The sequence below is a fragment of the Streptomyces sp. GESEQ-4 genome (assembly GCF_017948455.1).
GTDB lineage: Bacteria > Actinomycetota > Actinomycetes > Streptomycetales > Streptomycetaceae > Streptomyces.
In genome coordinates this window covers 169,058-226,728 of the sequence record NZ_JAFFSU010000009.1, presented here as the reverse complement: position 1 = coordinate 226,728, position 57,671 = coordinate 169,058, and the positions used below count along the sequence as shown (strand labels likewise).

The following is a 57,671-nucleotide window of genomic DNA, read 5'->3' as shown; positions in this document are numbered from 1 at the left end:
AGGGCGTCGGCATTGCGGGCGAGGTGGGCGAGGACATGGCCACGGGTCCAGCCGGGGAGCCGTGACGGCTCGGTCACCGCCGCGTCGTCCAGCTTCACGGCTGCGCTGAGCAGCCGCTCCGTCGCGTCACGTACAGACGCCAGGTCACGAGCGTGATCAATCATGGTGCTGACCCTAGCCCCGCCACACCTTTGGGTGAAGGTGGTGAACGTGTGCCGTAAATCGAAAGCCCGTGCTATATCGTCGGGGGCGGCGTCGGGCATGCTGGATGGCCCGGGATTGTTATGCCTTCGAGAATCCGACCCGGCGTTGTCAGTGGCTCCCCCTAGTCTGAGAAAGCACGGGGGCCTCGCCCCTGTCACTTCTCTCAAGAAAGGTGCGGACCGGCGTGGCCGACCGTCTCATCGTCCGTGGCGCGCGCGAGCACAATCTCAAGAATGTCTCGCTCGACCTGCCGCGCGACTCGCTCATCGTCTTCACGGGCCTGTCGGGGTCGGGCAAGTCCTCGCTGGCCTTCGACACCATTTTCGCGGAGGGCCAGCGGCGGTATGTGGAGTCGCTGTCCTCGTACGCCCGCCAGTTCCTCGGGCAGATGGACAAGCCGGACGTCGACTTCATCGAGGGCCTGTCCCCGGCCGTCTCGATCGACCAGAAGTCGACCTCGCGCAACCCGCGCTCCACGGTCGGCACCATCACCGAGGTCTACGACTATCTGCGCCTGCTTTTCGCCCGCATCGGCAAGCCGCACTGCCCCGAGTGCGGCCGCCCGATCACGCGGCAGTCGCCGCAGGCCATCGTCGACAAGGTCCTGGAGCTGCCGGAGGGGAGCCGCTTCCAGGTGCTGTCGCCGCTGGTGCGCGAGCGCAAGGGCGAGTTCGTCGACCTCTTCGCCGATCTCCAGACCAAGGGCTACTCCCGCGCGCGGGTGGACGGCGAGACCGTCCAGCTCTCCAACCCGCCCACGCTGAAGAAGCAGGAGAAGCACACCATCGAGGTGGTCGTCGACCGCCTCACGGTGAAGGACTCCGCCAAGCGCCGTCTCACCGACTCCGTCGAGACCGCGCTCGGCCTCTCCGGCGGCATGGTCGTGCTCGACTTCGTCGACCTCCCCGAGGGCGACCCCGAGCGCGAGCGCATGTACTCGGAGCACCTGTACTGCGCGTACGACGACCTGTCCTTCGAGGAGCTGGAGCCCCGCTCCTTCTCCTTCAACTCGCCCTTCGGCGCTTGCCCCGAGTGCACCGGCATCGGCACGCGCATGGAGGTCGACCCCGAACTGATCGTCCCGGACGAGGACAAGTCCCTCGACGAGGGCGCCATCCACCCCTGGTCGCACGGCCACACCAAGGACTACTTCGGCCGCCTGATCGGCGCCCTCGCGGATGCGTTGGGATTCCGGACGGACATCCCCTTCGCGGGGCTCCCGCAGCGCGCCAGGAAGGCACTGCTGTACGGCCACAAAACGCAGATCGAGGTCCGGTACCGGAACCGGTACGGCCGCGAGCGCGTGTACACGACGCCCTTCGAAGGCGCGGTCCCCTTCGTCAAGCGCCGACACGGCGAGGCCGAGAGCGACGCCAGCCGTGAGCGCTTCGAGGGCTATATGCGCGAGGTGCCCTGCCCCACCTGTGAGGGCACGCGCCTGAAACCGATCGTTCTCGCGGTCACGATCATGGAGAAGTCGATCGCGGAGGTCTCCGCGATGTCCATCAGTGACTGCGCCGACTTCCTGGGCGAGCTGAAGCTCAGCGCCCGCGACAAGAAGATCGCCGAGCGCGTGCTGAAGGAGGTCAACGAGCGGCTGCGGTTCCTGGTCGACGTCGGCCTGGACTACCTCTCGCTCAACCGCGCGGCCGGCACGCTCTCCGGCGGCGAGGCCCAGCGCATCCGCCTGGCCACCCAGATCGGCTCCGGTCTCGTCGGCGTGCTGTACGTCCTCGACGAGCCGTCCATCGGCCTGCACCAGCGCGACAACCACCGGCTCATCGAGACCCTCGTCCGGCTGCGCGACATGGGCAACACGCTCATCGTCGTGGAGCACGACGAGGACACCATCAAGGTCGCCGACTGGATCGTCGACATCGGTCCCGGCGCCGGTGAGCACGGTGGCAAGGTCGTGCACAGCGGTTCCCTGAAGGAGCTGCTCGACAACTCCGAGTCGCAGACCGGGCAGTACCTGTCCGGCAAGAAGTCCATCCCGCTGCCCGACATCCGGCGTCCGCACGACCCGACGCGCCGGCTCACGGTGCACGGCGCCCGTGAGAACAACCTGCAGGACATCGACGTCTCGTTCCCCCTCGGCGTGTTCACCGCCGTCACGGGCGTGTCCGGCTCCGGCAAGTCGACGCTGGTCAACGACATCCTGTACACGCACCTGGCCCGCGAGCTCAACGGCGCCCGCAGCGTTCCCGGGCGGCACACGCGCGTGGACGGTGACGACCTCGTCGACAAGGTCGTCCACGTCGACCAGTCGCCCATCGGCCGCACCCCGCGGTCGAACCCGGCGACGTACACAGGCGTCTTCGACCACGTCCGCAAGCTGTTCGCCGAGACGACCGAGGCGAAGGTCCGCGGCTACATGCCCGGCCGCTTCTCGTTCAACGTCAAGGGCGGTCGCTGCGAGAACTGCGCGGGCGACGGCACGATCAAGATCGAGATGAACTTCCTCCCGGACGTGTACGTCCCGTGCGAGGTCTGCCACGGCGCCCGCTACAACCGGGAGACCCTGGAGGTCCACTACAAGGGCAAGTCCATCGCCGAGGTCCTGAACATGCCGATCGAGGAGGCCCTGCACTTCTTCGAGGCCGTCCCCGCGATCGCCCGCCACCTCAGGACGCTGCACGACGTCGGTCTCGGGTACGTCCGTCTCGGCCAGTCCGCGACCACCCTGTCCGGCGGTGAGGCCCAGCGCGTGAAGCTCGCCAGCGAGCTCCAGAAGCGTTCCACCGGACGCACGGTCTACGTCCTGGACGAGCCGACGACGGGCCTGCACTTCGAGGACATCAGCAAGCTGCTGACCGTGTTGGGCGGCTTGGTCGACAAGGGCAACACCGTCATCGTCATCGAGCACAACCTCGACGTGATCAAGACGGCCGACTGGGTCGTCGACATGGGCCCCGAGGGCGGCGCCGGCGGCGGTCTCGTCGTCGCCGAGGGCACGCCCGAGGAGGTCGCCGGAGTTCCCACCAGCCACACCGGCAAGTTCCTGCAGGAGATCCTCGGCGCCGACCGCATCAGCGACGCGGCCGACGTCACGGCTCCCCGCAGAGCGGGGGCCCAGAAGACGGTCGCGGCCAAGTCGACCGCCAAGAAGACGGCCACGGTCAGGACCGCCAACAACACGGCCACCAAGAAGGCGGCTGGCGCAACCAAGAAGGCCGCGGCCGCGAAGGAGACGACTCGGGCCCGCAAGGCCTGACCGGACTCACCGGTGCCGCCCGGCTCCCCGCCGGGCGGCACCGCACCGGAAGCGCGCTACAGATCACCCAGCTCAGAGGCGTACGGCGGTTCCGCCCCCGCCCGCGAGCAGGTGATCGCCGCCGCGCGCGCCGCGAACCGCAGCAGTCGGCTCCAGCCCTCGGCGCCCAGCTTCGTGAGCGCGTCCGGAGACAGGGCGTCCCACGCGGACAGGCCGTGCAACAGGGCCGCGTTCACGGTGTCGCCGGCGCCGATCGTGTCGACGACGTCGACCACCTCGCCGGGCACGGAGTGCACCGCGCCGTCCCGGGTGAAGGCGGTCAGCCCGTCGCCGCCCTGCGTGATCACAACCGCTGAGGGCCCCGCGGCCAGCCACTCGAGCGGGGTGCCGCCCAGCCACAAGGCGTCCTCCTCGGAGAGCTTGAGCAGCGACACCGAAGGCAGCCAGCTCTTGAAGCGGGCGCGATAGGCGTCCGCATCGGGGATCAGTCCGGCGCGGATGTTCGGGTCGAGCGCGGTGAAGACGCCCTGCGCGGACGCGGTGCGCATCAGCTCCTCGTACGCGGTCGCGCCCGGCTCCAGGACGAGCGAGCAGGTGCCGAAGGACACCGCGCGGGCCGACTCGGGGAGCCGGTCGGGCACGGCGAAGAGGCGGTCGGCGGTGCCCTCGACGTAGAAGGAGTAGGCGGCCGAGCCGTTCACGTCGATGGTGGCGACCGCGAGGGTGGTCGGTTCGGCGCCGCGCTGCACGGCCGACACGTCCACGCCCGCCTGCCGCAACCCGTCGAGCAGCGCCTCGCCGAAGGCGTCGTACGACGTCCGGGAGCAGAAGGCGGTGGGGGAGCCGAGGCGGCCGAGGGCGACCGCCGTGTTGTAGGGCCCGCCGCCGAGCGCCGGCTTCAGGCCGGCCAGGGCGCCCCGGCCCTGCGGTACCAGATCGATCAGGGCCTCACCGGCGACGACGATCACGAGACGGTTCCTTTCTCGGGCGTGCGGGGCCGGCCGGGCTGCTCGGCGCAGCCGCACGAGGTGCGATGGACGAAGGTGCTGTCGAGCCGTACGGTCCGGGCGGGCCGGTCCGGCGAGGCGAGGCGGTCCAGCAGCACCCGGACCGCCTGGGCGCCGATCTCCCTGCTGGGCTGTGCGATCGCGGTGAGCCGGGGCGAGAACAGATCCGCCCAGGCGAAGTCGTCGAAGCAGCACAGCGCGATGTCGTCGGGCACGGACCGGCCGTGGGCGCGCAGCGCGCGCAGGGCGCCGAGCGTAATCGTGTTGTTGGCGGTGACCAGCGCGCTGGGCGGTGCGCCGAGGGACAGCAGGGCAGCGGTGGCCCGCTCGGCGCCCGCCGACTCGGAGTCGCCGTGCACGACGAGGCGTTCGTCGTACGGGAGCCCGGCGGCGGCGAGGCCGTGCCGGTAGCCGGTGATCCGCTCGGCGGTGGTGCTGAGCCCGGGCAGGCCCGCGACCAGGCCGATACGCCGGTGGCCCAGCTCGGCGAGATGGCTGACCAACCGCGTCGTCGGTGCCGCACTCTCGGCGCAGACCTGGTCGAAGCGCGACGCCCCGTCCGCGTCGACCACCCGGTCGAGGAGCACGGTGGGTACGGCGTGCCGGTCGAGGTACGCGAGGAGTTCCTGCGGGTCCGCGGAAGGGGCGACGATCATGCCGTCCACGCGCCGCTCGTGCAGGAGCTGGACGACCTTGCGCTCGTGCCCGGGATCGTCGTGCGGATCGGCGATGAGCAGGCTGTAGCCGTGTTCCAGGGCGCTGGCCTCGACACCCTGGAGGATCTCCGTGAAGTACGGGTTGCTGATCGCCGACACCGCGAGCCCGATCGAGCGGGTGCGGGACGTGACCAGCGAGCGGGCGAGGGTGTTCGGCGTGTAGCCGAGCTCCTCCATGGCGTCCAGGACCGCCTGACGGGTGTGGGGCAGCACCGGCCGGGTGTCGTTCAGTACGTGCGAGACGGTCGCCACGGACACGCCGGCGCTCCGTGCGACATCGGCCATGGTCGGCACGTCCCGTTCCCCTTCCCGGGCCGGCGCGGGCCCTCCGACCGGGAAGGTATCCCATCCGACGGGGGACGTAAACGCTTGCGCAAACGTTTACGAGCAACCGAACAACAGCCCACCCCGACCGAATCCCGCCCCCGGCACAGCCCGCCCCCAGCACACCCGCCCCGAGCGCGGCCCGCCTTCAGCGCCACCCGCCCTCAACCCGCCCCCTCACTCCCAGTCCCACCCGATCCCCACCATCCCCGTCCGCACCCGCGGCTCGACGATGTGCACCGAGTGGTGCCGTCCGCTGAGCGCCAGCTCCTGGCGCCCGCTGCGGGGTGCGGCCGGCGAGTGCTGATGGAACCGGTGGCAGCGCACCGGCAGGGCGTGTTCGTCGAACCGCACCTGAAGGGCGTACTGACCGCCCGCCGGCCCGGACCCGCGGACGTACTCGCGGGAGACACCGGCAGTGCCGTCCTCGACGCCGTACCGGAAGAGGAAGGTGTCGCCGGCCCGCAGCCGGGTGTCGAAGAGCAGCTCGGCCACCAGCACACCCGTGGCGTGATCCCAACAGACGCGCCCCGTACGGCAGTTCTCCAGAGCGTGCACGGTCATGCGCTCCGGAGCGCACCCTTCGTCGCCGTGGTGGACGGCGAAGAAGCGGTCGACACCGTCCCGGTGGGCGCGCACGATGTGGTGCGACTCGCGGCCCTGCAGTTCGCGGTGCGTCCCGATCCGTATCCGCTCGTGGTGTCCGAGGGCATGCAGCCCGCACTCGGCCCGCGCATCGAGGTCGGCCAGCAGCCGCTCCAGGACGCCCGAGGCCTCGACGAACGACCGGTAGGAGCGGCCGGCGGGCCGCTGCCCGGCGGAGGAGGGTTCGTCGGTGTCGGCGAGCAGCCGGATCAGGGACTCCTCCGGCAGCCCGAGGATCTCCTCCAGCGCCCGCACGGCCCGCAGCGACTCGGGGCGCTGCGGGCGCCGTGCCCCCTGCTGCCAGTAACTCAGGCTCGTCACACCGACCTTGACGCCGTAGCGGGACAGATGGTGCTGCACGCGCTGCAGCGGCAGTCCACGGGCGGCGATCGCGGCGCGCAGCGCGACGTGGAACGGGCCGCCTCGCAGGGCCGTGTCCAGTTCGGCGGCGACGTCCGCGGCTTGGGTGGCGTGCGGCATGCAGGGGCCCTTCTGTCGAATGTTCAACGGCTGGTCAGACCGTTCGCGCAGGCTGTCAGGGGGCCACCCCCATCGGCGCCGGGGAAGTCTTCACATCCGTACGCCTGCGTTCTCGGCCCCGAGTTCCCCCGCATTGAAGCGTGTTGACCAGGTCCCGACAACACCTCATGCGGAACGGACGGTGCGGTCCCGGCCGTGTCGCCGTCCGCGACGTCAAGTCGGCGCGCCGGAGTCGTCGTTGCCGAGAACCTCCTGGATCGCGCGGGCGGACAGCGCGGACTTGTGCAGGAACCCGCGCGCGGGGCTGGCCGCGATGAGCTCCTGGAAGTCCTCCCGGAAGTGGGTCGACACCAGGATCACCGCGGGTACCTCGCCGGTCAGCAGCCGGGCCACGTCGAAGCCGTTCTCGCCGTCGAGGTCGAGATCGACCAGCGCGACGTCCGGTGCCGCCTGCTGGGCCAGCGCGAGCGCCTCAGCGCCCGTCGTGGCGAGACCGACGACCCGTACACCACCCCGCTCCAGCAAGGCCCGTGCGGCCTCCAGGAACCGGGCGCTGTCATCGACGAGGAGACAGCGCAAGGTCATGGGCACAGATTGCCAACCAAGGGGCGGCTGCGCCTTCCTGCTAGCCGGAAAGTGCTGAAGTCCTGTGCCGGAAGAGCCGGTTCGGACTCACCCAGCGCAGTCGCCCGCCGACCGGCGGTAGCATGACGGCACCCTGGGGAGGCCCGTGTCGCCCGGTGAGGGGGTGCGTCATGAACGCCACGAAGGTGTCGCACGAAAGCACGGGCACGCGCGCGTGGCCCCGCGTCCGCTGGGTTCGGGGCGTCCTGGTCCCGGGGACGTTGTGTGCCGCTCTCCTGCTGGCCTCCTGCGACAGCGGAGGTGGCGGCTCGTCGGATGACGGGCGCTCGGCGCGTAAAGACACCACCTGTGACGGAAAGATCGACGGGACCGTGCACCTCAGGGTGTGGTTCCATGCCGGGCCGAGCGGTGAGCTCAGCACGCTGAAGGCGCAGGTCCGCGAGTTCAACAAGGCGCAGCGGCAGGTGCGGGTCGAGCTGGTCGCGCTGCCCGAGAACCGCCCGTACACCGACCTGGTGCTGTCCGCCGCGGCCAGCGGCGACCTGCCCGACCTGCTCGATTTCGACGGGCCGAACCTGTACAGCTACGCCTGGTCGGGCAAGCTCAAGCCGATCGACTCCTGTGTCCCCGACGGCGTCCGCGACGATCTGCTGCCCTCGATCCGCCGACAGGGCGGCTACGCGGGCCGGTTGTGGGGCGTCGGCACCTTCGACTCGGGCCTCGGGCTGTGCGTGCGTACGTCGGCGCTCAAGGAAGCCGGGGTACGCATCCCCGCCGGCCCCGACGACGCCTGGACGGCCACCGAACTCACCGGCATCCTCCGCGAACTCCGCGAGCAGGGCTACAAGGCCCCGCTCGACCTCCGGCTCGTCGACGCGTCACCGGGCGAGGAGTGGAACACGTACGGTTTCGCGCCCGCCGTGTGGTCGGCGGGCGGCGACCTCATCGACCCCCGGAGCGGAGGCACGGCCGACGGCCATGTGAACGGGCCGGAGTCGGTCAAGGCGCTGACCACGATGCGGAGCTGGGTCGAGGAAGGTCTCGTCGATCTGGTCGAGGACGACCGTGCGTTCGTGACGGGCCGCAGCGCGATCAGCTGGTGCGGGCACTGGGTGTACGGGGAGTTCGACAAGGCGTTTCCCGGTGACGTCGCGATCGTTCCGCTGCCCGACTTCGGCTCGGGCACCGTCACCGGCATGGGCTCCTGGCAGTGGGGCATCCCGGCGGACGCCACCGACGGTGACGCGGCCTGGCGGTTCCTCTCGTATCTGCTCGAGCCCGCGCAGGTGCACCGGATGACCGTGGCCAATGGGGCGATCCCGGCCACGAAGAGCGCCCTGAAGCTCTCCACGAAGTACGCCCCCGGCGGCGCCGAGCGCCTGTTCCTCGAGCAGTTGCGGGGCGGATTCGCCCGCCCCAGGCCACAGACCCCCGCCTATCCGGTGATCACCGACGCCTTCTCCCGGGCCTTCGCGAAGATCATGCTCGATGGGGCTCCCGTCCAGTCCACCCTGGACGCGGCGGCCGAGCGGATCGACGAGGACCTGGCCGCTCACGACGGGTATCCGACGAACGGGCCGTAGACGGGCCCGTGCCGCCTGCAGGCGCACCCGTGGACGGCCGCCGGCCCGAGCGGCATGCTGTTGGCCCTGCGCACGCAAGGAGGGCCGGAGACGCCCGCGGACTCTGCGCAAGCCGGGCCACCGAACCATTCGTTCCCCCCACGGAGTTCGCGGGGATACGCCCCCTGGAATCCGCCCCTGGAACCTGAGAGCCGGTCATGCTCCGCCCCCGACCACTCACCGCGCCCCGCATCCCCTTCCTCGCCCGTCTCCGCATCGGCCGGAAGCTGATGCTCCTCGTGCTGCTGCCGGTGACGACCATGCTGGTCTTCACCCTGGTCGGCGGCGTGAGCCAGTGGCGGGAGGCACGGGCCCTCGAGGAGTTCAGCGCCGCGACCCGGGTGTCGTTCGCGACCACGGCGCTCACCGATGCGGTCGCCCGGGAGCGCATCGCGGCCGTCCAGGCCCGGCTGCGCCCCGGCTCGACCACCCTGCGGGAACGGTCCGCCACCCAGCAGACCACCGAGACCGTCCTCCACAACGCCCTCGACGACAGCCGCTCCTGGACCGGCCAACCCGACGTCCCCGGCCGGCTCGACGCCGCCGACCGCAAGCTGCACGCCCTGCGCATCCAGATCCGGACCGGCTCCCTCACCGCCCCGCAGCTCGCCGGCCAGTACGACACGATCGAGGACGACCTGCTCAGCACGGTCGCCACCCTCGAATCCGGCCGCCCCACCCGGGAGTCGGGCCGCGCCGCCGACGCCCACCTCGCGCTCCTGGACGCCATCGAGGCCGCCGAACGCGAACGCGTCGAACTCGCCGTCCTCTTCCACGCCCCGCCCGCCCGAGCAGCCGCGACGAACCGCTGGCCGGCCCTGGAGCGGTCCCGCCTGGACGCCTTCCGGCAGACCGCCTCCGCCGCCCTCCAGAGCGAGCTCTACGCCACGCTCCTGCGGAACCCGGGCCTGGTCGTGCGCAAGACCCGGGACACACTGGCAGATCCGGACAGCAGACGGAACTGGCCGTCGTACGACCGCTGGATGACCGCCTCGACGGCCCGGATCGACGCCCTGCGCGGCATCCAGGGACGGGCGGCGGCCGAGCTGGGGCGCACCGCCGCCGCCGACCTCGACGCCGCCCAGCGGCGCGAGATACGCGACCTTGTCGTCTCCATCGGCGTCCTCGCCTCCGTCACCGCCCTCGCGCTGGCTCTGCGGCGCTCGATCACCCGGCCGCTGAGCGAGGTCTCCGCGGGCGCCAGGGCGCTGGCGGAGGGCGATCTGTCGTACGACATCCGGTACGCCGGCCGGGACGAACTCGGCGACGTCGCCGACACGTTCCGCGAGCTGCGGGTGACGACCGAACGGCTCGCCGCCGAGATCCACGCCATGAACGAGGCGATCGACGACAACCGGCTCTGGCACCGGGCGGACGTCGGCGCGTTCCAGGGGACCTGGGCGCGGCTGCTGGGCGGCATGAACGGCACCATGGCGTCCTTCGCCGCGGCCCACGGACGGCGCCGACTGGCGGAGCGGGAGCTGGCGAGCATCTTCCACCTCTCGCTCGACCTGCTGTGCATCGCCGGGCTCGACGGCGTCTTCAAGCGCGTCAATCCCGCCTTCGAGCGGACCCTCGGCCACACCACCGATGCGCTCGTCGGCACGCTCTTGCTGGAGTTGGTGCACCCGGACGACCGGGCACGCACGCGTGCCGCCCTCGAACGGCTCGCCGGCGGTGCGGAGCTGGCCGAGTTCGAGAACCGCCTGCTGCGGGCCGACGGCACCGAACGCTGGCTCCAGTGGAGCGCGCGCCCGGTCACCGACGAGGGCCTCATCTACGCCGCCGCCCGCGACGTCACCGAGAGCCGCCGCACGGCCCGTGAGCAGGCGGCGCTGCGCCGGGTCGCCACCCTCGTGGCCCGCGGTGTGCCACCGCAGGAGGTGTTCTCCGAAGTCGCCGACCAGGTCGGCACGGTCCTGGGCAGCGGCTCCGTCGCCGTCCTGCGGTACGCCGCCGACGGCACCGCCACCGTCCTCGGCACCGCCCGCGGTCCCGCGGCCGAGGGCGAGGCGGTCGCGGCCGAGGTGGCGGCGACGCGGCGCCCCGCGCGCGTGGGATGTGCCGTCGGTGCGCCGATCGTCGTCGACGGCCGTCTGTGGGGTGCCGTCGTCGCGGCCGCCGCCGGGCCGGAACCACTGCCCCCAGGCACCGAGTCGAGGCTCGCCGACTTCACGGAACTCGCCGCCACCGCCCTCGCCAACGCCGACAGCCGGGCCCAGCTCACGGCGTCACGCGCGCGCGTGGTGGCCGCCGGGGACGCCTCCCGGCGCCGTATCGAACGCGATCTGCACGACGGGGTCCAGCAGCGCTTGGTCTCGCTCCAACTGGACCTGAGGACGGCCCAGTCGATGCTGGAGGAGCAGCCCGACGCCCTGCCCGACCAGCTCGACCACATCGCCAAGGGGCTCGACGACGCCTTCGCGGACCTGCTCCAGGTCGCCCGCGGCATCCACCCGGCGATCCTCTCCAAGGGCGGCCTCGGTCCCGCCCTGCGCGCCCTGGCCCGGCGCTCCTCGGTCCCCGTCGAGCTGGACCTCCGTCTGCCGCCGGAGCGGCTCGACGAGCAGACGGAGGTCGCCGTCTACTACGTCACCTCCGAATGCCTCACCAACGCCGCCAAGTACGCGCGCGCGAGCGTCGTACAAGTGACGGCGCGAACCTACGACGACGCCCTGGAGGTGACGATCGCCGACGACGGGACGGGCGGCGCCGAGCCCGCACGGGGTTCCGGCCTGATCGGCCTCATCGACCGTGTCGAGGCGATCGGCGGCAGGCTGACCGTCAGCAGTCCGCCGGACCAGGGCACGACCCTGACCGTACGGTTGCCGCTGACCAGGGCGGTGACGGATACGTGACCGCCCGGAACGTACACGAGGGGAGTCGTCCGGGACGGGGGGACCCAGGACTCTGTGACGTGCGCATACGCTCCGGGCGGCCTCTTCGGACGGAGGGCCTGCCGTCCGGCTCTAGAGGCGGTCGGTACCGCCGTTCCCGGCGAGCCGCAGACGCTTGGCTCGCACGATGTCGGGATCCCTGGGGTCCAGGGGCCGCGCGTACAGGTCGTCCGCGTCGCGGCGGGCCCGGGCCGGCCGCCGTGCTCTCTCGATCCGCGTCCGCCGCATCCGCCGCGCCCTTCGCCGTGACCGGCGGCCTCCTGCGGAGGCTGCCGGTCCGTTTGCAACCGCTGCCTAGAGCATGGCCCGCCGATGTCCCCATGTCGTCACGGCCACCCCCCAATCCCGCTTCCGGCTAGCCGTAACCCAGGCGGTCGGGCAGGCTGTTGGGGCGCAGTACACCGGTCGGGCAAGGGGAGCCGGGACCATGGACGCATCGCAGCAGCTCGCGCGGGGACGGGTCGTACTCGCCGACGACGACGTTCTGCTGCGCGAGGGCCTCGCCAGCCTCTGCGAGCGCGTCGGATACGACGTGGTGGGCCAGGCGGGTGACGCGGAACGGCTGCTGGAACTGGTCGCCGAGCTAAGACCCGACCTCGCGATCGTCGACATAAGAATGCCGCCGGACCACTCCACCGAGGGCCTGAAGGCGGCCCGCACCATCCGCGAGCGCCACCCCGGCACCGGCATCCTCGTCCTGTCCGCGTACGTCGAGGTCGAGGACGCCCTGGAGCTGCTGGCGAGCGGTCGGCAGGTCGGTTATCTCCTCAAGAGCCGGGTCACGGTGGTCGACGAGTTCATCGAGGCCTTGGAACGGATCCACCGGGGCGGCTCGGTCGTCGACCCGTCGCTGGTGCACGAACTGTTCGCCGCCCAGCGCCGCGACGACCCGCTCTCCCAGCTCAGCGCCCGTGAGCGCGAGGTGCTCGCCCTCATGGCCGAGGGCCGCTCCAACGCGGGCATCGGCCGCCGCCTGTGGGTCACCGAGGGCACCGTCGAGAAGCATGTGCGCAGCATCCTGGGCAAGCTGAACCTCCAGGAGGACACCGACGCCCACCGCCGTGTCCTCGCGGTCCTGACCTTTCTCGAGACCCGATAGGCGTTGTCCACAGGCTCGTCGCTCTGTCACCCCTCGCCAGTAGGGTGTGAACCATGGCCGACCCCTCCAGCTACCGCCCCAAGCCGGGACAGATCCCCGACTCGCCCGGGGTGTACAGGTTCCGCGACGAGCACCGCCGGGTGATCTACGTCGGAAAGGCGAAGAGCCTGCGCCAGCGCCTGGCGAACTACTTCCAGGACCTGGCGGGCCTGCACCCGCGCACTCGCACCATGGTCACCACGGCCGCGTCCGTGGAGTGGACCGTGGTGTCCACGGAGGTCGAGGCCCTGCAGCTGGAGTACTCCTGGATCAAGGAGTACGACCCCCGGTTCAACGTCAAGTACCGCGACGACAAGAGCTACCCGTACCTCGCGGTGACGATGAACGAGGAGTTCCCGCGCGTGCAGGTGATGCGCGGCCACAAGAAGAAGGGCGTGCGCTACTTCGGGCCGTACGGGCACGCGTGGGCGATCCGCGACACCGTCGACCTCCTGCTGCGCGTCTTTCCCGTGCGCACCTGCTCGGCCGGCGTCTTCAAGAACGCCGCCCGCACCGGCCGCCCCTGCCTGCTCGGCTACATCGGCAAGTGCTCCGCGCCCTGCGTCGGCCGGGTCTCCGCCGAGGAGCACCGCGAACTCGCCGAGGAGTTCAGCGACTTCATGGCCGGCCGCACGGGCACGTATCTGCGCCGCCTGGAGAAGCAGATGACGGCGGCTGCCGAGGAGATGGAGTACGAGCGGGCGGCCCGCCTGCGCGACGACATCGAGGCCCTGAAGAAGGCCATGGAGAAGAGCGCGGTCGTGCTCGCCGACGCGACCGACGCCGACCTCATCGCGGTCGCCGAGGACGAGCTGGAAGCGGCCGTGCAGATCTTCCACGTCCGCGGCGGACGCGTGCGCGGCCAGCGTGGCTGGGTGACCGACAAGGTCGAGGAGATCACCACCGGCGCCCTGGTGGAACACGCCCTCCAGCAGCTCTACGGGGAGGAGACTGGAGACGCGGTCCCCAAGGAGGTCCTCGTCCCGGCGCTGCCCGACCCGGTCGAACCCGTCCAGCAGTGGCTCACCGACCGCCGCGGCTCGATCGTCTCCCTGCGCATCCCGCAGCGCGGCGACAAGAAGGCCCTCATGGAGACGGTGCAGCGCAACGCCCAGCAGGCCCTCGTCCTGCACAAGACCAAGCGCGCCTCCGACCTGACCACGCGCTCGCGCGCCCTGGAGGAGATCGCCGAGGCCCTCGATCTGGACAGCGCCCCCCTGCGCATCGAGTGCTACGACATCTCGCACCTCCAGGGCGATGACGTCGTGGCCTCCATGGTCGTGTTCGAGGACGGCCTGCAGCGCAAGAGCGAGTACCGGCGCTTCCAGATCAAGGGCTTCGAGGGCCAGGACGACGTCCGCTCCATGCACGAGGTGATCAATCGCCGCTTCAGGCGGTACCTCGCCGAGAAGGAGAAGACGGGGGAGTGGAGCGAGGAGGACGGTCTCGTCGAGGAGAACGGACGGCCCAAGCGCTTCGCCTACCCGCCGCAGCTCGTCGTCGTCGACGGTGGCCGGCCGCAGGTCGCTGCCGCCCAGCGGGCCCTGGAGGAGCTGGGCATTGACGACATCGCCGTATGCGGGCTGGCCAAGCGCCTGGAGGAGGTCTGGGTACCGGACGAGGACGACCCCGTCGTGCTGCCCCGCACCAGCGAGGGCCTCTACCTGCTCCAGCGGGTTCGCGACGAGGCCCACCGCTTTGCGATCACCTATCAGCGCGCCAAGCGTGCCAAGCGCTTCCGGTCGAGCCCTCTGGACGATGTGCCGGGACTCGGCGAGACCCGCAAGCAGGCACTGATCAAACACTTCGGGTCCGTGAAAAAGTTGCGATCCGCGACAATTGACCAGATCTGTGAGGTTCCGGGCATAGGTCGTAAGACGGCCGAGACCATTGCCGTGGCCTTCGCTCAGGCGGCCCCGGCGGCACCCGCCGTGAACACGGCGACCGGAGAGATCATGGACGACATGGAAGACGGGGCGCCCGAGACGACGGCGGGCACCCCGGGGGAGCCCGTGTCCGCGGGCACCCCGGACGAGCGACGGGGGATGGAGAGATGAGCGAGCAGGACAAGCAACCCACAGGCCAGGAAGACCAGAGCGACGGAGAACAGGTGACTACGGGCAGCGACACCGCCGGGGCCCCCGAGCCGGCCATCCCCGAGCTGGTGATCATCTCCGGCATGTCCGGGGCCGGCCGCTCGACAGCAGCCAAGTGTCTGGAAGACCTCGGCTGGTTCGTCGTCGACAACCTCCCACCCGCGCTGATCCCCACCATGGTGGAGCTCGGCGCCCGCTCCCAGGGCAACGTCGCCCGGATCGCGGTCGTCGTCGACGTCCGCGGCCGGCGCTTCTTCGACAACCTCCGCGAGTCCCTCGCCGACCTCGCGGCCAAGCACGTCACACGCCGGATCGTCTTCCTGGAGTCCTCCGACGACGCCCTGGTCCGCCGCTTCGAGTCGGTGCGCCGCCCGCACCCCCTCCAGGGCGACGGCCGCATCGTCGACGGCATCGCCGCCGAGCGTGAGCTGCTGCGCGAGCTGCGCGGCGACGCCGACCTGGTGATCGACACCTCCAGCCTCAACGTGCACGAGCTGCGCGCCAAGATGGACGCGCAGTTCGCCGGCGACGAGGAGCCCGAGCTGCGGGCCACCGTCATGTCCTTCGGCTTCAAGTACGGCCTCCCCGTCGACGCCGACCTGGTCGCGGACATGCGCTTCCTGCCCAACCCGCACTGGGTCCCGGAGCTGCGCCCGTACACCGGCACCCACGAGGAGGTCGCCGCGTACGTCTTCAACCAGCCCGGCGCCAAGGAGTTCCTCGACAGGTACGCCGAACTGCTGCGGCTGATCGCCGCCGGGTACCGCCGTGAGGGCAAGCGCTATGTGACCATCGCCATCGGCTGCACCGGCGGCAAGCACCGCTCGGTCGCCATGTCGGAGAAGCTCGCCGCGCGTCTCGCGGCCGAGGGTGTGGAGACGGTGGTCGTGCACCGGGACATGGGACGGGAATGACAGGACGTACACCGCGGCTGAGCAGGCTGCGCCGGGCCGTGCCCGAGGCCCGGGCCGGCCGGCCCGCCGAGGCCCGCGGCGGCCGTGCGCGCCGCCGCGGCACACAGCCCAAGGTCGTCGCCCTCGGCGGCGGCATGGGCCTGTCCGCCTCGCTCGCCGCACTGCGCCGGATCACCGGCGACCTCACCGCCGTCGTCACGGTGGCCGACGACGGCGGTTCCAGCGGGCGCCTGCGCGATGAGCTGGGCGTGCTGCCACCCGGCGACCTGCGCAAGGCGCTGGCCGCGCTCTGCGGCGACGACGACTGGGGCCAGACCTGGTCCCGCGTCATCCAGTACCGCTTCCAGTCCCAGGGCGACCTGCACGACCACGCGGTCGGCAATCTACTGATCGTCGCCCTGTGGGAGCAGCTCGGCGACCACGTCCAGGCCCTCGACCTGGTCGGCAAGCTGCTGGGCGCGCACGGCCGCGTGCTGCCCATGTCCGCCGTTCCGCTGGAGCTCCAGGCCCTGGTCAAGGGCCACGACCCGGACCGGCCCGAGGACGTCGACACCGTCCGCGGCCAGGCCACTGTCGCGCTCACCCCCGGCGAGGTGCAGTCCGTGCACCTCGTACCGCACGACCCGCCCGCCGTCCCCGAGGCCGTCGAGGCGGTCCTCGACGCGGACTGGGTGGTGCTCGGCCCCGGCTCCTGGTTCTCCTCGGTCATCCCGCATCTGCTCGTGCCCGAGCTGCTGGACGCCCTCACGCAGACGAAGGCACGCCGGGTACTCTCCCTGAACCTCGCGCCGCAGCCCGGAGAAACCGAGGGCTTCTCCCCGCAGCGTCATTTGGAGGTTTTGGGACGACACGCCCCTAAACTCGCCCTGGACGTGGTGCTGGCCGACGAGGCCGCCGTGCCCGACCGCGCTGTACTCACCGAGGCCGCCAAGCGGCTCGGTGCGGCGGTCGAGCTGGCGCCGGTGGCCCGGAGGGACGGCAGCCCCAGGCATGACCCGGAGCTGCTGGCCGCCGCGTACGACCGTATTTTTCGGATGCATGGAAGGATCGGCCCATGGCGATGACGGCAGCGGTGAAGGATGAGATCTCCCGGCTCCCCGTCACCCGGACCTGCTGCAGGAAGGCGGAGGTCTCCGCCGTTCTGCGGTTCGCCGGCGGCCTCCATCTGGTGAGCGGGCGCATCGTGATCGAGGCGGAGCTGGACACCGCGATGGCGGCCCGCCGGCTCAAGCGGGACATCCTGGAGATCTTCGGCCACAGCTCCGAGCTGATCGTGATGGCACCCGGCGGGCTGCGCCGCGGTTCGCGCTACGTCGTGCGGGTCGTCGCCGGCGGTGACCAGCTGGCCCGGCAGACCGGCCTGGTCGACGGCCGTGGCCGCCCGATCCGCGGCCTGCCCCCGCAGGTGGTCTCGGGGGCCACCTGCGATGCCGAAGCGGCCTGGCGCGGCGCCTTCCTGGCCCATGGCTCGCTGACCGAGCCCGGCCGCTCGTCCTCCCTGGAGGTGACCTGCCCGGGTCCCGAGGCCGCGCTCGCCCTCGTCGGCGCCGCCCGCCGGCTGTCGATCGCCGCCAAGGCCCGTGAGGTACGCGGCGTCGATCGGGTCGTCGTCCGTGACGGAGACGCCATCGGCGCCCTGCTGACCCGGCTCGGCGCCCATGAGTCGGTGCTGGCCTGGGAGGAGCGCCGGATGCGCCGCGAGGTCCGGGCCACGGCCAACCGGCTTGCCAACTTCGACGACGCCAACCTGCGCCGCTCCGCGCGCGCGGCCGTAGCCGCGGGCGCCCGCGTCCAGCGCGCCCTGGAGATCCTCGCCGACGACGTGCCCGAGCATCTCGCGGCGGCGGGCCGGTTGCGCATGGAGCACAAGCAGGCATCCCTCGAGGAGCTCGGCGCGCTCGCCGACCCCCCGCTGACCAAGGACGCCGTGGCGGGCCGTATCCGCCGACTGCTCGCGATGGCCGACAAGCGGGCCCAGGACCTCGGCATCCCGGGCACGGAGTCCAGCCTCACGGAGGAGATGGCCGACGCCGGCTGACCCGAACACGCATGCAACACGCTGGTGCCGACGCCCAACTGGGCGTCGGCACCAGCGTGTTGCACGGCGTTGAGGCACCCTTGACTCGATCATGAACTGTCATGAGCCTGGCATCTGTTCGCTGCTGTGGCGAGCTTTGCTAGGGGGGTTCATGAGACATAGAGCGAGAACGATCCTCGCTGTCGGCACACTCCTGATCGGTGGAGCGAGCATCGCACCCATTGCCCAGGCGCAGAGCGGTGGTTCGTCCTCGGGAGGGGACGAGGTCAAGGTCTTCCGCGCCGACGTCACCCAGAAGCAGGTACCCCTGCTGCTGGCCACCGGACAGGACGGCCACGAACTCGGCGAGCAGGTGCCCGACAAGGGCACGGCCACCGTCGAGGTCTATCTCACCGACCAACAGGCCGACAAGCTCGAGAAACAGGGCGTCGACCTCACCGAGCACACGCTCTCCGGCAAGGCCGAGGCCCGCGTCGAGGCCGCGGCCGAGGGCGTGTTCCGGCCGTACAGCTCGGACGGCGGACTGCGGCAGGAGATCCTCGCCACCGCACGGGCCAACCCGGGCCTGACCAAGGTCGTCTCCATCGGCAAGACCATCAACGGCCAGGACATCCTGGCGCTGAAGCTCACCAAGAACGCCAAGAAGACGAAGGACGGAGCCAAGCCCTCCGTCCTCTATCTCTCCAACCAGCACGCGCGCGAGTGGATCACGCCGGAGATGACCCGGCGGCTGATGCACCACTACGTGGACAACTACGCCACCGACAAGCGCATCAAGAAGATCGTCGACTCGACCGAACTGTGGTTCGTCCTCTCCGCCAACCCGGACGGCTACGACCACACCTTCGAGAACTCCGACAACCGCCTGTGGCGCAAGAACCTGCGGGACGTCAACGGCGACGGTGTCATCAGCACCGGCGACGGCGTCGACCTCAACCGCAACTTCGCCTACAAGTGGGGCTACGACGACGAGGGTTCGTCCCCCAACCCCACCAGCCAGACCTACCGCGGCGCCGCCCCGAACTCCGAGCCCGAGACCCGGGCCCTGGACGCCTTCGAGCGGCGCATCGGATTCGAGTACGGCATCAACTACCACTCCGCCGCCGAACTCCTCCTCTACGGAGTCGGCTGGCAGGTCGCCACACCCACCCCGGACGACGTGGTGTACGAGGCCCTCGCCGGCACGCCGGAGAACTCCGCGATCCCCGGCTACCACCCGCAGGTCTCCTCGGAGCTGTACACCACCAACGGTGAGGCCGACGGCCACGCGGCGAACGTCAACGGCATGGCGATGTTCACCCCCGAGATGTCGACCTGCGAAACCGCCTCCAGCGTCGACCCCGACGACCAGTGGAACCCGGACGACTGCCAGTCGATCTTCACCTTCCCGGACGACGAGACCCTGATCCAGCAGGAGTTCGCCAAGAACATCCCGTTCGCGCTCTCCGTCGCCGAGTCCGCCGCCCACCCGGACCAGCCGTCCTCCTCGGTCGGCCTGAAGGCCGCCGACTTCACCCCGGCCCCCTTCACGACGTCGTACTCCCGCGGCGCCGACCAGGAAGTCTCCGTCGTCGCACGGAAGTCGGTGCGCGACAAGGAGCTCAAGTACCGCGTCAACGGCGGCCGTACCCGGGACAGCGCTCTGCGGCCCTGGAAGGGCGGAGAGACCTACGGCGGTGAGGACAACATCCACTTCGACGAGTACCGGGCCAAGGTCCGCGACGGCGAGCCCGGCGACAAGGTCGAGGTCTGGTTCACCGGCAGGACCAGGAGTGGAAAGCCGGTCGCCGGCAAGCACTTCACCTACAAGATCGCCGAACGGCCCAGGGCCGACACGCTCGTTGTCGCCGAAGAGGGCGCGGCGGCCACGCAGGCCAAGACCTATGTCGACGCGCTGAAGGCCAATGGCCGCAGGGCCGTCGTCTGGGACGTCACCCAGGGCGCGCCCGACGCGCTCGGCGTGCTCAGCCACTTCGACACGGTCGTCCACTACACGGGCGCCGGCGTCCCCGGCAACGCCACCCAGCTCCAACTGCGTGCCTTCCTCAACGAGGGCGGCAAGCTGATCGAGGCGGGCGAGCAGGCCGGCGGCTCCGTCGACCTCGGCGGCGGCACCCTGTCGAACGACTTCAGCCAGTACTACCTGGGCGCCTACACCCGTACGTCCCTGCCGGACGCCACGTCCTTCCAGGGCTCCGGCCCGCTCCTCGGCGCCACCACACCGCTGGGCGGCGCCCCCGGCAACCCGCTGAACGCGGCCGGGTCGTACAGCGTCACCTCCGACACGCTGCCCGTGGACACCCACCCGCAGTTCGAGAGCGCGGGAGCGGGTGCCTACCCCGGCACCGTCAATCCGTACGGCCCGTACGAAGGCGCCTCCATGGCCGCCGTCACGCACAGCGACTACGCCTGGAACCGCCTCACCCGCACCATCGACCTCACCGCGGTGAGTGCGTCCGAAAAGCCAACTCTGCGGACCAGGCTGCTCTGGGACACGGAGAAGAGTTACGACCACGCCCTCCTGGAGGCGCGCACGGCCGGTGCCGACGACTGGACCACGCTCCCGGAGGCAGGCGGCGCGACCAGCACGGCGGTGCCCGCCGAGTGCGACGCCGGGTACTTCATCCAGGCACATCCCGCCCTCAAGCGGTATCTGACGCTCGCCTCAGGGGCCTGCACGCCCACCGGCACGTCCGGTTCCTGGAACAGCTTCACCGGGTCGTCCTCCGGCTGGCAGGAGGTCTCCTTCGACCTCTCCGCGTATGCCGGGAAGAAGGTCGAGGTCTCCCTCGGCTACGTCAGCGACCCCGGCACCGGTGGGCGCGGCGTCCTCGCCGACAACGCGTCCGTCGTGATCGGCGGCAACGCGGCGGAGACCGAGGGCTTCGAGACGTCGCTGGGTGCCTGGAGCACGCCCGGCCCGCCCGCGGGCAGCCCCGCGGTGGTCAAGGACTGGGGGCGCGCGGGCGAGCTGTTCAAGACGTACGGCGCCGTCACCACGGACGACACCGTGCTGCTGGGCTTCGGTCTGGAGCATGTCACCGCGCCCATCGGCCGTACGACCCTGATCGGCAAGGCGCTGGAGGCGCTCGAAGGGTGAACCGGCCGGTCAACGGTGACCGACTCGCCGTAGCGAAATCGAGTGATCCGTGAGTGATCACGGCTCTCGGCCAGGGCGGTCCGTACCCCTACTGGCGGGTACGGACCGCCCTGCCGTGTATGGGACATCTCGATGTCACCACCGAGGCCACAGGGAGGTAGGGTCGTAGGCGGTCGGGGACATCCCATACAGCTCGCCGGTCTCGAAACCGGCGTACCAACGAGGAGATCGGTTCGTGACGATCCGCGTAGGCATCAACGGCTTTGGCCGCATCGGTCGTAACTACTTCCGCGCGCTGCTGGAGCAGGGTGCAGACATCGAGATCGTGGCTGTCAACGACCTGGGTGACACCGCGACCACCGCTCACCTGCTGAAGTACGACACGATTCTGGGGCGCCTCAAGCAGGAGGTCACCCACACCGCCGACACGATCACCGTCGACGGCCACACGATCAAGGTGCTCTCCGAGCGCAACCCCGCCGACATCCCGTGGGGCGAGCTGGGCGTCGACATCGTCATCGAGTCGACCGGCATCTTCACCAAGAAGGACGACGCCGCGAAGCACATCGCGGGCGGTGCGAAGAAAGTCCTGATCTCGGCTCCGGCCAAGGACGAGGACATCACCGTCGTGATGGGCGTCAACCAGGACGAGTACGACCCGGCGAACCACCACGTCATCTCCAACGCCTCCTGCACCACCAACTGTGTGGCGCCGATGGCCAAGGTCCTCGACGAGAACTTCGGCATCGTCAAGGGTCTGATGACGACGGTGCACGCGTACACGAACGACCAGCGCATCCTGGACTTCCCGCACAAGGACCTGCGCCGCGCCCGGGCCGCCGCGGAGAACATCATCCCGACGACCACCGGTGCCGCCAAGGCCACCGCCCTGGTCCTGCCGCAGCTGAAGGGCAAGCTGGACGGCATCGCGATGCGTGTCCCGGTCCCGACCGGCTCGGCCACCGACCTCGTCGTGGAGCTGTCCCGCGAGGTCACCAAGGACGAGGTCAACGCCGCCTTCAAGAAGGCCTCCGAGGGCGAGCTGCAGGGCTACCTGACCTACACCGAGGACGAGATCGTCTCCTCGGACATCGTCAGCGACCCGTCGTCCTGCACCTTCGACTCCTCCCTGACCATGGTCCAGGAAGGCACGTCGGTGAAGATCCTCGGCTGGTACGACAACGAGTGGGGCTACTCCAACCGCCTCGTCGACCTCACGGTCTTCGTCGGCAACCAGCTCTGATCCACCGATCAGGCACCACGATGTGAACGCAGGGCTCGGGCAGCGCAGGGACGCGCCGTCCGAGCCCTGACTCACGTACAGATCAGCACTCTTGGACCACCAGCCCTCCCAGGAGCCCTCTTCATGAAGACGATCGACGAACTCCTCGCCGAAGGCGTGGCCGGCCGGCGGGTCTTCGTCCGCGCCGACCTGAACGTCCCGCTCGACAGCGGCACCATCACCGACGACGGCCGCATCCGCGCCGTGCTGCCCACCGTGAAGGCCCTCGCGGACGCGGGCGCCAAGGTCGTCGTCGCCTCGCACCTGGGCCGCCCCAAGGGCGCCCCGGACCCCGCCTTCTCCCTCGCCACCGCCGCCTCTCGCCTGGGTGAACTCCTGGGCCGGGGCGTGGCGTTCGCGACCGACACGGTCGGCGAATCCGCCAAGTCCGTGGTCGCGGGCCTCCACGACGGCGACGTCGCCGTCATCGAGAACCTGCGCTTCAACGCCGGCGAGACCGCCAAGGACGACGCCGAGCGCGGCGAGTTCGCCGACCGGCTGGCCGCCCTCGCGGACGTCTACGTCGGCGACGGCTTCGGCGCGGTCCACCGCAAGCACGCCTCCGTGTACGACCTCCCGGCCCGCCTGCCGCACTACGCCGGCTACCTCATCGCCACCGAGGTAGGTGTCCTGAAGAAGCTCACCGAGGACGTCCAGCGGCCCTACGTCGTCGCGCTGGGCGGTGCCAAGGTCTCCGACAAGCTCGCCGTCATCGACCAGCTGCTCGCCAAGGCCGACCGGCTGCTCATCGGCGGCGGCATGGCGTACACCTTCCTCAAGGCCAAGGGCTACGAGGTCGGCGTCTCCCTCCTCCAGGAGGACCAGATCCCGGCCGTCAAGGAGTACATCGAGCGTGCGGAGAAGAGCGGCGTCGAGCTGGTACTCCCCGTCGACGTGCTGACCGCCGCGGAGTTCCCGGACCTGAAGACCAAGGCGCCCGCGAACCCCACCACCGTCGCCGCGGACGCCATGCCCGCCGACCAGATGGGCCTGGACATCGGTCCGGAGTCCGGCAACCTGTACGCCTCGAAGCTCGCCGACGCCGCCACCGTCTTCTGGAACGGCCCCATGGGCGTCTTCGAGCACCCCGACTACGCCGAGGGCACCAAGTCGGTCGCCCAGGCACTCGTCGAGTCCAAGGGCTTCACCGTGGTCGGCGGCGGCGACTCCGCCGCCGCCGTCCGCATCCTGGGCTTCGACGAGACCGCATTCGGCCACATCTCGACCGGCGGCGGCGCCTCCCTCGAATACCTCGAGGGCAAGACGCTCCCCGGCCTCGCCGCACTGGAGGACTGACCCCGTATGACCACTCGTACGCCGATCATGGCGGGCAACTGGAAGATGAACCTCAACCACCTCGAAGCCATCGCGCACGTCCAGAAACTCGCCTTCGCCCTGGCCGACAAGGACTACGAGGCCGTCGAGGTCGCCGTCCTGCCGCCCTTCACCGACCTGCGCTCCGTGCAGACCCTGGTCGACGGCGACAAGCTCAAGATCAGGTACGGCGCCCAGGACATCTCGGCGCACGACTCCGGTGCCTACACCGGCGAGATCTCCGGCCCGATGCTGGCCAAGCTGAAGTGCACGTACGTGGCGATCGGCCACAGCGAGCGCCGGCAGTACCACGCCGAGACCGACGAGCTCGTGAACGCCAAGGTCAAGGCCGCCTACAAGCACGGCCTGACGCCGATCCTGTGCGTCGGCGAGGAGCTGGAGGTGCGCGAGGCGGGCAACCACGTCACGCACACGCTCGCCCAGGTCGAGGGCGGCCTCAAGGACCTCTCCGCCGAGCAGGCCGAGTCCGTCGTCATCGCCTACGAGCCCGTCTGGGCCATCGGCACCGGCAAGGTCTGCGGCGCCGAGGACGCCCAGGAAGTCTGCGCCGCCATCCGCGGCAAGCTCGCCGAGCTGTACACCCAGGAGCTGGCCGACCAGGTCCGCATCCAGTACGGCGGCTCCGTCAAGTCGGGCAACGTCGCCGAGATCATGGCCCAGGCCGACATCGACGGCGCCCTGGTCGGCGGCGCCTCGCTGGACGCCGACGAGTTCGTCAAGATCGTGCGCTTCCGCGACCAGTGATTATCCAGTGAGTATGCGGTAGCGGCGGAACGTCGTACTCTTGCGGGGGCACAGCCCGGTGGCTGTGCCCCTGTCGTCCATCCAGATCCGAGGAAGTTGGTCCAGCCGTGGTTATGGGGTTTTCGATCGCCCTGATCGTGTTCAGCGGTCTGCTGATGCTGCTGGTGCTGATGCACAAGGGCAAGGGCGGTGGCCTCTCCGACATGTTCGGTGGCGGCATGCAGTCGTCCGTCGGAGGCTCCTCGGTCGCCGAGCGCAACCTCGACCGCATCACCTTGGTGGTCGGGCTGCTCTGGTTCGCGTGCATCGTTGTTCTCGGCCTTCTGATGAAGGTGAACAACTGATCGGCACGCACATTCCGTACGTAAGGCCCCATGTTCGGTACGCGCAGCTGAGCGCGGCCTATCATGGGGCTTGCGTCTAGGTGTGGGGGCTGTAACTCCAATCACTGGACGCGCGTTGGGCCTTACGTAGACTGAGGCGCTCGCAACGAAGCGAAACGCCGACTCGCTTCGCGGCACCATCACGCAGGGAGTTACGACCGTGGCAAGTGGCAACGCGATCCGAGGAAGCCGGGTCGGGGCGGGGCCGATGGGCGAGGCCGAGCGGGGCGAGTCCGCGCCCCGGCTGCGCATCTCCTTCTGGTGCTCCAACGGGCACGAGACGCAGCCCAGCTTCGCCAGCGACGCGCAGGTCCCCGACACCTGGGACTGCCCGCGCTGCGGCTTCCCCGCAGGACAGGACCGGGACAACCCGCCGGACCCGCCGCGCACCGAGCCGTACAAGACGCACCTCGCGTATGTACGGGAGCGGCGCAGCGACGCGGACGGCGAGGCGATCCTCGCCGAGGCACTCGCCAAACTGCGGGGCGAAATCTAGGAGTTGAGAACCGGCCGGGTACCGAGAGGAGCCCGGCCGGAGCTGTTTGCGGGACGCCGGGCCCCCGCTCCCGGGCCGATTGTCAGTGGTGCCCTCTACGGTTTGTGCATCGGGCGAATCGTGAGGGGGAGTCGTGGCGACGGTCATGACGGGGGACGGGTGTGCGCCGGCGTGGCGTGGGGGGTTCGGGCGGCTGTGGAGTGCCGCCGTGCTCTCCAGTTTCGGTGACGCGCTGCGTACGGCCGCACTGCCGCTGCTCGCCGCGACGCTGACCGACCGGCCGATGCTGATCGCCGCGGTAACCGCGTGTGGCTATCTGCCCTGGATCGTCTTCGGGTTGCTGGGTGGCGCCGTCGCCGACCGCGTGGACCAGCGGCGCGCGATGTGGATGGTCGATGCGGTACGAGGGCTGCTGGTTGCTTCCTTCGCGGTGGCCGTGGCTCTCGGACACGCCTCGATCGCCCTGCTGATCGCGCTGGCCTTCGCTCTGACCACCCTCCAGACCCTCTTCGACAACGCGTCGACGGCTCTGCTGCCCGCTCTGGTGGACCGCGCGGCACTCGGCAGCGCGAACGCGCGCCTGATGACCGGGCAGCGTCTCGCGGGCGGTCTGCTGGGCGCGCCGGTCGTGCCCCTGCTGATCGCGGCCGGAGCGGCGGTGCCCTTCGCGGCCGACGCGGTCACCTATCTGGTGGCGGCCGCGCTGGTCGCCACCCTGCGGACCGCCCCGCCCGAGCGGAAACCCAGACCGGCGGGCAGCACCCTGCGCCGGGAGATCGCGGAAGGGCTGCGCACCCTGGGGCGGGACCGGGCCCTGCGCGGCCTGTGCGCCGCCACCGCCCTGTGCAACATCGGCATGGGCGCCCTCATCGCCACGCTGGTGCTCCTGGTAACGGGCTGGCTGGACGCGGGCACCACGGGATACGCGGTGGCCATGACGGCGTACACGGTCGGCAGCCTGGCCGGCGGAGTGGCCGGGGGACCGTTGATCGCCCGGCTGGGGCGGGTCCGCGGGGTGCTGCTCGCCGGCACAGTGCAGATCGGCGCGCTTGTGGTGATGGGCTCGGTGCGCAGCCTCGTCGGGCTGGCCGCGGCGCTGGCCGTGTTCGGGTTCATGGGCATGGTGTGGAACGTCAACACCACGACCCTGATGCAAGAGCGCAGCCCCGCCGAACTGCTGGGCCGGGTCAGCTCCGCCTTCCGCACCGTCGGGGTCGCCGGGGCACCGCTGGGCGCCCTGCTCGGCGGAGCCGTCGCCGCCACCTGGGGACTGAACACCCCCGCCCTGCTCGCGGCCGCCTTCTTCGTCCTGTCCGTCACCGCGCTGATACCCGCGCTCAAGGTGAACGTACTTGTTGTTGCACCGCACGACGACACCACGACAGCTCACGTCCCGCGCTGATCAATTAGGTTGGACCGGCAGCGGGGCAAGGTACGCACGCAGCACGAGCAGGCAGGAAGAAGGCTGAAGTCCGACATGAACGCAGACGGCCGTACCCGGCTCAACCAGACGCCCGAGTGGACCGCGCTGGCCAAGCACCGCGAGGAACTCGGCGAGGTGCAACTGCGCGAGCTGTTCGCCGCCGATCCCGGCCGCGGCTCCGGCTACACGCTCCAGGTCGGCGACCTGTATGTCGACTACTCCAAGCACCTCGTCACCGACGAGACGCTGCGGCTGCTGCGTGAGCTGGCCGCCGCCACGGATGTGTTCGGCCTCCGGGACGCCATGTTCCGCGGTGACCGCATCAACATCACCGAGGACCGCGCCGTGCTGCACACCGCGCTGCGCGCGCGGCGGGACGCGGTGATCGAGGTCGACGGGGAGAACGTGGTCCCCGCAGTGCACGCCGTCCTCGACAGGATGGCCGACTTTGCCGAGCGGGTCCGTTCCGGCGCCTGGACAGGCCACACCGGCAAGCGCATCAAGAACGTGGTCAACATCGGCATCGGCGGCTCCGACCTCGGCCCGGCGATGGCGTACGAGGTGCTGCGCAGCTACACCGACCGCGACCTGACGGTCCGCTTCGTGTCGAACGTGGACGGGGCCGACCTGCACGAGGCCATCCGTGACCTGGACGCCGCGGAGACGCTGTTCGTCATCGCCTCCAAGACGTTCACCACGATCGAGACGATCACCAACGCGACCTCGGCCCGCAACTGGCTGCTGGGTGAGCTGAAGGCCGGTCAGGAAGCCGTCGCCCAGCACTTCGTGGCGCTGTCGACCAACGCCGAGAAGGTCTCCGGCTTCGGTATCGACACGGCCAACATGTTCGAGTTCTGGGACTGGGTCGGCGGACGCTACTCGTACGACTCGGCGATCGGCCTGTCCCTGATGATCGCCATCGGGCCGGACCGGTTCCGGGAGATGCTCGACGGGTTCCGGATCGTCGACGAGCACTTCCGGAGCGCGGCCGCCGACGCCAACGTGCCGCTGCTGCTGGGCCTGTTGGGCATCTGGTACGGCAACTTCCACGACGCCCAGTCGCATGCGGTGCTGCCCTACAGCCACTACCTGTCCAAGTTCACCGCCTACTTGCAGCAGCTGGACATGGAGTCCAACGGCAAGTACGTCGGGCGGGACGGTCTTCCGGTGGAGTGGCAGACCGGGCCGGTCGTCTGGGGCACGCCCGGCACCAACGGGCAGCACGCCTACTACCAGCTGATCCACCAGGGCACGAAGCTGATCCCGGCCGACTTCATCGGCTTCGCCGAGCCGGTCGCCGAGCTGAGTGACGAACTGGGCGCGCAGCACGACCTGTTGATGGCGAACTTCTTCGCCCAGACGCAGGCCCTGGCCTTCGGCAAGACGCCTCAGGAGGTGCGTGCGGAGGGTGTGCCCGAGGAGCTGGTGGCGCACAAGACGTTCCTGGGCAACCACCCGACGACCACCATCCTCGCGCGCGAGCTGACCCCGTCGGTGCTCGGCCAGCTGATCGCGCTGTATGAGCACAAGGTGTTCGTGCAGGGTGCCGTCTGGAACATCGACTCCTTCGACCAGTGGGGCGTCGAACTCGGCAAGGTCCTCGCCAAGCGCGTCGAGCCCGCACTGACCGAGGGCGCGGACGTGCCGGGCCTGGACGCGTCCAGCAAGGCACTGGTCGCCAAGTACCGGGAGCTGCGCGGCCGGCAGTGACCGCGACGCGGGAAGCGGACGGTGCGCGGCCGTCCGCTTCCGCCGAGACGGCTGCCGCCGCGGCCCTACGCCACGGCACTCAGAGTGTCGGCGAGTCGGCGGCCGGCCGCGCGGGCCGCGGGCAGGGCGGCGAGAGCGGCGGCGCCCACCACGGCGGCCGCGCCGAACAGCACCAGGAGTAGGGGCGACGGACCCTGGGCTATCCCGGCGCCGATGCCGCTGGATCTGCCCTGGGCGTCGATGAGCCAGTGCGCGAGGGGCAGCCCCAGCGCCGTGCCGAGCAGGACCGCGGCCAGGGCGGTGCAGGCGGTGGCCGTGACGGTGACGGCGGTGATCTGCCGCGGGGTAAGGCCGACGGCCTTGAGCGCCAGCAGATCCCGTTCACCCTCGCGGACGGAACCGCCGATCACGGTCAGCAGTTCGACGATCCCGATCAGCGCGAGCACGCCGATCAGCGCGAGCACGACTCCGCGCAGCGATGACAGTCCGTCCGCCGGATTCGGCACGGCGTGCACGTCCAGGTGCCCGCGCGTGGCCGTGGCCAGGTCGCCCGCGACCTCACGGGGGGCGGCGCCCGGCTGGAGGCGCAGCTGGTAGAGGGTGGGGCGCAGCCCGGGGTCGTTCTCACGGAGGGTGTCGAGCGAGGTGGAGATGACCCGGCCGGCGTTGTCCGGCTCGATGCTGCGGCCCACGATGTGCAGGATCTGCGGTTGGTCGCCCACGGTCATCCGCACCCAGTCCCCGACCCGCACGTCCAGCAGATCGAGCAGTCCCTGCCCGGCCACCGCCTCGTCCCGGCCGTGCGCCGGTCGGCCCTCGGCCAGGGCGTACGGGTAGGGGTCCTGGCGGGTGCCGAGACCACGCAGGGCGATCGTGGCCGTCTGGCCCGGCACGAGGGCCGCCACCTCGACGCCCGGGTGGGCGGCGGCGATCCGCGGGTCGCGGTCGAGGAGGGCCCGGACGTCACGGTCGCCGACCTCGCCGTCGGGGCGGACGGTGAGCGCGGCGGCGAGGCCGACCTGGTCGGGCCTGCTGTGGAAGCGGTCGATGGTGGTCCAGGCGCTCATCGCCACCACGATCAGCAGCAGGGGCAGCGCGAGGCGGGCGACGGTGGCCGGCGTGCGTGGCCGGCGGGGGAACGCCTTGTGCCAGCCGAGGACCAGGGCCGGCGGCAGCCGCAGCCCGAGCGCCCCGCGCGCCAGACCCGACAGCCGGCCGGCTGCCGGCGCGGCGGTCCGCGGCACGGGCACCGGGGACACACGTCCCGCTCGCCAGGCCGCGAGCCCGGTGGTCGCGGCGATGAACAGCACGACGCCCACCGGTATCGCGAGCAGCGCGGCGGTGTGCCCCGGCAGCCCCTGCCACACGCCGACCGCGTCACCGAGCCGGCCCGGGATCCGGGCTCCCAGCGCCTGGGTGAGCGCCGCCGCGGTCACCGCGCCGAGCAGGGCGTAGGCGACGTGCTGCAGCAGGAAGACGCGGACGACCTGGCCGGGCGTGAAGCCGATCGCCTTCAGTACCGAGATGTCGCGCAGATGGCCCCGGATGCGAGTGCCGATCGCACCGTGCACGGCGAGTCCGGCGGCGAGCAGTGCGCCGAGTCCGAACAGACCGAGCACCTGGCCCAGGAGCCGGGTGTCGCCCTGTGCCTCGGACCGGGCCTGCTGCCAGGTGGTGACCTCGCTGACCGCGCCGGCGCCGAGCACGGTGACGGCGCGCTGGACGGCGTAGTCCGTTTCGTCCGGGTCCGCCAGGCGCAGTCCGGTCACCTCGCCGTCCGGGGCGCGCACGGCGGACGGCAGCGCCCATACGAGTCCGGCGCGCTCGCCGGGGCGGTAGCGCGGCTCGGCGCTGTCGGCGATCCCGGCGACGGTCAGGGTGCGTGCGGTGCCGGGCAGGGCGAGGACGTCGCCGGGCTCGGCGAGCAGGGCGCGGGCCAGGCGGCTCTCCAGCACCACGCCGTCGGGGTGTGCGCCGTCCAGCCAGCGGCCGGAGGTGAGGAGCGGGCGCCCGATGGCGGGCCGGGCGGCCGTGCCGCGCAGCTCGACGGAGGCGCGCACACCGCGGGAGGCGAGGGTGGCCGACTCGGTCGGGTAGGGGCCGGCGACGGACTCGACGCCGTCCAGCGCCGCGAGCTCGCGTGCGTCGGCGGAGGGGCCGGTGTGGATCCACACGTGCGCGTCCCGCGACTGTGCGAACACGCGCTGCCAGGGGTTGGTTGCGTAGCCGAAGAGCGCCGTCGCAAGCAGCAGTGAGACGACGACTCCGGCGGTGGCGAGCACGATGAACAGCGCCTCGCCGCGGTGTGTGCGCAGATCGGAATGCACCCAGCGCAGGGTTGCTCGCATGGGCCTCAGCCTCTCGAGCCGGGTGCGGCGGGGCGGCTGAGCCGAGGGTTCCGCGGGGCCGATCGTCTCCCCCCCGGGGCGGCTGCGGTGGGGCCGGCGTATTCGCAGGACCGCCTGCCCCCGCTCGCGTGCGCCTGGGCGGGCCGGCGCCAGTGCGCCGTACACCGCTTCCTCGTACACCGGATCGTCGTACACCGCGGGTCAGTCCTTCAGTTCCAGCACCCCGGACGTGCCGATCCGGCGCGATGGTGTGCCGGTCAGTTGCGCGTCGTCCGCGATCCGTCCGTCGAAGAAGCTGATGACCCGGTCCGCGGCGCTGGCCAGCCGGGCGTCGTGGGTGACCAGCACGATCGTCTGGCCGCGCTGGTGGAAGCGGGAGAGCAGCCGCATGACCTCGCGGGTGCCCCGGCTGTCCAGGCTGCCCGCGGGTTCGTCGGCCAGCAGCAGCGGGGGGTGGTTGACCAGAGCGCGGGCCAGCGCGACCCGCTGCTGCTCACCGCCGGACAGCTCGCCCGGCATGCTGCGCTCCTTGCCGGCCAGACCCAGCTCGTCCAGCAGCGCCTCCCGCTCGGCGCGCGCACGCTTCGGTGGCGTCCCGGCGAGGAGCGCGGGCAGCTCGACGTTGTCCGCGACGGAGAGGTTGGAGACCAGGTTGAAGAACTGGAAGACGATCCCGATGCGACGGCGCCGCGCCACGGCCCAGCGTGCCTCGGTGTAGGAGTCCGTGCACTCGCCGTCCAGCCAGATGCTGCCGCCGTCCGGCCGTTGCAGCCCTCCGAGCAGATGCAGCAGTGTCGACTTGCCGGCGCCGGACGGGCCGGTGACGGCCACGAACTCGCCGCGCGTCACACACAGATCGACCCCGCGTACGGCATGTGCCGGGGCACCCTCGCCGTGGTGCGTCTTGACCAGGCCCTCGGCGCGCAGCAGAGGAGTGGGGCTCTCGCTCACTCCGACTCCTCCAGTTCCTCCTGGCAGCGTTCCAACCAGTCGAGGTCGGCCTGCAGATGCAGCATCGCGCCCTCGATCAGCAGGTGGGCGACACGGTTGTCCCGGTCCTCGGTGGCGGCCAGCTTCGACAGGCTGCGCATGGTGTTCAGATACTGGCGCCGCTGTTTGTTGATCAGCGCGATCTGGTCGGCCAGACCGGTCTGCGGGGCGAGCACGAGCTTCATGAAGAACTCGTCCCGTACCCGGGGCTCGTCCGCCGTCTCCTCGTACCAGGCGTGCAGCGCCTCGCGCCCGGCGTCGGTGAGGTGGTAGATCTTCTTGTTCGGCCGGCTCGACTGCTCGACCTCTTCGCCTTCGATCAGTCCCGTCTTCTCGAGGCGGCCGAGGGTGACGTAGATCTGGCCGATGTTCGGCTGAGGGTACGCGGAGCCCAGCAGTTGCTCAAGGTCCTGCTTGAGCTCGTAGCCGTGGGCCGGACCGCGCGCGAGGAGTGCCAGGAGCGGCAGGCGCACTCGTCCCTCTCCTCCTCGCGTCCTTGTAATGTGCTGCAGACCCTAGTATCGCCCATACCTAACAGGTATACATGGCCTCTGACTCCGGGCGAAGGGGCCCGGCGCCGGTGCGCAGGGAGGAACCTATGCGGTGGATACACGCCGCCGGTAGGGGCCTTCTCGTCCTCGTCGTGATCTTGACGGGGTATGTGGCCTCGGGCGCACGGGCCGACGAGCCGGCCGCGGGCGACCGGGGGCCCTTGACCCTCGCCACCGCCGGAGACCTCACCGGATACCTCGGCCCTCTGCTGGCGGGATGGAACCGCACCCATCCCGACGAGAAGGTGACGCTCGTCGAGCTGCCGGACTCGGCCGACGAGACCCGCGCGCAGATGATCACCGACCTGCGCGGCGGCGACCGCGGTCGCTTCGACGTCCTCAACATCGACGTCGCCTGGACCTCCGAGTTCGCGGCGGCCGGCTGGATCCGCCCGCTGGAACACGACCGCTTCCCGCTCAGTTCCTTCCTGCCCCCGGTCGTCGACACGGCGACCTACGACGGGCGGCTGTACGCCGTCCCGTACGTCACCAACGCAGGGCTGCTGCTCTACCGCAAGGACGTCCTCGCGAGAGAGGGTCTGCCGCCGCCGCGCACCTGGACCGAGCTGGAACGGGTCGCGAAGACCGTCGCCCCGAAGTACGGACTCGACGGCTACGCCGGCCAGTTCCTGCCGTACGAGGGTCTGACCGTCAACGCGGCCGAGGCCGTGTACTCGGCCGGGGGCACGATCCTGGGCGACGAGGGCGAACGCGTCACCGTGAACTCGAGCGCGGCCCGCGAGGGCATCGGGTTCCTCGCTCGCGGGGTGCGCGAGGGCTGGATTCCGCGGCGGGCGCTGACCTTCAAGGAGGAGGAGTCCAAGCAGGCCTTCCTCGACGGCCGTCTGCTGTTCCTGCGCAACTGGCCGTACGCCTACGCCGCCGCGTCCGCCGCGGGATCCCCGCTGGCCGGGAAGGTCGGGGCCGTGCCCCTGCCCGGTCCCGACGGGCCGGGGGCGAGCGTGCTCGGTGGCTCCAACCTGGCCGTCAGCACCCATGCGCGGCACCCCGACACGGCCGCGCGCCTGCTCGCGTACCTCACCAGTGAGCCCGTCCAGCGCCAGGTCCTCACGCACGGGGCGCTGCCGCCGGTGCGCGCGCATCTCTACGACGATCCCGCGCTCGTCCGGCGCTTTCCCTATCTGCCGATCCTGCGCGAGAGCGTGCTCACCGCCGCTCCGCGCCCCAAGAGCCCGCGCTATGGCCAGGTCAGCCTGGCGGTGCAGGCTGCCGTGCAGGACGCGATGACCGGGCGTGAGACGCCTGGGGACGCGGTGCGGCGGATGGCGCGCGAGCTGGCGGTCATCTCCAGTCGCTAGTTACTTGTTAGGTAACGGCGTCGTCTCATCTGGCGACTAGATGCCCCCATGTGTCCTTATTTGGTGAGCCAACTCGCCAGTATCCTTTGTTTCTTTCATTGACACCTCCGCGATACGCCTATCTAACATGCATGCATGTTGAGTAAGTACCGCCGCTGGTGGCGTGACGCGGTGATCTACCAGGTGTACGTCCGCAGCTTCCTGGACAGCACCGGTGACGGCATCGGCGATCTCGCGGGCGTCCGGGCCGGACTGCCGTATCTGAAGAAGCTCGGCGTCGACGGGATCTGGCTGAGCCCCTTCTACCCGTCGCCCCAGCACGACCACGGCTACGACGTCGCCGACTACTGCGATGTCGACCCGCTCTTCGGCGACCTCGCCGAGTTCGACCTGTTGATGGCGACGGCCCGGCGGCTCGGCATCAGGGTGCTGCTCGACATCGTCCCCAACCACTGCTCCAGCGAGCACCCGTGGTTCCGTGAGGCACTCGCCGCCGGACCCGGCAGCGCGGCCCGCGCCCGCTTCCACTTCGCCGACGGCCGTGGACCCGACGGCGCCGAACCGCCCAACAACTGGCACTCCATGTTCGGCGGCCCGGCCTGGACCCGCGTCACCGAGGCGGACGGGCGGCCCGGCCAGTGGTACCTGCACATGTTCGCGCCCGAGCAGCCCGACTGGAACTGGCGCAACCCCGAGACCGGCGCGGAGTTCGACCGGATCCTCCGCTTCTGGCTGGACCGGGGGATCGACGGCTTCCGTATCGACGTGGCGGCCGGTCTCTTCAAGCACCCGGAGCTGCCCGACTCGGACGACCCGGAGGCCGACGCCCGCACCCGCGACTCGGTCAACCCGCTCGCCTGGAACCAGCCCGAGGTGCACGACGTGTGGCGGCACTGGCGGGCCGTGTGCGAGGAATACGCCGCCCGCGACGGCCGCGAGCGGCTGCTGGTCGGCGAGGTGTCCGTCCCGACGGCCCGTGAGCACGCCGAGTACGTCCGCTCCGACGAGCTCCACCAGGCCTTCTTCTTCGACCTGCTCAGCGCCCCGTGGGAGGCCGGCGCCTTCCGCAAGGTCATCTCCGAGGCGATGCAGGACATAGCCGGCACGGGTTCGACGGTCACCTGGGTCCTGAACAACCACGACCAGGTCCGCACCGTCACCCGCTACGGCGAACCGGCCACCGAGGGCAGCGGACCAGGGCCTGTGTCGGAAGTGGCGCCTGCCGCGCGGCGCCCGGCACGCGCCCCCATCCTCGAACCGGCTTCGCACGGCTCGGACGGGGGGACCCCCTTCGCCGCACCGGGCGAAAGCCCAAGTACGTCCGGTCCATCGACGGGGCCTTCCGCCCGGCACGCCGAGAGCACGCTCCCCCACCCTCGAACCGAGCTTCGCCCGGCTCGGGCGGGAGGTACCCCCACGACGCCGCCCGGCCCGCCCTCCGGGCGGACGACGCCACTTCCGACGCAGGCCCTGGGCGCCGCCCGCGCCCGTGCCGCCGCGCTGCTGATGCTGGCGTTGCCCGGAGCCGCGTACATCTATCAGGGGGAGGAGCTGGGGCTGCCCGAGGTCGTCGATCTGCCCGACGACGTGCTCACCGACCCGATCTTCCGGCGGACCGGCAGTCGGGCCCGGATCCGTGACGGCTGCCGGGTGCCGCTGCCCTGGTCGGGGCAGGCGTCGCCGTTCGGCTTCACCTCCGGGGTGGAGGGCGCCAAGCCGTGGCTGCCGCAGCCGGAGTGGTTCGCCGAGCACGCCACCGACCGGGCCCTCGCCGACACCCGCTCCTTCTGGCACCTGTACCGCGACGGCCTCCAACTGCGCGCGTCCCTGCCCCAGTTGGGCGAGGGAACGCTGCGCTGGCTGGACACCCCGCCGGGCGTCCTCGCGTTCGCCCGCGGCGACGACCTGGTCTGCGCCGTCAACTTCACCACCGCACCCGTGCCCGCGCCGGTCTCCGGCACCCCGCTGCTGTCCAGCGGGCCCTGCCCGGCCGCCGGGGTGCTGCCCGGCTCGACGACCGCCTGGTGGATCAGTGACCTCCCGGCAGTTCCCCATCCTCTCCCCACCCTCTGAAGGGACATCAACGATGATGCGACGACGTACCCCCCTGCTCACCGGCTGCATCGGCCTCGTACTGGCGCTCGGCGCCACCGCCTGTGGCGGCGGCCCGGTCACGGCGGGCGGCGGCGACAAGGCGCTCGGCGGCCAGACGGTCACCGTGGCCGGTGTCTGGTCCGGCAGTGAGCAGGAGAACTTCCAGAAGGTGCTCGACGCCTTCGGCGAGAAGACCGGCGCGAAGACCCAGTTCGTGTCCACCGGGGACAACGTCTCCACCGTCGTCGGCAGCAAGATCGAGGGCGGCAACGCCCCCGACGTCGTGATGGTCCCGCAGGTCGGCGTACTCCAGCAGTTCGCGAAGGAGGGCTGGCTCAAGCCGCTGTCCAAGACCACCCAGGAGTCCGTCGGCGCCAACTACGCCGATGTCTGGAAGACGTACGGCAGCGTCGACGGCACGCTGTACGGCCTGTACTTCAAGGCCGCCCACAAGTCGACCGTCTGGTACAGCCCCGACGCCCTCGCCCAGGCCGGCGTCGAGCCGCCGAAGACGTACGACGAGATGCTGAAGGCCGGGCAGACCGTCTCCGACTCCGGTCTTGCCGCGTTCTCGGTCGCAGGCCAGGACGGCTGGACGCTCACCGACTGGTTCGAGAACGTCTATCTGTCCCAGGCCGGACCCGAGAAGTACGACGCCCTGGCCGCCCACGAGCTGAAGTGGACGGACGCCAGTGTGGTCGAGGCGCTCACCACGCTCGGCACGCTGTTCAAGGACAAGCAGCTGGTCGCGGGCGGGCAGAAGGGGGCCCTCAACACGGACTTCCCGGGCTCGGTGGAGAAGGTGTTCGGGCCGAAGCCCGAGGCCGGCATGGTCTACGAGGGCGACTTCGTCGCCGGGGTGGCCAAGGACCAGTTCGGCAAGAGCATCGGCGAGGACGCGAACTTCTTCCCGTTCCCGGCGGTCGAAGGCGGCACCGCGCCCGTCGTCAGCGGCGGCGACGCGGCCGTCGTCCTCAAGGACGGCAAGAACGCCGAAGCGGGCATGAAGCTCCTGGAATACCTCGCGACCCCCGAAGCGGCGGCGGTGTGGGCCGAGGCAGGCGGCTTCCTCTCCCCGAACAAGGGGCTCGACCTCGCCTCCTACGGCGACGCTGTCACCCGGGCCACCGCGAAGTCCCTGGTCGGCGCGGGCGACTCGGTCCGCTTCGACATGTCCGACCAGGCGCCGGCCGCGTTCGGCGGCACCAAGGGCGCCGGCGAGTGGAAGATCCTGCAGGACTTCCTGCGCGACCCCTCGGACCCGAAGGCGACCGCGGCCGAGCTGGAGAAGGCGGCGGCCAAGGCGTACGGGAACTGACCGCCATGACCGCGACCCTCGTGAAAGAGACGAGCCCTCCGCTTGCCGCCGGTGCCGGACGCGTCCGGCGCTCGCGGCGGCGGGGGCGGATCGTCGCCCTGCTGTTCGTCTTCCCCGCCCTGCTCCTGCTCGGCGCCCTCGTCGTCTACCCGGTGCTGTTCTCCGTCGGCCGCAGCTTCTTCGACGCGTCCGGGACACAGTTCGTCGGCGGCGACAACTACACCGAGATGTTCCGCGACCCGGCGACCCTCAAGGCCGTACGCAACACCGCGATCTGGGTCGTCGTGGCGCCGACGCTGCTGACCGGGCTGGGGCTGATCCTGGCCGTCCTGGTGGAGAAGGTCCGCTGGGCGACGGCGTTCAAACTGCTGCTGTTCATGCCGATGGCGGTGTCCTTCCTCGCCGCCGGCATCATCTTCCGGCTCGCCTACGACGAGGATCCCGACAAGGGCGTGCTGAACGCCGCGGTCGTCGGCGTCCACGACGCCTTCCAGGGCACGTCGTCGTATCCGACGGCCCGGGCGCGCGACGGCCAGGGGATGGCCAAGGAGGCGAGCGGGGCGTACCGGACGACCGGGGACGTCTCGCCCGGGGACACGGTGGCGCTCGGCCTGGTCGGCGTGCTGCCCGGCGATGTGCCGGACGGCGCCGAGCCCGCGTACACGGCGGCCGGGCAGAAGGCCGCCAACAGTGAGCTGCGCGGAGTCGTGTACCTGGACTTCACGCCCGGCGGGGGAGGGGAACAGGGGCGCGTCGACCGGCGGGAGAGCGGGCTGCCGGAGATGACGGTCGAGGCGGTGCGCGACGGGAAGACGGTCGGTACGACGACCACCGCGTCCGACGGCTCCTTCCGCTTCGAGGGGCTGCGCGAGGGGTCGTACGCCGTGAAACTGCCCGCCTCGAACTTCGCCCCGCCCTACGACGGCGTCTCCTGGCTGGGGCCCGCGCTCGTGACGCCCGCGATCATCGGGGCGTATCTGTGGATCTGGACCGGCTTCGCGATGGTGCTGATCGGCGCGGGACTGTCGACACTGCCCCGGGACTCGCTGGAAGCGGCCCGGATGGACGGTGCGAACGAGTGGCAGATCTTCCGGAAGATCACCGTGCCGCTGCTCGCACCGGTGCTGACCGTGGTGTTCGTGACCCTGGTGATCAACGTGATGAAGGTCTTCGACCTCGTCTACATCATCGCGCCCGGACCGGTGCAGGAGGACGCGACCGTCCTGGCGACGCAGATGTGGCTGGTGTCCTTCGGCGGGGGCAACGACCAGGGACTCGGCAGCGCGCTCGGCGTCCTGCTCCTCCTCCTGGTGATCCCCGCAATGGTCTTCAACGTCCGCCGTTTCCGAAGGAGTCAGCGATGAACGCCGTCCGACGGGGCCTGGGCAACAGCCTGGTCCAGGCCCTCCTCGTGGTGCTGGGGCTGATCTGGCTCACCCCGCTGGCCGGGCTGTTCCTGTCCTCGCTGCGGTCCGCCGAGGACACGGCGACGGGCGGCTGGTGGACGGTGTTCACCAGCCCCGGCCAGCTGTCCTTCGACAACTACTCCGCCCTGCTGGAGAACGCCGGCATCACGCAGGCCTTCTGGAACACCGTGCTGATCTCGGTCCCGACCACGGCGCTGGTCGTCGTCATCGCGGCACTCGCCGGATACGCCTTCGCCTGGCTGGACTTCCCCGGCCGCGAGCCGCTCTTCCTGCTGGTGGTCGCGCTGTTGGTGGTGCCGGTGCAGATCGGCCTGCTGCCGGTGGCCAAACTCTTCGGCCAGCTGGGCCTGTTCGGCACGATCCCGGGCGTCGTGCTCTTCCATGTGGCCTACGGGCTGCCGTTCGCCGTGTTCCTGCTGCGCAACTACTTCGCCGAGATACCGAAGGAGATGCTGGAGGCGGCCCGGATGGACGGCGGCAGCGAGTGGCGCATCTTCCTCCGTCTCGTCCTGCCGGTCGGCCGCCCGGCCGTCGCCAGCCTGGCCATCTTCCAGTTCCTCTGGGTCTGGAACGACATGCTGGTCGCCCTGCTCTTCGCGGACAGCGCCTCCCAGCCGCTCACAGTGGAACTCCAGTCCCAGATACGGCAGTTCGGCAGCAACATCGACGTCCTGGCACCGGGCGCCTTTGTCTCCCTGATCGTGCCGGTCGTGGTGTTCTTCGCGTTCCAACGGCACTTCGTGCAGGGGGTGATGGCGGGGTCGGTCAAGTAGGGCCGGGTATGCGGAAGGCCCCAGGTGGATCCACCTGGGGCCTTGGGAGGGGCTGTGCTCAGGACGAAGCCGGCGGATACAGCGAGCGCGGCAGCTGGGACGCCGCCGCGGCGTCCAGCAGCCACAGGGTGCGCTGTCTGCCGTAGGCACCCGCCGCCGGGGCCTGGACCTCGCCCGCGCCGGACAGGGCGATCGCCGTGGCGTTCGCCTTGTCCTCGCCGGCCGCCAGCAGCCACACCTCGCGGGCCGCGCGGATCGCGGGGAGCGTGAGGGTGACCCGGGTGGGCGGGGGCTTGGGGGCGCCGTGGACGCCGACCACCGTGCGCTCCGTCTCCCGTACGGCGGGCAGTTCCGGGAACAGGGAGGCCACGTGGGTGTCCGGGCCGACGCCCAGCATCAGGACGTCGAACGTGGGCACGGCGCCGTGGTTCTCCGGGCCCGCGGCACGGGCCAGCTCCTCGGCGTAGGCGGCGGCCGCCGCCTCCGCGTCGGCGCCGTGCGGACCGTCCGAGGCGGGCATCGCGTGCACCCGCTTCGGGTCGAGCGGAACCGCGTCCAGCAGGGCCTCGCGGGCCTGCGTGACATTGCGCTCGGGGTCGCCCTCGGGCAGGAACCGCTCGTCGCCCCACCACAGGTCGAGCCGGCCCCAGTCGACGGCGTCCCGGGCGGGCGCGGCGGACAGCGCGGCGAGCAGGCCGTTGCCGTTGCGGCCGCCGGTGAGCACGACCGACGCGGAGCCGCGCGAGGCCTGGGCGTCCACGATCTTCGTGATCAGCCGGGCCGCGGCGGCCTGCGCCATCAGTTCCTTGTCGCGGTGCACGACGAGTTGCGGAGTGCTCACTTCGCCGCCGCCTTCTTCACCGGTGCCTCCGCCGTCGCGTCTTTCGCGGGAGCCTTGGCAGCCGACTCGACGGGAGTGCGGACCGAGTCTCCTTTGGCCGGAGCTTCTCCTTTGGCCGGCGACTCGTCGGCCGGCTCGGTCGGTGACTCCTCGGCCTTGGCCACGGCGGCCTGCGCCAGGGCGACGGCCTGCTCCGCCTTGGCCACCGCGGCCTCGGCTCCCCGAACCGCCGACGTGGACGCCGAGTTCAGCCGCTCCACCCCGAACCGCAGCGCCGACGCATACGTGTCGTCCGGGTCGAGTCGCCGCAGCTCCTCCGCGATCAGCTCGGCCGTGTCCCGCCGCTTCAGCGCCACCGCACGGTCCGGCTGCCCCTCGATGGACAGGGTCGCCAGCGAGCCGTCCGCCCGGTCCAGGACGATCGGGCCGCAGTTGGTGTCCATGCGGACGGCCGTCAGACCGGGGCCCGACGACAGCGACCGCTTCACCGGGACGTCCAGCCGGTCCGCGAGCCACATCGCCAGCAGCTCACAGCTCGGGTTGAACTCCTCGCCCTCCACCTCGACGGCCTTCACCTCACAGACGACCTGGTCCAGGGCGGCGGCCAGCATCGAGCGCCAGGGCGTGATGCGGGTCCACGACAGGTCCGTGTCGCCGGGAGCGTAGGTGTCGGCGCGGGCACTGAGTTCCCGTACGGGCTGCTCGGCGGCGTAGGTGTCGGTGACCCGGCGCTGCGCCAGCGCGCCCAGCGGGTCGTGGGCCGGGTCGAGCGGTGCGTTGACCGGCCACCACACCACCACCGGCGCGTCCGGCAGCAGCAGCGGCAGGACGACGGACTGGGCGTGGCCCACCACCTCGCCGTACAGCCGCAGCACCACCGTCTCGCCGGTACCGGCGTCCGCGCCCACCCGCACCTCGGCGTCCAGACGCGAGGCCGTACGGTCGCGCGGGGAGCGGGAGACGCGCTTGATGACGACCAGCGTGCGCGAAGGGTGCTCGTGCGACGCGTCGTTGGCGGCCTTCAGGGCGTCGTAGGCGTTCTCCTCGTCGGTGACGATGACCAGGGTGAGGACCATGCCGACGGCGGGGGTGCCGATGTCGCGGCGCCCCTGGACGAGCGCCTTGTTGATCTTGCTGGCCGTGGTGTCCGTGAGGTCTATCTTCATGGCCGGCGCCAGCTCCGTCCGTCTCGTTCGAGCATGTCGTCCGCCTCGACGGGGCCCCACGTCCCGGACTGGTACTGCGCGGGCCTGCCGTTGCGGTCCCAGTACTCCTCGATCGGGTCGAGGATCTCCCAGGACAGCTCGACCTCCTCGGTGCGCGGGAAGAGGTTGGAGTCGCCGAGCAGGACGTCCAGGATCAGCCGCTCGTACGCCTCCGGGCTCGACTCCGTGAACGACTCGCCGTACGCGAAGTCCATGGAGACATCCCGGATCTCCATCGAGGTGCCGGGCACCTTGGAGCCGAAGCGGACGGTGACGCCCTCGTCGGGCTGGACGCGGATGACGATCGCGTTCTTGCCGAGCTCCTCCGTCGCCGTGTGGTCGAAGGGGGAGTGGGGCGCGCGCTGGAAGACGACCGCGATCTCGGTGACGCGGCGGCCGAGCCGCTTGCCGGTGCGCAGATAGAAGGGGACGCCCGCCCAGCGGCGGTTGTCGATCTCCAGCTTGATCGCGGCGTAGGTGTCGGTCTTGGACTGGGGGTCGATGCCCTCCTCCTGGAGGTACCCGACCGCCTTCTCGCCGCCCTGCCAGCCCGCCGCGTACTGCCCGCGGACGGTGTCCCGGCCCAGGTCCTTCGGCAGCCGCACCGCGCCGAGCACCTTGGTCTTCTCGGCGGCCAGCGCGTCCGCGTCGAAGGAGGCGGGCTCCTCCATGGCGGTGAGCGCCATCAGCTGGAGGAGGTGGTTCTGGATGACGTCACGGGCGGCGCCGATGCCGTCGTAGTAGCCGGCCCGGCCGCCGATGCCGATGTCCTCGGCCATCGTGATCTGGACGTGGTCCACGAAGGACCGGTTCCAGATCGGCTCGAACATCGTGTTGGCGAAGCGCAGCGCCAGGATGTTCTGGACGGTCTCCTTGCCCAGGTAGTGGTCGATACGGAAGACCTGGTCCGGGGCGAAGACCTCCTCGACGGTCGAGTTGAGTTCCTCGGCCGACTTCAGGTCGTGGCCGAACGGCTTCTCGATGACCGCGCGCCGCCAGGAACCGCTCGTCTGGTCGGCGAGGCCGTGCTTCTTCAGCTGCTGGATGACCACCGGGAAGGAGCGCGGCGGCACCGACAGATAGAAGGCGAAGTTGCCGCCCGTGCCCTGGGCCTTGTCCAGCTCCTCGATGGTGCCGCGCAGCCGCTCGAACGCGTCGTCGTCGTCGAAGGTGCCCTGGACGAAGCGCATCCCCTGGATGAGCTGCTGCCAGACCTCCTCACGGAACGGCGTACGGGCGTGCTCCTTGACGGCGTCGTGGACCTCCTGTGCGAAGTCCTCGTTCTGCCACTCGCGGCGCGCGAAGCCGACCAGGGAGAAACCGGGCGGAAGCAGACCCCGGTTGGCGAGGTCGTACACCGCGGGCATCAGCTTCTTCCGGGACAAATCGCCCGTGACACCGAAGATGACCAGGCCCGACGGCCCCGCGATACGCGGGAGCCGTCGGTCGGCGGGGTCACGAAGCGGATTCGCTCCGGAACCGGAGACAGGGGTCAAGGTGTCAGCCCTCCGAAGGGGCGAGGCGCTCCAGGACCGCCTCGGTCGACTTGAGCAGGTCGTTCCAGGACGCCTCGAACTTGTCGACGCCCTCGTCCTCCAGCACCTGGACCACGTCGTCGTACGAGATCCCGAGCGCCTCGACCGCCTCGAGGTCGGCGCGGGCCTGCTCGTAGGTCCCGGCGATGGTGTTGCCGGTGATGTCGCCGTGCTCCTCGGTGGCCTGAAGCGTGGCTTCCGGCATGGTGTTCACCGTGTTCGGGGCGACCAGGTCGTCGACGTACAGGGTCGGCTTGTAGGCCGGGTCCTTCACGCCGGTCGAGGCCCACAGCGGACGCTGCTTGTTGGCGCCCGCGTTCTCCAGCGCGCTCCAGCGGTCCGTGGAGAAGACCTCCTCGTACGCCTGGTAGGCGAGACGCGCGTTGGCGACGGCGGACTTGCCGCGCAGCGCCTTGGCCTCGTCGGTGCCGAGCGCGTCGAGCCGCTTGTCGATCTCGGTGTCCACGCGGGACACGAAGAAGGAGGCCACCGAGTGGATCAGGGAGAGGTCCAGGCCCTTGGCCTTGGCCTTCTCCAGGCCCGCCTGGTAGGCGTCCATGACCTCGCGGTAGCGCTCCAGCGAGAAGATGAGCGTGACGTTGACGCTGATGCCGTTGCCGATCACCTCGGTGATCGCCGGCAGGCCCGCCTTGGTCGCCGGGATCTTGATCAGCGTGTTCGGACGATCCACCAGCCAGGCCAGCTGCTTGGCCTCGGCGATCGTCGCCTTGGTGTTGTGCGCCAGCCTCGGGTCGACCTCGATCGAGACCCGGCCGTCCTGACCGCCGGTGGCGTCGAAGACCGGGCGCAGGATGTCGGTGGCGTCGCGGACGTCCGCCGTGGTGATCATGCGGACGGCCTCTTCGACGGTGACCTTGCGGGCGGCGAGGTCCTCGAGCTGCTGCTCGTAGCCGTCGCCGCTGCTGATCGCCTTCTGGAAGATGGTCGGGTTGGTGGTGACGCCCACGACGTGCTGCTCGTCGATCAGTTCGGCGAGGTTGCCGGACGTGATCCGCTTGCGCGACAGGTCGTCCAGCCAGATCGCGACGCCTTCATCGGAGAGGCGCTTCAGTGCGTCTGTCATGGAAAATGCATCTCCTACGTGTCGTATGTGAGCGTCAGCGCTGGGCTGCGGCGATCCCCGTCGTTGAATTAAGCACAGCCCGGGCAACGGCGGCGACGTTCTCGGCAGTGAACCCGAACTCGCGGAAAAGGACCTTGCCGTCCGCCGAAGCACCGAAGTGCTCCAGGGAAACGATGCGACCGGCGTCCCCGACGTACTTGTGCCAGGTGAGTCCGATCCCGGCCTCGACCGCCACGCGCGCCTTCACGGAAGGCGGCAGGACGCTGTCCCGGTACCCCTGGTCCTGCTCCTCGAACCACTCCACGGACGGCATGGACACCACCCGCGTCTGCACCCCGTCCGCCTCCAGCTGCTCGCGCGCCCCGACGGCGACGTGCACCTCGGAACCGGTCGCGATCAGGATGACCTCGGGCGTGCCCGTGGACGCCTCGAACATCACGTAACCACCGCGCGCGGCATCCTCGTTGTGCTCGTACGTCGGCACGCCCTGCCGCGTCAGCGCGAGGCCGTGCGGGGCGCCCTTGCCGAAGACCTTGGTGTAGCGCTTGAGGATCTCGCGCCAGGCGATGGCGGTCTCGTTGGCGTCGGCGGGCCGGACGATGTTCAGGCCGGGGATGGCGCGCAGCGAGGCGAGGTGCTCGACCGGCTGGTGCGTCGGGCCGTCCTCGCCGAGACCGATGGAGTCGTGCGTCCACACGTACGTCACCGGCAGGTGCATCAGCGCCGACAGACGGACGGCGTTGCGCATGTAGTCGGAGAAGACGAGGAACGTACCGCCGTAGATACGGGTGTTGCCGTGCAGCGCGATGCCGTTCATCTCCGCGGCCATGGAGTGCTCGCGGATGCCGAAGTGGATGGTCCGGCCGTACGGGTCGGCCTCCGGGAGCGGGTTGTCCGCCGGGAGGAACGACGACGTCTTGTCGATCGTCGTGTTGTTGGAGCCGGCCAGGTCGGCCGAGCCGCCCCACAGCTCGGGGATCACGGCACCCAGCGCCTGGAGGATCTTGCCGGACGCGGCACGGGTGGCGACGCCCTTGCCCGCCTCGAAGACCGGGATCTTCTCCTCCCAGCCGGTCGGCAGCTCGCCCTTGCTGATGCGGTCGAACTCGGCGGCGCGCTCCGGGTTGTTGTTGCGCCACTCCTGGAACGACTTCTCCCACTCCGCCTTGGCCTGCCGGCCGCGCTCGCCCAGGGCGCGGGTGTGGTTCAGGACCTCGTCCGAGACCTCGAAGGACTGCTCCGGGTCGAAGCCGAGGACGCGCTTGGTGGCGGCCACCTCGTCGTCGCCGAGCGCCGAGCCGTGCGCGGCCTCGGTGTTCTGCGCGTTCGGGGCCGGCCACGCGATGATCGAGCGCATCGCGATGAAGGACGGCCTGTCCGTCACCTGCTTCGCGGCCTCGATGGCGTTGTAGATGGCGTGCGGGTCGAGGTCGCCGTCCGGCTTCGGGGCGACGCGCTGCACATGCCAGCCGTACGCCTCGTACCGCTTGACGGTGTCCTCGGAGACAGCGGTCTCGGTGTCGCCCTCGATCGAGATGTGGTTGTCGTCCCACAGCAGGATGAGGTTGCCGAGCTTCTGGTGGCCGGCCATGGAGGAGGCCTCGGCGGAGATGCCCTCCTGGAGGCAGCCGTCACCGGCGACGCAGTAGACGAAGTGGTCGAAGGGGGAGGTGCCCTCGGCGGCCTCCGGGTCGAACAGACCGCGCTCGTAGCGGGCGGCCATCGCCATGCCCACCGCGTTGGCGACACCCTGGCCGAGCGGGCCGGTGGTGGTCTCCACGCCGGTGGTGTGGCCGTACTCGGGGTGGCCCGGGGTCTTCGAGCCCCACGTCCTGAAGGCCTTCAGATCGTCCAGCTCCAGGCCGAAGCCGGCCAGGTACAGCTGGGTGTAGAGGGTCAGGGACGAGTGCCCGGCGGACAGCACGAAGCGGTCGCGTCCGGTCCAGTCGGCGTCCGCCGGGTCGTGCCGCATCACCTTCTGGAAGAGGGTGTAGGCGGCGGGCGCCAGGCTCATCGCCGTACCGGGATGGCCGTTGCCGACCTTCTGTACGGCATCGGCGGCCAGGACGCGGGCGGTGTCGACGGCCCGCTGGTCCAGCTCGGTCCACTCGAGGTCTGTGGTGGTCGGCTTGGTGCTCACCCTGGGTCAGGGCTCCTCTCCACATGTCACGCATGTCGGAACGTCACGCATGTCGCCATGCCGGTGCATGTCATGCACGTCGATTGCCGGTGCTCTGCACGCCCCGGCCGTTGTCGAGCCTACCCCCGCCAGTACGCGCGGTTTTTCGAGTCATTCCAGACTGCCGGGGCTGCCCCGGATCCGCCTCCCGACCGGTCCGTTTCGTGTTCGGCATCTGAATACGGAGCCGCTCGGAAGAGTGCTCAATCGACTGCCTGGGGGCTCGTCCGCAGGCGCCGGTCAACACGACCCCACCCCCGCGAATGTCCGGGTCTGGGCAACGTCTACAGTGGCGTGGTACGCGCGAGCCTTTACCGGGACTTCACGGTTCAGGCTTGCTGGGATGTCTCTGTCAGGGGTGTGCGTGACGGCCGTTGAATCCCGTCCTGCGGGGGTTATCGGGGCGAGCCAGAGCCCGAGCCGGCGGCCGGTAGGGGCCCGGATCAAGGCGTTCGTGGCGCTGACCAAGCCGCGGATCATCGAGCTGCTGCTGATCACCACCGTTCCGGTGATGTTCCTCGCCGAGCAGGGCGTTCCGGACATGAAGCTGGTCCTGCTCACCTGCGTCGGCGGCTATCTCTCCGCGGGCGGCGCCAACGCGCTGAACATGTACATCGACCGCGACATCGACGCGCTCATGGACCGCACCTCGCAGCGCCCCCTCGTCACCGGCATGGTCAGCCCGCGCGAGTGCCTGGTCTTCGGCATCACCCTGGCCATCGTCTCGACGCTGCTGTTCGGCCTGGCCGTCAACTGGCTCTCCGCCTGGCTGTCGCTCGGCGCACTCCTCTTCTACGTCGTCGTCTACACGATGATCCTCAAGCGCCGTACCTCGCAGAACATCGTGTGGGGCGGCATCGCGGGCTGCCTGCCGGTCCTCATCGGCTGGTCGGCCGTCACCAACTCCATGTCGTGGGCGCCGATCATCCTCTTCCTCGTCATGTTCTTCTGGACGCCGCCGCACTACTGGCCGCTGTCCATGAAGGTGAAAGAGGACTACGCGCGCGTGGGCGTGCCGATGCTGCCGGTCGTCGCCAGCAACAAGGTGGTCGCCAAGCAGATCGTCCTCTACAGCTGGGTGATGGTCGCGGTGTCCCTGCTGCTGACCCCGCTCGGCTACACGGGCTGGTTCTACACGCTGGTCGCGCTGCTGGCCGGCGGCTTCTGGCTCTGGGAGGCGCACGGTCTGCAAAGCCGCGCCAAGGCCGAGGTGACGGGCGCGAAGCTCAAGGAGATGCGGCTGTTCCACTGGTCGATCACCTATGTGTCGATCCTCTTCGTCGCGGTCGCGGTGGACCCGTTCCTGCGCTGACGTACGCATCACACGCCCCTGGTCTCGCCAGCTGATCTACCCGTGAGTAGCATCCTGACCATGGCAGACACGCAGCAGGTTGACGCGAAGGCCGAGCGCAAGGTGGCCCGGCTCGCCCAGCAGATCAGCACCTTCTCCAAGGCCCACGGCGGCGCCGAGGGCCAGGTCGCCTACATCGGCGAGCGCGGCGCCCGCATCGTCCTCGTCGGCGCGGACGGCGGCTGGGGCGACCTGGTGGCCCCCTCGTACGAGATCGCCCAGAAGGCGGTGGAGAAGTCCGGGATCACGGTCCACGAGGACTTCGACGGGGAGTTCGCCGCGAAGGTGACGACGGGGACGTACGAGTGGAAGCGGATGGCGGGCATTCAGCTCGGTGGGTCCCGAGGCTGACATCAGTCGGTCGTTCGGACGGGGTGTGTACGAGCAACACCTGAACGCGGGCTCACCCGTTAGGACCGTAGAACGACACGGTCCAGCAACGGGGAGCCAGGATGATCGAGATGCCGTCCCTCGTGGACCAGTACTGCCATGGCGTACTGCGGACCGAGCTGGGCCTCGGCACCTTCGAGGCGCAGCTGTCCCGTACCGAGGGCCCGCCCGCGCCCGGTACCACCCTCTTCGACACCCAGACCGGGTTCGCCGTACGGCGTTGGTGCCCCCCGCTGCTCGGCCTGGAACCGCACTGTCCGCCCGCCCGCTATCTCGCCCGGCGTCGTGAACTCGGCGTACTGGAATCGGGCCGCAGACTCCTGCGCGGCAGCGGCATCACGACGTATCTGGTCGACACCGGACTGCCCGGCGACCTCACCGGCCCCGACGAGGTGGCTTCCGCCGCGTCCGCCGAGGCGCGCGAGATCGTACGGCTGGAGCTGCTCGCCGAACAGGTCGCCGACACGTCCGGCACGGTGGAGTCGTTCCTCGCCAACCTCGCCGAATCGGTGCACGGGGCCGCCGGAAGCGCCGTCGCCTTCACGTCCGTGGCGGGCGTACGGCACGGGCTGGCGCTGGCGCCCGAACCGCCGGGGCCGGGGGAGGTGCGCGGCGCGGCGGGGCGCTGGCTGGCGGGGCGGCGGGTCGGCGGGGAGCTGAGCGACCCGGTGCTGCTGCGGCACCTGCTGTGGATCGCGGTGGCGTCGGGGCTACCCCTTCAGCTGCATGCCGGGCTCGGCGAACCGGGCTTACGCATCGACCGCACCGACCCCGTCCTGCTCACCGACTTCGTACGGGCCACCGCGGGTCTGGGCACGGACCTCGTCCTGCTGCACAGCTACCCCTACCACCGGCACGCAGCCCACCTCGCCGGCGTCTTCCCGCACGTCTACGCCGACTCCGGCGCCGCCCTGGCCCGCACCGGCGCCCGCGCGGCGACCGTCCTCGCCGAGATCCTCGAACTGGCCCCCTTCGGCAAGATCGTCTTCTCCAGCGGGGCCCAGGGGCTGCCGGAGCTGCATGTCGTGGGGGCGCGGCTGTTCCGCGAGGCGCTCGGGCGGGTGCTCGGCGGCTGGGTGGCCGAGGGGGCGTGGTCGCTGGCGGACGCGCAGCGGGTGGCCGCGCTGATCGCGGCCGGGAACGCGCGGCGGGTGTACGGGCTGGAGTGAGCGGACGGACGAGGTGAGCGTCAGGCCCTGGTCAGGGTCGCCTCGGCCGCCGGGCCCGGCACATCCACGACGCCCTCGGGCCGCTCCCGCAGCGCCAGCAGCACCCTCAGCGTCCCGATCCACACCAGGCACGAGCCGAACATATGGGCGCCGACCAGGATCTCGGGGAGGTCCGTGAAGTACTGGACGTAGCCGATGGCGCCCTGGGCGAGCAGGATCAGGAACAGCTCGCGGGTGCGGGCCAGCGGGCCCTTGGGGGCGTCGACCGCCTTGAGCACGAACCACAGGGCGAAGGCCAGCGTCACCACGATCCAGGCCAGCACGGCGTGCAGCTTGCTGACGTCCTCCCAGCCCATGCCCATCGGCAGGTCCATGCGCGGCACGTCGCTGGAGTCGCCCGCGTGCGGACCCGTGCCGGTGACCACCGTGCCGACCGCGATCAGCAGCACGGTGACTCCCACCAGGACCCACACCAGCTGCCGCACCACCTTGCCGACCAGCGGACGCGGCTCCCCGTCACCCTCGCGTGTGCGCTGCCACATCACGGTGGCGATCGCGATCAGGGCGGAGGTCAGCAGGAAGTGCGCGGCGACCGTGTACGGGTTGAGGCCGACCAGCACCACGATGCCGCCGAGGACCGCGTTGCCCATCACGACCCAGAACTGCGCCCAGCCCATCCGGGTCAGGCGGCGCCGGTACGGCTTCTCGGAACGCGCGGCGATGATCGCCCAGCCGACGGCCGCGCACAGCGCGTACGTCAGCATGCGGTTGCCGAACTCGATGACGCCGTGCAGGCCCATCTCGCTGGTGGTGGTCAGCGAGTCGGCGGTGCACTTGGGCCAGGTCGGACAGCCGAGGCCCGAGCCGGTCAGCCGCACCGCGCCGCCGGTCACCACGATGACCACCGACATGACGAGCGCGGCGAGGGCCGCCCGCTGAACCGTCCGGGGATGCGGCGTCCAGCGTGCGGCGATGAAGGCGAGCGGGTTGCGCACGGCGGCTACGGCGTCGGCGCGGGTCACGTTTGGCACGGGACCCATCGTAGGGGGCCGCTTGTGCACGCGTTCACGAGGGTCCGCCGGGCGCCTATTCCCAGCGGAAGAACTTCCCCGCCGCTCCCAGCCCCACGACCGCCCACACCGCCAGAATCCCCAGGTCACCCCATGGCATCCCGGCCCCGTGCTGCAGCACGTCCCGCAGTCCGTCCGACAGCGCGGAGATGGGCAGCAGCCCGAGCACGTCCTGGGCGCCGGACGGGAACTTGTCCAGCGGGACGATGACCCCGCCTCCCACGAGCAGCAGCAGGAACACCAGATTCGCCGCGGCCAGCGTCGCCTCCGCCTTCAGCGTGCCCGCCATCAGCAGGCCCAGCCCCGAGAACGCGGCCGTGCCGAGGAGCAGGAGCAGGAGTACGGCGAGGGGGTTGCCCTGGGGGGACCAGCCGAGGGCGAAGGCGATCACCGTCAGCAGGGCGATCTGCAGGACCTCGGTGACCAGCACCGACGCCGTCTTCGCCGTCATCAGGCCCCAGCGGGGGAGCGGGGAGGCGGCGAGGCGCTTCAGGACGCCGTACCGCCGCTCGAAGCCCGTCGCGATCGCCTGCCCTGTGAACGCCGTCGACATCACCGCCAGCGCGAGGACGCCGGGGGCGAGGAAGTCGACGGTCTCGCCCGCGCCGGTGTCGACGATGTCCACGGTGCTGAACAGGACCAACAGCAGCGTCGGGATGACGACCGTCAGCAGCAGCTGCTCGCCGTTGCGCAGCAGCATCTTGGTCTCCAGCACCGCCTGCGCCGCGATCATGCGGGGGAGCGGGGCGGCACCGGGCTTCGGCGCGTACGCACCCACGGTCGTCGTCATGAGCGAAGCTCCTTGCCGGTCATCTCCAGGCTGCGTCTTCCCGGGGGGCAACCCCCGGACCCCCGGCAGACTCGCTCGCTGGCCGGAATCATGAGCGCAACTCCTTGCCCGTGAGCTCCAAGAACACGTCCTCGAGCGTGTGCCGTTCCACCGATATCCGGTCCGGCATCACGCCGTGCTGGGCGCACCAGGACGTGACCGTCGCGAGGAGTTGGGGGTTCACCTTGCCGGCGACCCGGTAGGAGCCCGGGGTCAGCTCGGCGGCGGTGCAGTCGACGGGCAGGGCCTTGAGCAGGGAGCCCACGTCCAGACCGGGGCGGCCGGTGAACCGCAGGGTGTTCTCGGCGCCGCCGCGGCACAGCTCCTCGGGCGTGCCCTGGGCGATGACCCGGCCCGCGTCCAGGATCGCGACGTCGTCGGCGAGCTGCTCGGCCTCGTCCATGTAGTGGGTGGTGAGGATGACCGAGACGCCGTCCGTGCGCAGGTCGCGCACCAGGTCCCAGGTCGCCCGGCGGGCCTGCGGGTCGAGCCCGGCCGTCGGTTCGTCCAGGAACACCAGTTCAGGGCGGCCCACGACGGCCATCGCCAGCGCCAGGCGCTGCTGCTGGCCGCCGGACAGCCGGCGGTACGTCGTCCGCCCGCAGCTGCCCAGCCCGAGCCGCTCGATCAGCCCGTCCACGTCCAGTGGGTGCGCGTGCAGCTTCGCCACATGCCGCAGCATCTCGTCGGCCCGCGCACCGGAGTAGACACCGCCGGACTGCAGCATCACGCCGATACGGGGGCGCAGCGCGGCCGACTGCCGCACCGGGTCGAGGCCCAGGACGCGCACCGTGCCGGAGTCCGGTTTCCGGTACCCCTCGCAGGTCTCGACGGTCGTCGTCTTGCCCGCGCCGTTGGGTCCGAGCACGGCGGTCACACCCGCATCGGCCACCAGGTCGAGGCCGTCCACCGCGGTCTTCGTGCCGTACCGCTTCACCAGGGCCTGGACCTGGACCACGGGCTCACTTCGCATGGGTCCAGAGTCTAGGTACGCGCTCGCCGTCTCAGACGTGGGGGTGCCCCCGCTCGAGCGGAGCCGAGAGTGGGGGAGGGTTCAGGATCCCTCCTCGCGGGGCCGGTGGATGGCCAGCCACCGTTCCGCGTAGGCCACGGCGTCCGCCACCGGGAACAGCCGTACGTCAGCGGCGCCCACCGTCCCGCGTACGACGGGACGGTCCCGCTCGAAGTCGTGCCCCAGCTCGTCGAAGCGCTCCGAGGTGATCGACACCTCGGTCACCACTTCCCATCCGGCCGGTCCGGGGCGGCCCACCTGAACCAGCGGCGCGGGTACGCGGTACTCGGCCAGATGGAAGCTCGTGCACGCGTCGTAGCCCGCGCCGAGCAGCAGCACGCGCGCGTGCAGCGCCTCCAGCCTCGCCAGCGGGCTGCGCTCACCGAGCCGGCAGTCGATGGCGTGCCCGCCGACCACCTCTCCCGCGCGCGGGCCGACCGCGGCGAACGACGTCTGCGGGTGGTCGCTGCGCAGGGCGCCGGGCTGTTTCGCCCCCGCCGCCCCTACCCGTCCCATCCCGGGGCGCTGCCCCGGACCCCGCTGGGGGCTGCGCCCCCAGACCCCGCTTGGGCCCTGAACGGGCCTCGTCCTCAAACGCCGGACGGGCTGAAACAGCAGGGCTGCGCCGATCGGCGCAGCCCTCGTAAGTAGATCGGGTTGGCCCGAGTACGTGCCGCATCGTATGCGCCCCGCCCGGTCGACCGCCGGAGGCCTGGGCGTGACAAGTGGGCCGGTCGGAGGGGGTGTGGGCATGGTTGGGGAGTGTGCTGGAAGGGCCGCCGACGCGCTACCGAATTGATCGATCAAAGATCGTTCCCGCAGGTCAGATTAGGTATGCCTAAGTGACGTAGGGCACCGTCCACGGAGTAGGACGCCGCTTGCCCGGTCCTGAGGAATTACGCAACAATGGCGTTGTGAAAAACGTCGGCGAGGCTCGGGAGACCCCCACGGGTACTCCCCAGGAGGAACTCGCGACCGGTGAGCGGTCCACCCGCAACCGGGTCGCGCGGTCCATCCTGGACCACGGGCCCTCGACCGTCACCGAGCTGGCCGGCCGGCTGGGCCTCACCTCGGCCGCCGTACGACGGCATCTGGACGCGCTGGTCGCGGACGACGTCGTGGAGGCACGCGAGCAGCGGGTGTACGGAGCGCGGACGCGCGGCCGGCCCGCCAAGGTGTTCGCCCTGACGGACTGCGGACGCGACGCCTTCGACCAGTCGTACGACAAACTCGCCGCGGACGCCCTGCGCTACATCCAGGAGCGCTTCGGCGGCGACGAGGCGGTCGTGGCCTTCGCACGCGCGAGGATCGCCGAGCAGGCCGCCGTGTACCGCAAGGCGATCGAGGCCGCGGCCCCCGAGGAGCGGACCGAAGCCCTGGCCAAGGCCCTGAGCGCGGACGGGTACGCTGCTACGGCGCGCAGCGCACCGGTCGGCGAGCAGCTCTGCCAGCACCACTGCCCGGTGGTCCATGTCGCGGAGAAGTTCCCGCAGCTGTGCGAGGTCGAGACGGAGATCTTCTCGCAGCTGCTCGGCACGCATGTCCAGCGGCTCGCAACCATCGCCCACGGTGACGGCGTCTGTACGACATTCATCCCAAAGATTTCCAAGAACACCCATAACGCATCTGCAAGCACGGCCGGGAGGAACCCCGCATGACTCTGCCCACGGAGACTGCTCACCCCGAGCTCGAGGGCCTGGGCAAGTACGAATACGGCTGGGCCGACTCCGACACGGCCGGCGCCTCTGCCAAGCGCGGTATCAACGAGGACGTCGTCCGCGACATCTCGGCGAAGAAGAGCGAGCCGGAGTGGATGACCAAGCTCCGCCTCAAGGGTCTGCGCCTCTTCGACAAGAAGCCCATGCCGAACTGGGGCTCCGACCTCTCGGGCATCGACTTCGACAACATCAAGTACTTCGTGCGCTCCACGGAGAAGCAGGCGGAGTCCTGGGAGGACCTGCCCGAGGACATCAAGAACACGTACGACAAGCTCGGCATCCCCGAGGCGGAGAAGCAGCGCCTCGTGGCCGGTGTCGCCGCTCAGTACGAGTCCGAGGTCGTCTACCACCAGATCCGCGAGGACCTGGAGGAGCAGGGCGTCATCTTCCTGGACACCGACACCGCGCTGAAGGAGCACCCGGAGCTCTTCAAGGAGTACTTCGGCACCGTCATCCCGGTCGGTGACAACAAGTTCGCGTCGCTGAACACCGCCGTGTGGTCGGGCGGCTCCTTCATCTACGTGCCGAAGGGCGTGCACGTGGAGATCCCGCTCCAGGCCTACTTCCGTATCAACACGGAGAACATGGGCCAGTTCGAGCGGACCCTGATCATCGTCGACGAGGGTGCCTATGTGCACTACGTCGAGGGCTGCACCGCCCCGATCTACAAGTCGGACTCGCTGCACTCCGCGGTCGTCGAGATCATCGTCAAGAAGAACGCCCGCTGCCGTTACACGACCATCCAGAACTGGTCGAACAACGTCTACAACCTGGTCACCAAGCGCGCCGTCGCCTACGAGGGCGCGACCATGGAGTGGATCGACGGCAACATCGGTTCCAAGGTGACGATGAAGTACCCGGCCGTCTACCTGATGGGCGAGCACGCCAAGGGCGAGACCCTGTCCATCGCCTTCGCCGGCGAGGGCCAGCACCAGGACGCCGGCTCCAAGATGGTCCACATGGCGCCGAACACGTCGTCCAACATCGTGTCGAAGTCCGTGGCCCGCGGTGGCGGCCGCACCTCCTACCGTGGTCTGGTGGAGATCGGCGAGGGCGCCCACGGCTCCAAGTCGAACGTGCTGTGCGACGCGCTGCTCGTCGACACCATCTCCCGCTCCGACACGTACCCGTACGTCGACGTCCGTGAGGACGACGTCTCCATGGGCCACGAGGCGACCGTCTCCAAGGTCTCCGAGGACCAGCTCTTCTACCTGATGAGCCGCGGTCTGAGCGAGTTCGAGGCGATGGCGATGATCGTGCGCGGCTTCGTCGAGCCGATCGCGAAGGAGCTGCCCATGGAGTACGCCCTCGAGCTCAACCGGCTGATCGAGCTGCAGATGGAAGGCGCGGTCGGTTAAGACCCGCCCCCCGAAGCAGTCGCCAATTTCTTGACGTAGGAACGTAGGAAGAGAGCAGACCGACAGCCATGGCTGAGGCTCAGAACATCCCGGTGGGGTCCACCACCGCCGGCCAGATCGCGGTGGCCGCCGAGTCGACCGTCGCCACGCGCATGAGCGCCCCGCCCTCCTTCGACGTGGCGGACTTCCCGGTCCCGCACGGCCGCGAGGAGGAATGGCGGTTCACCCCGCTGGAGCGCCTGCGCGGGCTGCACGACGGCACCGCGGTCGCCACGGGTGACGGCGTGAAGGTCGACATCGACGCCCCCGAGGGCGTCATCGTCGAGACCGTCGGCCGTGACGACGCCCGGATCGGCAAGGCCGGCACCCCGGTGGACCGCGTCGCCGCCCAGGCGTACTCGGCGTTCGAGAAGGCCGGCGTGGTCACCGTCCCCAAGGAGACGGTGCTCACCGAGCCCATCCGGATCGCCGTGCACGGCGAGGGCGGGATCGCCTACGGCCACCAGGTCGTCGAGCTGGGCGCCTTCGCCGAGGCTGTCGTCGTCTTCGACCACACCGGTGACGCCGTGCTCGCCGCCAACGTCGACTACGTCCTGGGCGACGGCGCCAAGCTGACCGTCGTCTCGGTCCAGGACTGGGACGACAAGGCCGTGCACGTCGGCCAGCACAACGCGCTGATCGGCCGGGACGCCACCTTCAAGTCGTTCGTCGTCACCTTCGGCGGCGATCTCGTACGTCTGCACCCGCGCGTCGCCTACGCCGGCACCGGCGGCGAGGCCGAGCTCTTCGGCCTGTACTTCACCGACGCCGGCCAGCACCAGGAGCACCGTCTCCTGGTCGACCACAACACCCCGCACTGCAAGTCCAACGTCGCCTACAAGGGCGCGCTCCAGGGCGACGACGCGCACGCGGTGTGGATCGGTGACGTGCTCATCGAGGCCAAGGCCGAGGGCACGGACACGTACGAGATGAACCGCAACCTCGTGCTGACCGACGGCGCCCGCGTCGACTCGGTCCCCAACCTCGAGATCGAGACCGGCGAGATCGTCGGCGCCGGCCACGCGAGCGCCACCGGCCGCTTCGACGACGAGCAGCTCTTCTACCTGATGGCCCGCGGCATCCCGGCCGACGAGGCCCGCCGCCTGGTGGTCCGCGGCTTCTTCGCGGAGCTGGTCCAGCAGATCGGCGTCGACGACATCGAAGAGCGCCTTCTCGTGAAGATCGACGAGGAGCTGGAGGCGTCCGTCTGATGACGTTCGTACGCGCCTGTGGGCTGAGCGAGCTGGAGGAGGACACCCCGAAGCGGGTGGAACTCGACGGCACGCCGGTCTCGGTCGTGCAGACCGAGGGCGAGGTGTTCGCGATCCACGACATCTGCTCCCACGCGAACGTGTCGCTCTCCGAGGGCGAGGTGGAGGACTGCCAGATCGAGTGCTGGCTGCACGGCTCCAGCTTCGACCTCCGCACCGGCAAACCGTCCGGCCTTCCCGCGACGCGCCCCGTCCCCGTATATCCCGTAAAGATCGAAGGGGACGATGTGCTCGTCTCCCTTTCCCAGGAGTCCTGAGGCAACCCATGGCAACGCTTGAAATCCGAGACCTGCACGTCACCGTCGAGGCCGACAACTCCACCAAGGAGATCCTCAAGGGCGTCGACCTCACCGTGAAGCAGGGCGAGACGCACGCCATCATGGGCCCGAACGGCTCCGGCAAGTCGACCCTCGCCTACTCGCTCGCGGGTCACCCCAAGTACACGATCACCAAGGGCACCGTCACCCTCGACGGCGAGGACGTCCTGGAGATGTCCGTCGACGAGCGCGCCCGCGCGGGCCTGTTCCTGGCGATGCAGTACCCGGTCGAGGTCCCCGGCGTCTCGGTCTCCAATTTCCTGCGCACCTCCGCCACCGCGATCCGCGGCGAGGCCCCCAAGCTGCGTACGTGGATCAAGGAGGTGAAGGAGGCCATGCAGAACCTCAACATGGACCCCTCCTTCGCCGAGCGCAACGTGAACGAGGGCTTCTCCGGCGGTGAGAAGAAGCGCCACGAGATCCTTCAGCTGGAGCTGCTCAAGCCGAAGATCGCGATCCTCGACGAGACCGACTCCGGCCTCGACGTCGACGCGCTCCGGGTCGTCTCCGAGGGCGTCAACCGCGTCCGCGAGACCGGCGAGGTCGGCACCCTGCTGATCACGCACTACACGCGCATCCTGCGCTACATCAAGCCCGACTACGTCCACGTCTTCTCGGCCGGCCGCATCGCGGAGTCCGGCGGCGCCGAGCTCGCCGACAAGCTGGAGAACGAGGGCTACGAGGCATACGCGAAGGGTGGCGCATCCGCGTGACACAGCTGCCGGGCCTCCTCGACACCGAGGCGCTCCGCAAGGACTTCCCCATCCTGGACCGCACGGTCCACGACGGTCAGAAGCTCGTGTACCTGGACAACGCGGCGACCTCGCAGAAGCCGCGCCAGGTGCTGGACGCCCTGAGCGAGTACTACGAGCGCTACAACGCCAACGTCCACCGTGGCGTGCACGTCCTCGCCGAGGAAGCCACGGCACTGTACGAGGGCGCGCGCGACAAGGTCGCGGAGTTCATCAACGCGCCCAGCCGCGACGAGGTGATCTTCACCAAGAACGCCTCCGAGTCGCTCAACCTCGTGGCCAACATGCTCGGCTGGGCCGACGACCCCTACCGGGTGGACCACGAGACCGAGATCGTCATCACGGAGATGGAGCACCACTCCAACATCGTCCCGTGGC

47 protein-coding genes and 1 pseudogene (2 of these 48 running past the window's edge) are annotated in these 57,671 nt (G+C 70.4%); 30 read left to right on the top strand and 18 right to left on the bottom strand.

Going from position 1 to position 57,671, the window contains the following annotated elements; all coding sequences use genetic code 11:
• On the bottom strand, positions 1-164 hold the 5' end (the start) of the coding sequence (locus KCH48_RS19795; RefSeq protein ID WP_210575836.1) for a maleylpyruvate isomerase family mycothiol-dependent enzyme. The gene continues 523 nt to the left of window position 1, outside the view; only the first 164 of its 687 coding nucleotides appear in the window; it begins with the start codon at positions 162-164; the stop codon falls past the left edge of the window.
• Positions 165-388: 224 nt separating this feature from the next.
• On the opposite strand from KCH48_RS19795, the gene uvrA reads away from it, so the two are divergent.
• Entirely contained in the window at positions 389-3,418 is a 3,030-nt protein-coding gene (uvrA, locus tag KCH48_RS19790) for an excinuclease ABC subunit UvrA (protein WP_210575833.1), read from the top strand.
• 56 nt (positions 3,419-3,474) lie between these two features.
• On the opposite strand, the gene KCH48_RS19785 is transcribed toward uvrA, so the two are convergent.
• From KCH48_RS19785 to KCH48_RS19770, 4 genes are all read right to left on the bottom strand, one after another.
• Positions 3,475-4,386, bottom strand: coding sequence for a carbohydrate kinase (locus KCH48_RS19785; RefSeq protein WP_210575830.1), 912 nt, complete (start codon positions 4,384-4,386; stop codon positions 3,475-3,477).
• Positions 4,383-5,435: a LacI family DNA-binding transcriptional regulator gene (locus KCH48_RS19780; protein WP_210575827.1), complete on the bottom strand. Its 1,053-nt coding sequence runs from the start codon at positions 5,433-5,435 to the stop codon at positions 4,383-4,385. The genes KCH48_RS19785 and KCH48_RS19780 overlap by 4 nt, the downstream gene beginning before the upstream one ends.
• Before the next feature lie 207 nt (positions 5,436-5,642).
• The gene (locus KCH48_RS19775; protein WP_210575825.1) at positions 5,643-6,590 is read right to left on the bottom strand and encodes a hypothetical protein; all 948 of its coding nucleotides are present in this window, start codon (positions 6,588-6,590) and stop codon (positions 5,643-5,645) included.
• A 213-nt stretch (positions 6,591-6,803) separates the two neighbouring features.
• The gene (locus tag KCH48_RS19770; protein WP_210575822.1) at positions 6,804-7,175 is read right to left on the bottom strand and encodes a response regulator; all 372 of its coding nucleotides are present in this window, start codon (positions 7,173-7,175) and stop codon (positions 6,804-6,806) included.
• Between the two features lie 170 nt (positions 7,176-7,345).
• Here KCH48_RS19770 and KCH48_RS19765 point away from each other — a divergent pair, with 170 nt between their 5' ends.
• Together KCH48_RS19765 and KCH48_RS19760 are read left to right on the top strand one after the other, a co-directional pair.
• On the top strand, positions 7,346-8,758 hold the full coding sequence (locus KCH48_RS19765; protein ID WP_246885542.1) for a sugar ABC transporter substrate-binding protein: 1,413 nt from the start codon (positions 7,346-7,348) through the stop codon (positions 8,756-8,758).
• Between the two features lie 197 nt (positions 8,759-8,955).
• Entirely contained in the window at positions 8,956-11,655 is a 2,700-nt protein-coding gene (locus KCH48_RS19760; RefSeq protein ID WP_210575815.1) for a nitrate- and nitrite sensing domain-containing protein, read from the top strand.
• Between the two features lie 111 nt (positions 11,656-11,766).
• On the opposite strand, the gene KCH48_RS19755 is transcribed toward KCH48_RS19760, so the two are convergent.
• A complete protein-coding gene (locus KCH48_RS19755) occupies positions 11,767-11,922 on the bottom strand; it encodes a hypothetical protein (protein WP_210575812.1) in 156 nt (51 codons plus the stop codon).
• 199 nt (positions 11,923-12,121) lie between these two features.
• On the opposite strand from KCH48_RS19755, the gene KCH48_RS19750 reads away from it, so the two are divergent.
• From KCH48_RS19750 to pgi, 13 genes are all read left to right on the top strand, one after another.
• Positions 12,122-12,793, top strand: coding sequence for a response regulator transcription factor (locus tag KCH48_RS19750; protein ID WP_210575810.1), 672 nt, complete (start codon positions 12,122-12,124; stop codon positions 12,791-12,793).
• 53 nt (positions 12,794-12,846) lie between these two features.
• Positions 12,847-14,889, top strand: a complete 2,043-nt coding sequence (gene uvrC, locus KCH48_RS19745; RefSeq protein ID WP_210575807.1) for an excinuclease ABC subunit UvrC — start codon at positions 12,847-12,849, stop codon at positions 14,887-14,889.
• Positions 14,886-15,842 (top strand): RNase adapter RapZ, encoded by a 957-nt coding sequence (gene rapZ, locus KCH48_RS19740; RefSeq protein ID WP_210575806.1) that lies wholly within the window; start codon positions 14,886-14,888, stop codon positions 15,840-15,842. Before uvrC ends, rapZ begins: the two co-directional genes overlap by 4 nt.
• Positions 15,839-16,906: a uridine diphosphate-N-acetylglucosamine-binding protein YvcK gene (yvcK, locus tag KCH48_RS19735; protein WP_210575805.1), complete on the top strand. Its 1,068-nt coding sequence runs from the start codon at positions 15,839-15,841 to the stop codon at positions 16,904-16,906. Before rapZ ends, yvcK begins: the two co-directional genes overlap by 4 nt.
• Complete coding sequence (gene whiA / locus KCH48_RS19730) at positions 16,897-17,880, top strand: DNA-binding protein WhiA (protein WP_210575804.1); 984 nt, start codon at positions 16,897-16,899, stop codon at positions 17,878-17,880. The genes yvcK and whiA overlap by 10 nt, the downstream gene beginning before the upstream one ends.
• A 151-nt stretch (positions 17,881-18,031) precedes the next feature.
• Positions 18,032-20,980, top strand: coding sequence for a M14 family metallopeptidase (locus tag KCH48_RS19725; RefSeq protein ID WP_210575802.1), 2,949 nt, complete (start codon positions 18,032-18,034; stop codon positions 20,978-20,980).
• Between the two features lie 235 nt (positions 20,981-21,215).
• A complete protein-coding gene (gene gap / locus KCH48_RS19720; RefSeq protein WP_210575800.1) occupies positions 21,216-22,223 on the top strand; it encodes a type I glyceraldehyde-3-phosphate dehydrogenase in 1,008 nt (335 codons plus the stop codon).
• A gap of 123 nt (positions 22,224-22,346) precedes the next feature.
• Positions 22,347-23,558 carry a phosphoglycerate kinase gene (gene pgk / locus KCH48_RS19715; RefSeq protein ID WP_210575797.1) on the top strand — a complete coding sequence of 404 codons (1,212 nt, stop codon included), beginning with the start codon at positions 22,347-22,349 and terminating at the stop codon, positions 23,556-23,558.
• Between the two features lie 6 nt (positions 23,559-23,564).
• Positions 23,565-24,341, top strand: coding sequence for a triose-phosphate isomerase (tpiA, locus tag KCH48_RS19710; protein WP_210575794.1), 777 nt, complete (start codon positions 23,565-23,567; stop codon positions 24,339-24,341).
• Between the two features lie 113 nt (positions 24,342-24,454).
• Positions 24,455-24,685 carry a preprotein translocase subunit SecG gene (gene secG / locus KCH48_RS19705; protein WP_210576005.1) on the top strand — a complete coding sequence of 77 codons (231 nt, stop codon included), beginning with the start codon at positions 24,455-24,457 and terminating at the stop codon, positions 24,683-24,685.
• A gap of 199 nt (positions 24,686-24,884) precedes the next feature.
• Positions 24,885-25,220 (top strand): RNA polymerase-binding protein RbpA, encoded by a 336-nt coding sequence (locus KCH48_RS19700; RefSeq protein ID WP_003957010.1) that lies wholly within the window; start codon positions 24,885-24,887, stop codon positions 25,218-25,220.
• Positions 25,221-25,353: 133 nt separating this feature from the next.
• The gene (locus KCH48_RS19695) at positions 25,354-26,622 is read left to right on the top strand and encodes an MFS transporter (protein WP_374104694.1); all 1,269 of its coding nucleotides are present in this window, start codon (positions 25,354-25,356) and stop codon (positions 26,620-26,622) included.
• 75 nt (positions 26,623-26,697) lie between these two features.
• Positions 26,698-28,353: a glucose-6-phosphate isomerase gene (gene pgi / locus KCH48_RS19690; RefSeq protein ID WP_210575791.1), complete on the top strand. Its 1,656-nt coding sequence runs from the start codon at positions 26,698-26,700 to the stop codon at positions 28,351-28,353.
• 65 nt (positions 28,354-28,418) lie between these two features.
• On the opposite strand, the gene KCH48_RS19685 is transcribed toward pgi, so the two are convergent.
• From KCH48_RS19685 to KCH48_RS19675, 3 genes are all read right to left on the bottom strand, one after another.
• A complete protein-coding gene (locus tag KCH48_RS19685) occupies positions 28,419-30,701 on the bottom strand; it encodes an FtsX-like permease family protein (protein ID WP_210575789.1) in 2,283 nt (760 codons plus the stop codon).
• 201 nt (positions 30,702-30,902) lie between these two features.
• On the bottom strand, positions 30,903-31,652 hold the full coding sequence (locus KCH48_RS19680; RefSeq protein WP_210575787.1) for an ABC transporter ATP-binding protein: 750 nt from the start codon (positions 31,650-31,652) through the stop codon (positions 30,903-30,905).
• Positions 31,649-32,164, bottom strand: a complete 516-nt coding sequence (locus tag KCH48_RS19675) for a PadR family transcriptional regulator (protein ID WP_210575785.1) — start codon at positions 32,162-32,164, stop codon at positions 31,649-31,651. Before KCH48_RS19675 ends, KCH48_RS19680 begins: the two co-directional genes overlap by 4 nt.
• 125 nt (positions 32,165-32,289) lie before the next feature.
• Here KCH48_RS19675 and KCH48_RS19670 point away from each other — a divergent pair, with 125 nt between their 5' ends.
• The 5 genes from KCH48_RS19670 to KCH48_RS19645 all read left to right on the top strand — a co-directional run bounded on the left by KCH48_RS19670 (position 32,290) and on the right by KCH48_RS19645 (position 39,173).
• Positions 32,290-33,561 (top strand): ABC transporter substrate-binding protein, encoded by a 1,272-nt coding sequence (locus KCH48_RS19670; protein WP_210575784.1) that lies wholly within the window; start codon positions 32,290-32,292, stop codon positions 33,559-33,561.
• Between the two features lie 135 nt (positions 33,562-33,696).
• On the top strand, positions 33,697-35,634 hold the full coding sequence (locus KCH48_RS42295) for a glycoside hydrolase family 13 protein (RefSeq protein WP_246885541.1): 1,938 nt from the start codon (positions 33,697-33,699) through the stop codon (positions 35,632-35,634).
• Positions 35,635-35,647: 13 nt separating this feature from the next.
• On the top strand, positions 35,648-36,973 hold the full coding sequence (locus KCH48_RS19655; protein ID WP_210575783.1) for an ABC transporter substrate-binding protein: 1,326 nt from the start codon (positions 35,648-35,650) through the stop codon (positions 36,971-36,973).
• A 5-nt stretch (positions 36,974-36,978) separates the two neighbouring features.
• Entirely contained in the window at positions 36,979-38,337 is a 1,359-nt protein-coding gene (locus tag KCH48_RS19650; protein WP_210575782.1) for an ABC transporter permease subunit, read from the top strand.
• Positions 38,334-39,173 (top strand): carbohydrate ABC transporter permease, encoded by an 840-nt coding sequence (locus tag KCH48_RS19645; RefSeq protein ID WP_210575781.1) that lies wholly within the window; start codon positions 38,334-38,336, stop codon positions 39,171-39,173. Before KCH48_RS19650 ends, KCH48_RS19645 begins: the two co-directional genes overlap by 4 nt.
• Positions 39,174-39,231: 58 nt before the next feature.
• Here KCH48_RS19645 and pgl read toward each other — a convergent pair whose 3' ends face one another.
• From pgl to tkt, 5 genes are read right to left on the bottom strand one after another with little or no spacing between them, the layout of a single operon-like run.
• The gene (gene pgl, locus KCH48_RS19640; RefSeq protein WP_210575780.1) at positions 39,232-40,014 is read right to left on the bottom strand and encodes a 6-phosphogluconolactonase; all 783 of its coding nucleotides are present in this window, start codon (positions 40,012-40,014) and stop codon (positions 39,232-39,234) included.
• On the bottom strand, positions 40,011-41,180 hold the full coding sequence (gene opcA, locus KCH48_RS19635) for a glucose-6-phosphate dehydrogenase assembly protein OpcA (RefSeq protein WP_210575778.1): 1,170 nt from the start codon (positions 41,178-41,180) through the stop codon (positions 40,011-40,013). Before opcA ends, pgl begins: the two co-directional genes overlap by 4 nt.
• On the bottom strand, positions 41,177-42,715 hold the full coding sequence (gene zwf / locus KCH48_RS19630) for a glucose-6-phosphate dehydrogenase (RefSeq protein WP_210575775.1): 1,539 nt from the start codon (positions 42,713-42,715) through the stop codon (positions 41,177-41,179). Before zwf ends, opcA begins: the two co-directional genes overlap by 4 nt.
• Positions 42,716-42,719: 4 nt before the next feature.
• The gene (gene tal, locus KCH48_RS19625; RefSeq protein ID WP_210575772.1) at positions 42,720-43,838 is read right to left on the bottom strand and encodes a transaldolase; all 1,119 of its coding nucleotides are present in this window, start codon (positions 43,836-43,838) and stop codon (positions 42,720-42,722) included.
• 34 nt (positions 43,839-43,872) lie between these two features.
• Positions 43,873-45,978 carry a transketolase gene (tkt, locus tag KCH48_RS19620; protein WP_210575770.1) on the bottom strand — a complete coding sequence of 702 codons (2,106 nt, stop codon included), beginning with the start codon at positions 45,976-45,978 and terminating at the stop codon, positions 43,873-43,875.
• 382 nt (positions 45,979-46,360) lie between these two features.
• Between tkt and KCH48_RS19615 the strand changes: the two genes are divergently transcribed.
• The 3 genes from KCH48_RS19615 to KCH48_RS19605 all read left to right on the top strand — a co-directional run bounded on the left by KCH48_RS19615 (position 46,361) and on the right by KCH48_RS19605 (position 48,927).
• Positions 46,361-47,329, top strand: a complete 969-nt coding sequence (locus KCH48_RS19615) for a heme o synthase (protein ID WP_246885540.1) — start codon at positions 46,361-46,363, stop codon at positions 47,327-47,329.
• A 60-nt stretch (positions 47,330-47,389) separates the two neighbouring features.
• A complete protein-coding gene (locus KCH48_RS19610; protein WP_210575767.1) occupies positions 47,390-47,719 on the top strand; it encodes a hypothetical protein in 330 nt (109 codons plus the stop codon).
• 101 nt (positions 47,720-47,820) lie between these two features.
• Positions 47,821-48,927 (top strand): amidohydrolase family protein, encoded by a 1,107-nt coding sequence (locus tag KCH48_RS19605; RefSeq protein ID WP_210575765.1) that lies wholly within the window; start codon positions 47,821-47,823, stop codon positions 48,925-48,927.
• Positions 48,928-48,947: 20 nt separating this feature from the next.
• Here the strand turns inward: KCH48_RS19605 and KCH48_RS19600 are convergent, their stop codons facing one another.
• The 4 genes and pseudogenes from KCH48_RS19600 to KCH48_RS43415 all read right to left on the bottom strand — a co-directional run.
• The gene (locus KCH48_RS19600) at positions 48,948-49,967 is read right to left on the bottom strand and encodes a heme A synthase (protein WP_210575762.1); all 1,020 of its coding nucleotides are present in this window, start codon (positions 49,965-49,967) and stop codon (positions 48,948-48,950) included.
• Positions 49,968-50,013: 46 nt separating this feature from the next.
• Positions 50,014-50,787: an ABC transporter permease gene (locus KCH48_RS19595; protein WP_210575759.1), complete on the bottom strand. Its 774-nt coding sequence runs from the start codon at positions 50,785-50,787 to the stop codon at positions 50,014-50,016.
• 88 nt (positions 50,788-50,875) lie between these two features.
• Positions 50,876-51,799 (bottom strand): ABC transporter ATP-binding protein, encoded by a 924-nt coding sequence (locus tag KCH48_RS19590; protein ID WP_210575757.1) that lies wholly within the window; start codon positions 51,797-51,799, stop codon positions 50,876-50,878.
• 81 nt (positions 51,800-51,880) lie between these two features.
• Positions 51,881-52,324 (bottom strand): annotated as a pseudogene (locus KCH48_RS43415) (AAC(3) family N-acetyltransferase); the annotation flags it as partial.
• A 428-nt stretch (positions 52,325-52,752) separates the two neighbouring features.
• Between KCH48_RS43415 and KCH48_RS19580 the strand changes: the two are divergent.
• The 6 genes from KCH48_RS19580 to KCH48_RS19555 form a co-directional block, all read left to right on the top strand.
• Positions 52,753-53,496 (top strand): metalloregulator ArsR/SmtB family transcription factor, encoded by a 744-nt coding sequence (locus KCH48_RS19580; protein ID WP_210575752.1) that lies wholly within the window; start codon positions 52,753-52,755, stop codon positions 53,494-53,496.
• Complete coding sequence (sufB, locus tag KCH48_RS19575; RefSeq protein WP_031057584.1) at positions 53,493-54,914, top strand: Fe-S cluster assembly protein SufB; 1,422 nt, start codon at positions 53,493-53,495, stop codon at positions 54,912-54,914. Before KCH48_RS19580 ends, sufB begins: the two co-directional genes overlap by 4 nt.
• Positions 54,915-54,982: 68 nt before the next feature.
• On the top strand, positions 54,983-56,164 hold the full coding sequence (gene sufD / locus KCH48_RS19570; RefSeq protein WP_210575749.1) for a Fe-S cluster assembly protein SufD: 1,182 nt from the start codon (positions 54,983-54,985) through the stop codon (positions 56,162-56,164).
• Entirely contained in the window at positions 56,164-56,481 is a 318-nt protein-coding gene (locus tag KCH48_RS19565; protein WP_210575747.1) for a non-heme iron oxygenase ferredoxin subunit, read from the top strand. Before sufD ends, KCH48_RS19565 begins: the two co-directional genes overlap by 1 nt.
• Positions 56,482-56,489: 8 nt before the next feature.
• Positions 56,490-57,254 carry a Fe-S cluster assembly ATPase SufC gene (gene sufC, locus KCH48_RS19560; RefSeq protein WP_210575745.1) on the top strand — a complete coding sequence of 255 codons (765 nt, stop codon included), beginning with the start codon at positions 56,490-56,492 and terminating at the stop codon, positions 57,252-57,254.
• Positions 57,251-57,671: the 5' portion of a cysteine desulfurase gene (locus KCH48_RS19555; RefSeq protein WP_210575743.1), read on the top strand. It continues 836 nt past the right edge of the window; the window shows 421 of its 1,257 coding nt (coding positions 1-421); the start codon lies at positions 57,251-57,253; the stop codon falls past the right edge of the window. The genes sufC and KCH48_RS19555 overlap by 4 nt, the downstream gene beginning before the upstream one ends.

Coding starts and splice junctions, on each gene's coding strand:
- KCH48_RS19685 (WP_210575789.1), bottom strand. CDS start 30,701: ATGCGAGCAACCCTGCGCTGGGTGCATTCCGATCTGCGCACACACCGC.
- sufD (WP_210575749.1), top strand. CDS start 54,983: ATGGCTGAGGCTCAGAACATCCCGGTGGGGTCCACCACCGCCGGCCAG.
- KCH48_RS19610 (WP_210575767.1), top strand. CDS start 47,390: ATGGCAGACACGCAGCAGGTTGACGCGAAGGCCGAGCGCAAGGTGGCC.
- KCH48_RS19750 (WP_210575810.1), top strand. CDS start 12,122: ATGGACGCATCGCAGCAGCTCGCGCGGGGACGGGTCGTACTCGCCGAC.
- tpiA (WP_210575794.1), top strand. CDS start 23,565: ATGACCACTCGTACGCCGATCATGGCGGGCAACTGGAAGATGAACCTC.
- KCH48_RS19595 (WP_210575759.1), bottom strand. CDS start 50,787: ATGACGACGACCGTGGGTGCGTACGCGCCGAAGCCCGGTGCCGCCCCG.
- KCH48_RS19565 (WP_210575747.1), top strand. CDS start 56,164: ATGACGTTCGTACGCGCCTGTGGGCTGAGCGAGCTGGAGGAGGACACC.
- KCH48_RS19650 (WP_210575782.1), top strand. CDS start 36,979: ATGACCGCGACCCTCGTGAAAGAGACGAGCCCTCCGCTTGCCGCCGGT.
- KCH48_RS19755 (WP_210575812.1), bottom strand. CDS start 11,922: ATGCGGCGGACGCGGATCGAGAGAGCACGGCGGCCGGCCCGGGCCCGC.
- KCH48_RS19590 (WP_210575757.1), bottom strand. CDS start 51,799: ATGCGAAGTGAGCCCGTGGTCCAGGTCCAGGCCCTGGTGAAGCGGTAC.
- KCH48_RS42295 (WP_246885541.1), top strand. CDS start 33,697: ATGTTGAGTAAGTACCGCCGCTGGTGGCGTGACGCGGTGATCTACCAG.
- tal (WP_210575772.1), bottom strand. CDS start 43,838: ATGACAGACGCACTGAAGCGCCTCTCCGATGAAGGCGTCGCGATCTGG.
- KCH48_RS19645 (WP_210575781.1), top strand. CDS start 38,334: ATGAACGCCGTCCGACGGGGCCTGGGCAACAGCCTGGTCCAGGCCCTC.
- sufB (WP_031057584.1), top strand. CDS start 53,493: ATGACTCTGCCCACGGAGACTGCTCACCCCGAGCTCGAGGGCCTGGGC.
- KCH48_RS19670 (WP_210575784.1), top strand. CDS start 32,290: ATGCGGTGGATACACGCCGCCGGTAGGGGCCTTCTCGTCCTCGTCGTG.
- KCH48_RS19765 (WP_246885542.1), top strand. CDS start 7,346: ATGAACGCCACGAAGGTGTCGCACGAAAGCACGGGCACGCGCGCGTGG.
- yvcK (WP_210575805.1), top strand. CDS start 15,839: ATGACAGGACGTACACCGCGGCTGAGCAGGCTGCGCCGGGCCGTGCCC.
- uvrC (WP_210575807.1), top strand. CDS start 12,847: ATGGCCGACCCCTCCAGCTACCGCCCCAAGCCGGGACAGATCCCCGAC.
- KCH48_RS19770 (WP_210575822.1), bottom strand. CDS start 7,175: ATGACCTTGCGCTGTCTCCTCGTCGATGACAGCGCCCGGTTCCTGGAG.
- KCH48_RS19600 (WP_210575762.1), bottom strand. CDS start 49,967: ATGGGTCCCGTGCCAAACGTGACCCGCGCCGACGCCGTAGCCGCCGTG.
- KCH48_RS19605 (WP_210575765.1), top strand. CDS start 47,821: ATGATCGAGATGCCGTCCCTCGTGGACCAGTACTGCCATGGCGTACTG.
- sufC (WP_210575745.1), top strand. CDS start 56,490: ATGGCAACGCTTGAAATCCGAGACCTGCACGTCACCGTCGAGGCCGAC.
- whiA (WP_210575804.1), top strand. CDS start 16,897: ATGGCGATGACGGCAGCGGTGAAGGATGAGATCTCCCGGCTCCCCGTC.
- pgi (WP_210575791.1), top strand. CDS start 26,698: ATGAACGCAGACGGCCGTACCCGGCTCAACCAGACGCCCGAGTGGACC.
- rapZ (WP_210575806.1), top strand. CDS start 14,886: ATGAGCGAGCAGGACAAGCAACCCACAGGCCAGGAAGACCAGAGCGAC.
- secG (WP_210576005.1), top strand. CDS start 24,455: ATGGGGTTTTCGATCGCCCTGATCGTGTTCAGCGGTCTGCTGATGCTG.
- KCH48_RS19760 (WP_210575815.1), top strand. CDS start 8,956: ATGCTCCGCCCCCGACCACTCACCGCGCCCCGCATCCCCTTCCTCGCC.
- pgk (WP_210575797.1), top strand. CDS start 22,347: ATGAAGACGATCGACGAACTCCTCGCCGAAGGCGTGGCCGGCCGGCGG.
- KCH48_RS19615 (WP_246885540.1), top strand. CDS start 46,361: ATGTCTCTGTCAGGGGTGTGCGTGACGGCCGTTGAATCCCGTCCTGCG.
- opcA (WP_210575778.1), bottom strand. CDS start 41,180: ATGAAGATAGACCTCACGGACACCACGGCCAGCAAGATCAACAAGGCG.
- KCH48_RS19725 (WP_210575802.1), top strand. CDS start 18,032: ATGAGACATAGAGCGAGAACGATCCTCGCTGTCGGCACACTCCTGATC.
- KCH48_RS19655 (WP_210575783.1), top strand. CDS start 35,648: ATGATGCGACGACGTACCCCCCTGCTCACCGGCTGCATCGGCCTCGTA.
- KCH48_RS19775 (WP_210575825.1), bottom strand. CDS start 6,590: ATGCCGCACGCCACCCAAGCCGCGGACGTCGCCGCCGAACTGGACACG.